This window comes from Pseudoflavonifractor sp. An44, from assembly GCF_002161675.1.
Classification (GTDB): domain Bacteria; phylum Bacillota; class Clostridia; order Oscillospirales; family Oscillospiraceae; genus Enterenecus; species Enterenecus faecium.
Genome location: NZ_NFIH01000014.1, coordinates 1 through 57,671, shown reverse-complemented (window position 1 = coordinate 57,671; position 57,671 = coordinate 1). Strand labels below are relative to the sequence as shown.

56 protein-coding genes and 5 pseudogenes (1 of these 61 running past the window's edge) are annotated in these 57,671 nt (G+C 51.9%); 57 read left to right on the top strand and 4 right to left on the bottom strand.

The window, feature by feature from the left end; all coding sequences use genetic code 11:
• The 27 genes and pseudogenes from B5F98_RS08025 to B5F98_RS07875 form a co-directional block, all read left to right on the top strand.
• Positions 1-42, top strand: partial view of a hypothetical protein gene (locus tag B5F98_RS08025; RefSeq protein ID WP_143482765.1) — the final stretch only. It extends 216 nt beyond the left edge of the window; the window shows 42 of its 258 coding nt (coding positions 217-258); the start codon falls outside the window, past its left edge; its stop codon occupies positions 40-42.
• A complete protein-coding gene (locus B5F98_RS08020) occupies positions 20-2,092 on the top strand; it encodes an LPD1 domain-containing protein (RefSeq protein WP_087371221.1) in 2,073 nt (690 codons plus the stop codon). Before B5F98_RS08025 ends, B5F98_RS08020 begins: the two co-directional genes overlap by 23 nt.
• Before the next feature lie 13 nt (positions 2,093-2,105).
• Positions 2,106-2,912, top strand: coding sequence for a hypothetical protein (locus B5F98_RS08015; RefSeq protein ID WP_087371217.1), 807 nt, complete (start codon positions 2,106-2,108; stop codon positions 2,910-2,912).
• Positions 2,909-3,334 carry a DUF3846 domain-containing protein gene (locus B5F98_RS08010; protein ID WP_087371214.1) on the top strand — a complete coding sequence of 142 codons (426 nt, stop codon included), beginning with the start codon at positions 2,909-2,911 and terminating at the stop codon, positions 3,332-3,334. Before B5F98_RS08015 ends, B5F98_RS08010 begins: the two co-directional genes overlap by 4 nt.
• A gap of 14 nt (positions 3,335-3,348) precedes the next feature.
• Positions 3,349-4,155 carry a hypothetical protein gene (locus B5F98_RS08005; protein WP_087371211.1) on the top strand — a complete coding sequence of 269 codons (807 nt, stop codon included), beginning with the start codon at positions 3,349-3,351 and terminating at the stop codon, positions 4,153-4,155.
• A gap of 36 nt (positions 4,156-4,191) precedes the next feature.
• Positions 4,192-4,662: a PcfB family protein gene (locus B5F98_RS08000; protein WP_087242585.1), complete on the top strand. Its 471-nt coding sequence runs from the start codon at positions 4,192-4,194 to the stop codon at positions 4,660-4,662.
• Positions 4,659-4,958: pseudogene (locus tag B5F98_RS07995) on the top strand (type IV secretory system conjugative DNA transfer family protein); the annotation flags it as partial. The gene B5F98_RS08000 and the pseudogene B5F98_RS07995, both read left to right, overlap by 4 nt.
• Before the next feature lie 56 nt (positions 4,959-5,014).
• The gene (locus B5F98_RS07990) at positions 5,015-6,865 is read left to right on the top strand and encodes a recombinase family protein (protein ID WP_206197938.1); all 1,851 of its coding nucleotides are present in this window, start codon (positions 5,015-5,017) and stop codon (positions 6,863-6,865) included.
• A gap of 78 nt (positions 6,866-6,943) precedes the next feature.
• Entirely contained in the window at positions 6,944-7,123 is a 180-nt protein-coding gene (locus tag B5F98_RS07985) for a transposon-encoded TnpW family protein (RefSeq protein ID WP_005930684.1), read from the top strand.
• A gap of 134 nt (positions 7,124-7,257) precedes the next feature.
• A complete protein-coding gene (locus tag B5F98_RS07980) occupies positions 7,258-7,554 on the top strand; it encodes a hypothetical protein (protein ID WP_005930687.1) in 297 nt (98 codons plus the stop codon).
• 185 nt (positions 7,555-7,739) lie between these two features.
• Positions 7,740-8,573, top strand: coding sequence for a methyltransferase domain-containing protein (locus tag B5F98_RS07975; RefSeq protein WP_002584969.1), 834 nt, complete (start codon positions 7,740-7,742; stop codon positions 8,571-8,573).
• Between the two features lie 131 nt (positions 8,574-8,704).
• Positions 8,705-9,001, top strand: coding sequence for a DUF3847 domain-containing protein (locus tag B5F98_RS07970; RefSeq protein WP_016147288.1), 297 nt, complete (start codon positions 8,705-8,707; stop codon positions 8,999-9,001).
• Between the two features lie 241 nt (positions 9,002-9,242).
• Positions 9,243-10,751 carry a MobQ family relaxase gene (mobQ, locus tag B5F98_RS07965; protein WP_005930696.1) on the top strand — a complete coding sequence of 503 codons (1,509 nt, stop codon included), beginning with the start codon at positions 9,243-9,245 and terminating at the stop codon, positions 10,749-10,751.
• A gap of 15 nt (positions 10,752-10,766) precedes the next feature.
• Complete coding sequence (locus B5F98_RS07960) at positions 10,767-12,668, top strand: AAA family ATPase (RefSeq protein WP_035393622.1); 1,902 nt, start codon at positions 10,767-10,769, stop codon at positions 12,666-12,668.
• Positions 12,669-12,754: 86 nt separating this feature from the next.
• Positions 12,755-12,922: pseudogene (locus B5F98_RS13315) on the top strand (type IV secretory system conjugative DNA transfer family protein); the annotation flags it as partial.
• A gap of 334 nt (positions 12,923-13,256) precedes the next feature.
• Positions 13,257-14,654 (top strand): annotated as a pseudogene (locus B5F98_RS07950) (type IV secretory system conjugative DNA transfer family protein); the annotation flags it as partial.
• A gap of 248 nt (positions 14,655-14,902) precedes the next feature.
• Positions 14,903-15,031, top strand: a pseudogene (locus B5F98_RS07945) (Maff2 family protein); the annotation flags it as partial.
• Between the two features lie 652 nt (positions 15,032-15,683).
• Entirely contained in the window at positions 15,684-17,603 is a 1,920-nt protein-coding gene (gene tet(W) / locus B5F98_RS07935) for a tetracycline resistance ribosomal protection protein Tet(W) (protein WP_002586627.1), read from the top strand.
• A gap of 50 nt (positions 17,604-17,653) precedes the next feature.
• A complete protein-coding gene (locus tag B5F98_RS07930; RefSeq protein WP_002586626.1) occupies positions 17,654-18,421 on the top strand; it encodes a class I SAM-dependent methyltransferase in 768 nt (255 codons plus the stop codon).
• A gap of 171 nt (positions 18,422-18,592) precedes the next feature.
• Entirely contained in the window at positions 18,593-19,015 is a 423-nt protein-coding gene (locus B5F98_RS07920; RefSeq protein WP_002586616.1) for a sigma-70 family RNA polymerase sigma factor, read from the top strand.
• Positions 19,008-19,220 (top strand): helix-turn-helix domain-containing protein, encoded by a 213-nt coding sequence (locus tag B5F98_RS07915; RefSeq protein WP_002586615.1) that lies wholly within the window; start codon positions 19,008-19,010, stop codon positions 19,218-19,220. The genes B5F98_RS07920 and B5F98_RS07915 overlap by 8 nt, the downstream gene beginning before the upstream one ends.
• Positions 19,221-19,803: 583 nt before the next feature.
• Positions 19,804-20,202 carry a plasmid mobilization relaxosome protein MobC gene (mobC, locus tag B5F98_RS07900; protein WP_033121634.1) on the top strand — a complete coding sequence of 133 codons (399 nt, stop codon included), beginning with the start codon at positions 19,804-19,806 and terminating at the stop codon, positions 20,200-20,202.
• The gene (locus B5F98_RS07895) at positions 20,174-21,799 is read left to right on the top strand and encodes a relaxase/mobilization nuclease domain-containing protein (protein ID WP_087371206.1); all 1,626 of its coding nucleotides are present in this window, start codon (positions 20,174-20,176) and stop codon (positions 21,797-21,799) included. Before mobC (B5F98_RS07900) ends, B5F98_RS07895 begins: the two co-directional genes overlap by 29 nt.
• Positions 21,789-22,175, top strand: coding sequence for a cysteine-rich VLP domain-containing protein (locus B5F98_RS07890; protein WP_087371203.1), 387 nt, complete (start codon positions 21,789-21,791; stop codon positions 22,173-22,175). Before B5F98_RS07895 ends, B5F98_RS07890 begins: the two co-directional genes overlap by 11 nt.
• Positions 22,176-22,247: 72 nt before the next feature.
• Positions 22,248-23,042, top strand: coding sequence for a replication initiator protein A (locus B5F98_RS07885; protein ID WP_005875989.1), 795 nt, complete (start codon positions 22,248-22,250; stop codon positions 23,040-23,042).
• Positions 23,039-23,881: an ATP-binding protein gene (locus B5F98_RS07880; protein ID WP_005875988.1), complete on the top strand. Its 843-nt coding sequence runs from the start codon at positions 23,039-23,041 to the stop codon at positions 23,879-23,881. The genes B5F98_RS07885 and B5F98_RS07880 overlap by 4 nt, the downstream gene beginning before the upstream one ends.
• A gap of 14 nt (positions 23,882-23,895) precedes the next feature.
• Positions 23,896-24,090 (top strand): transposon-encoded TnpW family protein, encoded by a 195-nt coding sequence (locus B5F98_RS07875; RefSeq protein ID WP_079697851.1) that lies wholly within the window; start codon positions 23,896-23,898, stop codon positions 24,088-24,090.
• Positions 24,091-24,145: 55 nt separating this feature from the next.
• Here the strand turns inward: B5F98_RS07875 and B5F98_RS07870 are convergent, their stop codons facing one another.
• Entirely contained in the window at positions 24,146-24,451 is a 306-nt protein-coding gene (locus B5F98_RS07870) for a hypothetical protein (protein WP_087371200.1), read from the bottom strand.
• Between the two features lie 215 nt (positions 24,452-24,666).
• Here B5F98_RS07870 and B5F98_RS07865 point away from each other — a divergent pair, with 215 nt between their 5' ends.
• The 18 genes and pseudogenes from B5F98_RS07865 (at position 24,667) to B5F98_RS07780 (ending at position 45,236) form a co-directional block, all read left to right on the top strand.
• Positions 24,667-26,283 (top strand): recombinase family protein, encoded by a 1,617-nt coding sequence (locus B5F98_RS07865; RefSeq protein WP_087371197.1) that lies wholly within the window; start codon positions 24,667-24,669, stop codon positions 26,281-26,283.
• A gap of 87 nt (positions 26,284-26,370) precedes the next feature.
• Positions 26,371-26,463 (top strand): annotated as a pseudogene (locus tag B5F98_RS13310) (Maff2 family protein); the annotation flags it as partial.
• Between the two features lie 6 nt (positions 26,464-26,469).
• On the top strand, positions 26,470-27,333 hold the full coding sequence (locus tag B5F98_RS07855) for a CD0415/CD1112 family protein (RefSeq protein WP_087371194.1): 864 nt from the start codon (positions 26,470-26,472) through the stop codon (positions 27,331-27,333).
• Between the two features lie 37 nt (positions 27,334-27,370).
• Complete coding sequence (locus B5F98_RS07850; protein WP_087371191.1) at positions 27,371-27,820, top strand: SpoVG family protein; 450 nt, start codon at positions 27,371-27,373, stop codon at positions 27,818-27,820.
• Positions 27,820-28,383 (top strand): MT-A70 family methyltransferase, encoded by a 564-nt coding sequence (locus B5F98_RS07845; protein ID WP_087371188.1) that lies wholly within the window; start codon positions 27,820-27,822, stop codon positions 28,381-28,383. The genes B5F98_RS07850 and B5F98_RS07845 overlap by 1 nt, the downstream gene beginning before the upstream one ends.
• Before the next feature lie 2 nt (positions 28,384-28,385).
• Positions 28,386-29,129, top strand: coding sequence for a hypothetical protein (locus B5F98_RS07840; protein ID WP_242961628.1), 744 nt, complete (start codon positions 28,386-28,388; stop codon positions 29,127-29,129).
• Between the two features lie 104 nt (positions 29,130-29,233).
• The gene (locus B5F98_RS07835; protein WP_087371184.1) at positions 29,234-29,665 is read left to right on the top strand and encodes a PrgI family protein; all 432 of its coding nucleotides are present in this window, start codon (positions 29,234-29,236) and stop codon (positions 29,663-29,665) included.
• Positions 29,568-32,456 carry a conjugal transfer protein TraE gene (locus B5F98_RS12990; protein WP_158099816.1) on the top strand — a complete coding sequence of 963 codons (2,889 nt, stop codon included), beginning with the start codon at positions 29,568-29,570 and terminating at the stop codon, positions 32,454-32,456. Before B5F98_RS07835 ends, B5F98_RS12990 begins: the two co-directional genes overlap by 98 nt.
• Before the next feature lie 87 nt (positions 32,457-32,543).
• A complete protein-coding gene (locus B5F98_RS07825; protein ID WP_242961627.1) occupies positions 32,544-35,006 on the top strand; it encodes a peptidoglycan DD-metalloendopeptidase family protein in 2,463 nt (820 codons plus the stop codon).
• Positions 35,007-35,023: 17 nt separating this feature from the next.
• Positions 35,024-35,281 (top strand): DUF4315 family protein, encoded by a 258-nt coding sequence (locus B5F98_RS07820; protein WP_087180100.1) that lies wholly within the window; start codon positions 35,024-35,026, stop codon positions 35,279-35,281.
• A complete protein-coding gene (locus B5F98_RS07815) occupies positions 35,271-36,434 on the top strand; it encodes a DUF4366 domain-containing protein (protein ID WP_087371178.1) in 1,164 nt (387 codons plus the stop codon). The genes B5F98_RS07820 and B5F98_RS07815 overlap by 11 nt, the downstream gene beginning before the upstream one ends.
• 66 nt (positions 36,435-36,500) lie before the next feature.
• A complete protein-coding gene (srtB, locus tag B5F98_RS07810; RefSeq protein ID WP_087371175.1) occupies positions 36,501-41,447 on the top strand; it encodes a class B sortase in 4,947 nt (1,648 codons plus the stop codon).
• A gap of 69 nt (positions 41,448-41,516) precedes the next feature.
• Positions 41,517-41,999, top strand: coding sequence for a hypothetical protein (locus B5F98_RS07805; RefSeq protein WP_087242875.1), 483 nt, complete (start codon positions 41,517-41,519; stop codon positions 41,997-41,999).
• A 13-nt stretch (positions 42,000-42,012) separates the two neighbouring features.
• Positions 42,013-42,339 (top strand): hypothetical protein, encoded by a 327-nt coding sequence (locus tag B5F98_RS07800; RefSeq protein ID WP_087371172.1) that lies wholly within the window; start codon positions 42,013-42,015, stop codon positions 42,337-42,339.
• Entirely contained in the window at positions 42,326-43,093 is a 768-nt protein-coding gene (locus B5F98_RS07795; protein WP_275532894.1) for an FAD-dependent thymidylate synthase, read from the top strand. The genes B5F98_RS07800 and B5F98_RS07795 overlap by 14 nt, the downstream gene beginning before the upstream one ends.
• Complete coding sequence (locus B5F98_RS07790; RefSeq protein WP_087371169.1) at positions 43,090-43,503, top strand: deoxyuridine 5'-triphosphate nucleotidohydrolase; 414 nt, start codon at positions 43,090-43,092, stop codon at positions 43,501-43,503. The genes B5F98_RS07795 and B5F98_RS07790 overlap by 4 nt, the downstream gene beginning before the upstream one ends.
• 121 nt (positions 43,504-43,624) lie before the next feature.
• The gene (locus tag B5F98_RS07785; RefSeq protein WP_087371167.1) at positions 43,625-44,245 is read left to right on the top strand and encodes a DUF6088 family protein; all 621 of its coding nucleotides are present in this window, start codon (positions 43,625-43,627) and stop codon (positions 44,243-44,245) included.
• On the top strand, positions 44,238-45,236 hold the full coding sequence (locus tag B5F98_RS07780) for a nucleotidyl transferase AbiEii/AbiGii toxin family protein (protein ID WP_087371164.1): 999 nt from the start codon (positions 44,238-44,240) through the stop codon (positions 45,234-45,236). Before B5F98_RS07785 ends, B5F98_RS07780 begins: the two co-directional genes overlap by 8 nt.
• Before the next feature lie 106 nt (positions 45,237-45,342).
• Here B5F98_RS07780 and B5F98_RS07775 read toward each other — a convergent pair whose 3' ends face one another.
• Positions 45,343-45,657, bottom strand: coding sequence for a helix-turn-helix transcriptional regulator (locus B5F98_RS07775; protein ID WP_087180141.1), 315 nt, complete (start codon positions 45,655-45,657; stop codon positions 45,343-45,345).
• A gap of 153 nt (positions 45,658-45,810) precedes the next feature.
• Between B5F98_RS07775 and B5F98_RS07770 the strand changes: the two genes are divergently transcribed.
• The 11 genes from B5F98_RS07770 (at position 45,811) to B5F98_RS07720 (ending at position 55,013) form a co-directional block, all read left to right on the top strand.
• Entirely contained in the window at positions 45,811-46,338 is a 528-nt protein-coding gene (locus tag B5F98_RS07770) for an SLOG family protein (protein WP_087371161.1), read from the top strand.
• A 117-nt stretch (positions 46,339-46,455) separates the two neighbouring features.
• Positions 46,456-47,451, top strand: a complete 996-nt coding sequence (locus B5F98_RS07765; RefSeq protein ID WP_143482764.1) for a hypothetical protein — start codon at positions 46,456-46,458, stop codon at positions 47,449-47,451.
• 357 nt (positions 47,452-47,808) lie between these two features.
• Positions 47,809-47,952, top strand: coding sequence for a DUF3789 domain-containing protein (locus tag B5F98_RS07760; RefSeq protein ID WP_087371158.1), 144 nt, complete (start codon positions 47,809-47,811; stop codon positions 47,950-47,952).
• Positions 47,949-50,057, top strand: a complete 2,109-nt coding sequence (locus tag B5F98_RS07755) for a type IA DNA topoisomerase (protein ID WP_087371155.1) — start codon at positions 47,949-47,951, stop codon at positions 50,055-50,057. Before B5F98_RS07760 ends, B5F98_RS07755 begins: the two co-directional genes overlap by 4 nt.
• Entirely contained in the window at positions 50,054-50,428 is a 375-nt protein-coding gene (locus B5F98_RS07750) for a cysteine-rich VLP protein (RefSeq protein ID WP_008394499.1), read from the top strand. Before B5F98_RS07755 ends, B5F98_RS07750 begins: the two co-directional genes overlap by 4 nt.
• 159 nt (positions 50,429-50,587) lie before the next feature.
• The gene (locus tag B5F98_RS07745; protein WP_087371152.1) at positions 50,588-51,427 is read left to right on the top strand and encodes a hypothetical protein; all 840 of its coding nucleotides are present in this window, start codon (positions 50,588-50,590) and stop codon (positions 51,425-51,427) included.
• 472 nt (positions 51,428-51,899) lie between these two features.
• Positions 51,900-52,532: a hypothetical protein gene (locus B5F98_RS07740; protein ID WP_087371265.1), complete on the top strand. Its 633-nt coding sequence runs from the start codon at positions 51,900-51,902 to the stop codon at positions 52,530-52,532.
• A gap of 12 nt (positions 52,533-52,544) precedes the next feature.
• The gene (locus tag B5F98_RS07735) at positions 52,545-53,471 is read left to right on the top strand and encodes a DUF4316 domain-containing protein (RefSeq protein ID WP_087371149.1); all 927 of its coding nucleotides are present in this window, start codon (positions 52,545-52,547) and stop codon (positions 53,469-53,471) included.
• Positions 53,472-53,474: 3 nt separating this feature from the next.
• Positions 53,475-54,179, top strand: a complete 705-nt coding sequence (locus B5F98_RS12985; RefSeq protein WP_087371146.1) for a hypothetical protein — start codon at positions 53,475-53,477, stop codon at positions 54,177-54,179.
• Positions 54,176-54,520 (top strand): plasmid mobilization relaxosome protein MobC, encoded by a 345-nt coding sequence (gene mobC, locus B5F98_RS07725; protein ID WP_087371142.1) that lies wholly within the window; start codon positions 54,176-54,178, stop codon positions 54,518-54,520. Before B5F98_RS12985 ends, mobC (B5F98_RS07725) begins: the two co-directional genes overlap by 4 nt.
• A gap of 91 nt (positions 54,521-54,611) precedes the next feature.
• Positions 54,612-55,013, top strand: a complete 402-nt coding sequence (locus tag B5F98_RS07720) for a hypothetical protein (protein ID WP_087371139.1) — start codon at positions 54,612-54,614, stop codon at positions 55,011-55,013.
• A gap of 796 nt (positions 55,014-55,809) precedes the next feature.
• Here B5F98_RS07720 and B5F98_RS07715 read toward each other — a convergent pair.
• Positions 55,810-56,604, bottom strand: coding sequence for a helix-turn-helix transcriptional regulator (locus B5F98_RS07715; protein ID WP_087257708.1), 795 nt, complete (start codon positions 56,602-56,604; stop codon positions 55,810-55,812).
• 164 nt (positions 56,605-56,768) lie between these two features.
• Here B5F98_RS07715 and B5F98_RS07710 point away from each other — a divergent pair, with 164 nt between their 5' ends.
• Positions 56,769-57,029 (top strand): helix-turn-helix domain-containing protein, encoded by a 261-nt coding sequence (locus B5F98_RS07710; protein ID WP_087371137.1) that lies wholly within the window; start codon positions 56,769-56,771, stop codon positions 57,027-57,029.
• Positions 57,030-57,130: 101 nt separating this feature from the next.
• Here B5F98_RS07710 and B5F98_RS12750 read toward each other — a convergent pair whose 3' ends face one another.
• On the bottom strand, positions 57,131-57,442 hold the full coding sequence (locus B5F98_RS12750; RefSeq protein WP_143482763.1) for a hypothetical protein: 312 nt from the start codon (positions 57,440-57,442) through the stop codon (positions 57,131-57,133).
• Between the last annotated feature and the right edge of the window lie 229 nt (positions 57,443-57,671).

Here is a 57,671-nt window from a genome sequence, read left to right as displayed (position 1 = left end):
ATAAAGGAGGTGGAGTTAGATGGCGAAAGAAACCGTACATGAAGATTTCGGTGAAAAGATCGGCGGCGCCAAAAAGGACCTTTGGGCAGCCCGCGGCCTGTATGTGGATGACCTGTTGGGGATGAACGAGCGCGAGGCCGATAAGTATGTAAAAAAAGATAATGTTTGGAAAAAGCCGGATTATAACGCCTTGATCCAATCCGGCGTCCCGGTGGATATTCTGTACTTTCGGAAAGTTGTGCGTGACAGCCTGAACGCCTCCCCACGTTATCTGCGTTCTGATGATACGCCGGAGAAGCGCCTGGCGCGGCAGAAAGAGTACATTGCAACCGTCCGTCAAGTGCAGGAAGCCGTTGAAAAGGTTCAGACAGTCCAGGAGGCTATGGGCGTGTTTGAAGCTCTTATCATCGGCGGCGGTTATTGTGAGCGTATTTCTCACGGGATCGGCGGCGGGTATATCCGGGCCACCCAAAAGGGGCGGGATAACCTGGTAATCACCGATAAGCTGGTAAATGCCCTCTATTTCCGTGGGACGCAGGACTTTGACAGGAAAATCGTTCGGGAGGCTGTAAAAAAGCAGTTTGGCGTTCCTGCCGAGCAAAAGATCCCCCGCGGGTACGATATTCGGTTCAATGATGGCAAAAGAACCTACTCGAAAAATAATGACTGGCTTCCCGATACCTACTATGTCACGAAGGGCTATACGATCCTGAAAACGAATTTTGCCACCCGTGAGGAAGCCTTGAAATGGGTTCAGGATCTTGCCCGGCAGCGCGGAGGCAGCGGAAAACAGCGATTTGTACCGCAGCAGCTTTCCCGCGTCCGGCGCACTGGCCCGGATTACCGTGGGAACCGTGATGTGATCGGGCAGGATTATCTTGACGCCTTTGCTTTCCGGGGCGGCGAGTTTGGAAACTGGATGACGCAGAATGACCGGCGCGCTTCCCTGAATATGGGGTTTGACGCTCTTAAAGACCTGGCGGCTGTCTTGCAGATCAGTGAAAAGGATATTTCCTACCAGGGAACGCTCTCGATTGCCTTTGGCGCCCGCGGCAGCGGAAATGCCGCCGCCCACTATGAACCGCTGCGGAAGGTCATCAATCTTACCAAAATGCACGGAGCCGGTTCACTGGCCCATGAGTGGTGGCATGGTCTTGATGATTACCTGGGCGTGAAAATGGGAGCAAAGGGATTTCTTTCTGAACATTCTCACCTGTATGAGCCATTCAAAAAGCTGATTGAAACCATGAAATATAAGCCGGAAACACCGGAGCAGGCCGCGGCCCGGACAGAGGCGCAGGTGGAGCGTACCCGGAAAAACGCGGCAAGCTGGCTGGATTCGGCGGTACTCACCCCGCTTAAACGGGTGGCAAATGACGAGATGCACATGGAGGCTTATGCGGTTCTTCGGGAAGAATTTCTTTTGGGTGTCCCCGGCTCTGTGGAACAGTTAAATGATTTCAAGAAATCTGTTACCGGGCGGGTGATTCCTAAGAGTGAGCGTGACCGGCTGGAGATTTTCGAGCGTATGCTGTCCGGGATGCAGACACAGGAACCTCCGCAGATTGGTCGTGTAGAAACGGATTTCTATAAAAACTCTATCCGTATGGGCAAAGAGTGCGAAAAGGACGGCGGCTATTGGGAAAGCAATACGGAGATGACCGCCAGAGCTTTCGCCTGCTATATCAAAGACAAGCTGGCGCCTGAAATTTCGGATTACCTGGCGGGCCACGCAGACAGCGCCGCTACTTTTGCCACCGGCAAGGATGGAGAAATAGAAATTCTGAAAGCCTTCCCGGAGGGCGAGGAACGCAAGGCCATCAATGCTGTTTTTGATGAAGTTTTTGCGGACCTAAAGCGGGAGCATTTTCTCACCCATTCCGATCACCCGCAGACATTGGAGGAAACTCGGCCAGTGGCCGAACCTACGCCTTCTCGTATGGATTCCATGCCGGTTATCACGGATGTAGAACAGCTTTCCCTCTTTGGCGGGGAGAAGCCTTCTATTTTAGGACAGCTTGCCGCTACTAAAGAGCAGAGCAAAACGCCAGCAGCACCAAAACAAAATAAGACCCATGAGCCGGAACTTTGATGGAGGTGAAAGATTGGAAGAAAATAAGGATTACCGTGTTTATCGTTATGGTGATGACTTAAAACCCGGATATGAATTAAAAGTGGAACATAGTGTTTCCTGCGAAAATGTAGATATTTCTGCTTTGATCGCCATGGGCACGGAAAGTTTGGAAGCCATGCGCCAGGGAAGCATTGATGGTGAGCAAAAAGCCTATGAGATCGTTTTGGCCGCGGCAAAGCAATGGGAACAGCAGGCGGTGGCGACACAGACCATCAACCGGGCGCTGGAATATCTGCGGACCCCGGAGGTTGCTCATACATCTAATCAGTGGCAATCAAAGGATAACTGGCGGGATAAAGAAGAAATCAGCAACCGTGTTTATAGGATGACTTGCAGCGTTTGGGAAGATACGAAATATGATCGGGAAACGAAACAGAGTGTGCCGGTTGCCTGGTATGTCACCTGGGATGTTTATGTAAATTCCCCTAAGAAGGGGTATGGAGAAAGAATTGCCGGGCAGAGTCAGAAACGCTATACAGACAAAAATGCTGCCATGAAGTATTTGGAGGGCCGGAAGAAAGCCTATTCCCATTTGTTCACAGAGATTTCCCCTCCGGTTCCAGATCAATACAAGCAGCATTTTACTGTACATGGCTCACTTTTGCCAGGATATACCGTGGAAGGACAGATGCCGGAAAAATCTGTAACTGCGCCTGGGCGTGATTCAGGTAAGCCAGAACGGGCTTCGGTTTTGGAAAAGCTCTCGGATGCAAAGAAGCAGGAAAAAGCAGCGCCGCCAAAGGCGCCTGATAAGAAAAAGGAGGATATTCATAGATGAAGGTTTTAATGGTTGAACCTGGGGAAATTCCCTATGAGGCAGACATCGAGCCGGGGCTGAGGTCTTTGCAGGCGGCGGTGGGCGGCAATATCCAGGCGGTGTACCCTTATGAGGACCCTGTGGCACTGATCTGTAATGAGGATGGAAAATTTATGGGGCTGCCTTTGAATCGTGCGCTGCGGGATGATACTGGCGAGATTTACGACATCATTGCCGGTAATTTTATTATCACCGGGCTTGGTGAAGAAAGTTTTTCAGATCTTTCCCCTGACCTGATGGAAAAATATAAGGAGCAATTTCTGGCGCCGGAGTCCTTTGTGCGGATCGGCGGCAAAATTCTCGCCGTCAAGCAGCCGGTTCCTGGGGCAGAAAATAAAGATATGACGCAAAAGCCGCCCCACAAATCCGGGCCGGAGCTTTAGGAAGGAGGTCAAAGATGCTGACAGCGACACGCGGCTCGTATGTGCTGGTGGTCCAGCAGGACGATTCCCCGTTCAATCCCCGTGAGGATGACAATTTTGGGAAAATGGTCTGCTTTCACCGGCAGTATAGCTTGGGCGACCATCATAATTACATAGATAAAGATGATTTTCTCCGGGATCTGTATCTGAAAACCGTGGGTGATGATGAACGGGGCGCCCACCGCTATGAGCGGGCGCTGGACCTGATGAATTACAAAATCAAAGCGCCTTTTGGTTCTCCTGATTATGAGCGTCAGGTGGATGAACGGCTGATGAAGGTGATCTCACAGAAATATCTTATGCTGCCGCTGTATCTTTACGACCACAGCGGCATTACGATGAATACCACGGGCTTCTCCTGCCCCTGGGACAGCGGGCAGGTCGGATGGATCTATGCCTCCAAAGAAGATGCCCTCCGGGAGTTTGGGGGCAAATCCTTTACTGCCGCTACCCGGAAGAAAGCCGAGGATTGTATGCGCGGTGAAGTGGAATGTTACGATTCCTACCTCCGTGGTGAGGCTTACGGTTTTGAACTGTATAAAGACGGCGAGCTGGAGGATAGCTGCTGGGGCTTTATCGGCAGTAACGAGGAAGCCATAAAAGGCATTGAGGATTACCTGCCTGACGAGTGCAGCGGCATGACCGGTGAGCTGGTGGAACGGGATTCTCCCCGTTCCATGTTAAAAATGTTTCTCGACCATGCCCGTGTGCAGGTAGCGCAGGCGGCCAAAGACTTTGAAAAAGCGCCCCGGCAGCAAGCCCTCCAAACGGAGGCCAGATGATTTTCTACCCATTATAAATGCGAAAGGAGGATGTGATTGCAGGAAGAACTTGAACGGAAATCCATTTCCGTAACTGTCCAGGCCACAAAGCTGACGGGCCGTGTGATGAAGGCTGCTATTGCCGCTGCCTTGCGAAAAATTGAAAAAGAGCGCAATACCCCAAAAGTGGGCCGGAACAGTATGCGCCGCCTTACGGCACAGACGCCGGACGCCCATAAGATCGAGGTTGAGGAACGGATTCGCTCTTTTGAGCGGTATGCAAAGAAATATAAGGTCCGTTACCATGTGGAGAAGGATGTCAGTGTTTCCCCTCCTAAATGGACCGTGTACTTTAAGGCCAATCAAGCCGATGCTATCGAAGCCGCCTTCAAGAAATATACGCAAAAGACGGTAAAACGTGAAAACAGGCCGTCCCTTCTCTCCCAGTTATCGAAATTCAAAGAGATGGCAAGGAAGATGGCCCGCGATCCTGTAAAGAACAAGGAGCATGGAGGGCCGGAGCGATGAAGATGACGGATATTCTGAAAAAATATGTGCTTCCGAACCTTCCTTATCTTATATTCCTTTGGTTCTTTGCCAAGGTTGGCGAAGCGGTGCGGCTGGCTCCCGGTGTTGACGCTTCCACAAAGCTGCTGGGACTGGCGGATGGTTTTACTCTGGCCTTTCAGACTTCTATGCCCGGCGCGGCGGTTGACTGGCTGATTGGGCTGATCGGCGCCGCAGTGGTTCGCCTGGTGGTTTATGTGAAAGGGAAAAATGCCAAAAAGTACAGGAAGGATGTGGAATACGGGAGCGCCCGCTGGAGTGCATAATTTTAAGTGTAAAGGACACCTACATGGACGCACAGGAGGTTATGCACATGACTGATTATAGCAAAATTACCGCCCTTTACTCCCGCCTTTCCGTGGGCGACGAGGACAGGGACGGCGGTGAGAGCAACAGCATACAGAACCAAAAAATCTTTTTGGAGAACTATGCCAGAGGACAGCACTTAACCAATATCCGGCACTACATTGACGATGACGAAAGCGGCAGATTTTTTGACCGTTCTGCCTATTCCCGCATGATGGACGATGTAGAAAACGGAAAAATCGGTGTCTGCATTATGAAAGACCTGACGCGCTGGGGGCGCGACTATCTCCAAGTTGGCAACGCTATGGAGATATTCAGACGGAACAATGTGCGCTTTATCGCGGTCAACAACGGGATAGACAGCGAGAAGCCCGACACATTGGAGTTTGCGCCCTTTATCAACATCATGTCGGAGTGGTACGCAAAGGACATCAGCAAGAAAGTAAAGACCGGCATTAAAACGAAGGGCATGAGCGGAAAGCCGATTGCCACCGAAGCCCCCTACGGCTATATGAAAGACCCGGACAACAAGGATTTTTGGATAATCGACGAGGAAGCCGCCGAGGTTGTGCGCCTTATTTTCCGTCTGTTTATCGGCGGGAAGAACCGCAACCAAATCGCCGTATATCTGACGCAGGAGCAAATCCCTACCCCTACTTTCTACATGAAAGACCGGGGACGGGGAACGTGTAAAAACAAGGCGCTCAATGAGGATAACCGCTACAAGTGGAACAAAGTCACCTTGACCCATATCCTCACGCGGCAGGAGTATTGCGGCGATGTAGTCAACTTCAAGACTACAAAGCATTTCCGGGACAAGCGGAACCACTATGTAGACCGGAGCCAATGGCAGATAACCGAAAATGTGCATGAGCCGATTATTGACCGCGCCGACTTTGAAACCGCACAGCGGATTTTGGAAAACGCGCCCGTCAGACGCCCCAACGGGGACGGGGAAATCCACCCTTTGTCGGGCTTGCTTTTCTGTAAGGATTGCGGCGCAAAAATGCACATCCGCATAGATTACAGGAACGGCGGCAAGCGGCATGTTGCCTATTGCAGCGAGTATCACAAGGGGAAAGCCAAAAACCCCAAGTGCCATTCCCCACACATCATCGACGCGGACTTGCTCATGCAGACCGTCGCGGAAGTGCTGAAGAAAATCGAGGACTACTCTATCAGCAACCGGGCGGAGTTTGAAGCCTTAGTGAAAAAGAACCTTGCCATGCAGCAGACCGACCAGACCAAGAAGCAGCAGAAACGTATCCCGCAAATCACGACACGCCTTGAACAGATTGACAAGGTGCTGAATAAGCTCTATGAGGACAACGCCCTCGGCACTATCCCGCAAGACCGCTATGAGCAAATGTCGCAAAAATATTCGGAAGAATACTACACACTGAAAACGGAGCTTGCCACACTCCAAGAGCAGCTATCCGCTTATGAGAACGCGGGAGGGCGGGCGCAGAAGTTTTTGAAGCTGACGGAACGCTATGCCGCCTTTACTGACCTGACCCCCGCCATTCTCAACGAGTTTATCAGCCGGATTGAAGTGCATGAGCGCGACAAGAAAAGGGCAAAACAGGCTGTTCAGCACATCGGGATATATTTTAACTATATCGGCAGATTTGAGAACGAAGTGACGCAGCTTGCAGAGCCTACGGAGCAGGAAGTCCGGCAAATGCGGGAGGAAATCGAAGAAGCCCAAAAGGAAAAGAGCCGCGCCTACCACCGGCAGTATTCAAGGGAGTACCGGGCGCGAAACCTTGAAAAGCAACGGGAATATGACCGCATGAAAGCGCGGGAATACCGGGCAAGGAGAAAGGCGCAGGCCGCCGCCGCAGCACCCGCACAGTAAAACAGAATACCGACAACTAAGAGGGATTTTCCGGGCTACGGGAAATCCCTTTTTCGCGCCCGGAGAAAGGAGCCGCCTATGGCAGAACAGACCCCCGACAGTATCATCACGACACAGAAGAACGGACAGACCATCGTTGCGGAATTGTTTTTCAATCACAGCGGCACAGAAACATTCCGCGACAAGCTGCTCAAAGTGATACTTGCCGACAGCTTGCAGGACGGTCAAGAGCCGGAAAAATCGGAAATTTTGCGATAACAGCCGCCCCGACGATACATTCCCCGTCCGGGCGGTTTTTATCGTCAAAAACGCCGTTTTCTCCAAGTCAAGAGCCGGAGAAAACACCCGAAAAATGCCCCTATTGCGTAACAGGGGCGCAGAAAGGAGAGTTTATGCGAACAGGGCTTCCCAAGCAAAAAAAGACCACAGACATCTGGTTTGATGAGAAAGACCCGTTGATCCATATCCGTACCCACAATACCGACTTGAAGAAGCGGCTTGCCGCCTATGCCGAGCAGCACCCCGATGTGTGCCGCCAGACCGACGCAGACCCGGAAACGGGCTGCATGGAGTTTGACATTGAGAAAGGCCGCTTCTCTTTCCGTCTGACCGCCCCATACAGCGAGGAACGGCGGGAAGCGGCGCGGCGGTACGCCAGAGAGAGCAACGCCGCCGACAGGCTGAAATAGAGTGGAAATGTTCATAGTTTTGTGCTATACTTTTTCTAAAAGCAGAGTAATACTGCGGAATTGATTGGAGGACAACACAATGGTTACATTTATGAGATTAAGATAAAACCGCGAGTTATGTTGCGGTTATCCGTATTGCATAACTCGCTTATTGAAGCAGAGATGTAATTACGGAGGAAAAACAAATGAATAATAATTTATCACGCTTTGCAGACAGCAAGGTTTATTTTCAATGCCCAATTTGCACAAAATCAATGGATATACAAGGCAATAGCCTAATTTGTAGACATGGACATTGCTTTGATATTTCAAGATATGGGTATGTAAATTTGTTGTTAAAATCATCGCCCAAAACCAACTACAGCAAGCGGTCTTTTGACAACCGGCACCAAATTTTGGAGTATGGCATGTATGATGTTGTGTTGGAGAAAATCATACAGTTTATTTCTGATACGCCATCTATAAGAAACATTTTAGATGTTGGTTGCGGCGAGGGTTTCTATGCAAGGCAGATACAGCAAAGAACAGAACGAAACATCTTTGCCTTTGACTTGTCAAGGGAGGCAATACAGATTGCATCAAAAAAAGACAAGCGCAAAGCAGTGAAGTGGTTTGTTACTGACTTATCAAAAATCCCTTTGAAAGACGGAAGTATGGATTGTATTTTAGACATATTTTCGCCTGCACACTACAAAGAATTTCAGCGATTGCTATCTCCTAACGGATATGTTGTGAAAGTAATTCCTACGAAAAATCATTTGAGGGAAATCAGGACTAAAGTGCAAGCACACTTGAAAAATCCAGATTATTCAAATGAGTCTGTCGTTGAATATTTTGAGAAATATCTTAAAACCATTTCAAGAGAAACGGTTTCAGCCACCGTACAGTTGTCATCAGAACAAAGAATGTCGTTTATTGAAATGACGCCGCTTCTCTTTTGCGTTGAAAAAGATTGCGTTGATTGGCGTACTCTCACACATTTGACAATCGAAGCTGATGTTTTAATAGGAATGTATTAAAGGGCGTATTGATATTTAATATTCCCATTTATTGAGCAGAACGGAGTAAACCAAACACCCTAATCAAAAGGACAGCCGAGGAAATCGACTGTCCTTTTTCTATGCCGACAGGTAGAAAGGAGTGACCACCCATGACGAAACCGAGAGAAAAAAACCGCGAGGAATTGCAAGCCGAGATTGAGGACGGGAAGAAGAAAATCCGGCAGCTTGAAAACCGGGAAAAGGTGTTGCGGCAAAAGTTATCCCAAGAGGAACGCAGGACGCGCAGCCATCGGCTGATCGTCCGGGGTGCGGTCTTTGAGAGCATTGTGCCGGAAGCCAAGACCATGACCGACGAGGAAGCCGCCGCCTTTCTCCGGCTTGCCTTGACGAGCGAGGAAGCGCGGGCTTATCTGAAAAAACGCACCAAGGGCGGGAAAAGCGAATAATCCCTTTGGCACAAAGGGCGCACTTATACACCCTTACGGGTGCGTGCGCTCTGCCGAGGGCTTGTCGGCACAGAGAGAAAGCCGCTTGCTTCCCTCTCTGACCGACATTGGCGGCTTTGCCGCAACAAGGGGCTGCACCCCTTGCGCCGCTTACGCGGCTATCCCTGCACACCCACAAAAACAGTACACCCGCCGTTGGCGTCTGTACCATTTTTGCGGGTTTTATTATCCTATCCGGGAGGTGATACCCATAGCCATCTACCATTGTAATATCAGCATTGTCAGCCGGGGCAAGGGCAAATCAGCCGTTGCCGCAGCCGCCTACCGAAGCGGCGAAAAGTTGACAAATGAGTGGGACGGAATGACCCACGACTACACCCGCAAAGGCGGTGTTGTCCATACGGAAATCCTACTGCCGCCCAATGCCCCGCCCTCTTTCTCTGACCGTTCAACCTTGTGGAACAGCGTGGAGCTTTACGAGAAAGCCGGGAACGCCCAGCTTGCCAGAGAGATTGACGCGGCGCTTCCCATAGAGTTATCCAGAGAGGAACAGATCCGGCTTGTCCGGGAATACTGTTCCTCTCAATTTGTTTCCAGAGGAATGTGCGTTGATTACGCCATTCACGACACCGGCAAGGGCAATCCCCATTGTCACATCATGCTTACCATGCGCCCCCTTGACGAGCGCGGCGCATGGGCGGCGAAGTCCAAAAAGGAATATGACCTTGATGAAAACGGCGAGCGTATTCGCTTGCCAAGCGGCAAATACAAGGCCCGCAAAGTTGACCTGACCGGCTGGAACGACAAGGGCAACGCGCTTTTATGGCGCAAGGCATGGGCGGATATTTCAAACGCCTACCTTGAACGCGCCGGAAGCCCGGAGCGCATCGACCACCGCAGCAACGCCGAGCGCGGCATTGACGAGCTGCCCACCGTCCACATGGGCGTGGCGGCCTGTCAAATGGAGAAGAAAGGCATAGCCACCGAGAAAGGCGAGCTGAACCGGAATATCCAAAAAGCAAACCGCCTTATCCGGGAAATCCGGGCGCAGATTGGAAAGCTCAAAGAATGGATTGGCGAACTGTTCAAGGCGCGGGAAACCGCCCCGGAGCAGCCCCCGCAATCCCCCGGCCTTGCAAATCTGCTGATGAAGTATTTAAGCGTTCAGAGAGAAAAGAGCCGGAAGTATTCGCAGAGTTGGCAAAGGCAGCACACCGCCGACGAACTGAAAACCGTTGCAAAGGCGGTCAACTATCTTTCCGAGCATGGCATTTCCACCCTTGACGAGCTGGACGCTGCCCTTTCCTCTGTCAGCGACCAAGCCGACGCTATCCGGGAGGGCATGAAAACCGCCGAGAAGCGCATGAAAGAATTGCAAAAGCTGATTGAATACGGGAAGAACTACACCGAGTACAAGCCCATTCACGACGAGCTGAAAAAGCTGAAAAATGGCTGGACGAGCAAGCGCGACAAGTACGAGGAAGCCCACCGCGCCGAGCTTACGCTATGGAACGCAGCGAGCCGCTATCTCCATGCAAATCTGCCGAAAGGGACAAAGACCTTGCCTATCTCTGAATGGGAAAAAGAGTACGCCACTCTCAGCGGGCAGAGAACAGCGGAATATACCAAGCTGAAAGAAACCCGCGCCGAGGTTGCCGAGCTGCACAATATCCGCAAGTGTGTTGACATTGCGCTGAAAGCCGACCAGCCGGAGCAGACCCGCGCCAAGCGGCACGACTTAGAACGATGAAAGGAGTTGAGCTTTTTGTATTACACCCAAGAACAGATAGACCGGGCGAACCAAGCCGACCTTGTTTCTTTCCTGCAATCACAGGGCGAGCAGCTTACCCGCGCCGGGAATGAATACCGCTGGAAACGGCACGACAGCTTGACCGTCCGGGGAAACAAGTGGTACAGGCACAGCCAGAGCAAGGGCGGCGGCCCCGTTGATTTTGTTATGGAGTTTTTCGGCAAGAGCTTCACCGAAGCCGTAGAACTTCTCACAGGAGAAAAGGGAGCCGCACCGCCGCCGGACAGACCTTGCCCCGCGTCCCTATCCGACTTCCGGCTACCACCCCCAAACAGCGACAACCGAACAGCGAGGAACTACCTCACAACAGCCCGCCGCATTGATGAAGATGTGACGGGCTTTTTCTTTGCCCGCGGCGATATTTACGAGGACGCAGCCCACCACAACGCCGTATTTGTGGGGCGGGACGAGGACGGAATACCGCGCTACGCCCACAGCAAAGGAACGGCGGGAAACTTCCGGCTTGATGTGAAAGGCAGCGACAAAGCCTTTAACTTCTGTTACCGGGGCGAGGGCGAAAGATTGTTTGTCTTTGAAGCACCCATTGACCTGATCTCTTTCCTCTGCCTGTTCAAAAAGGAATGGCAGAAGCAAAGCTACCTGTCATTGGGCGGCGTGGGAGAAAAAGCCCTGCTCCGCTTTCTCTCTGACCGTCCGAACATCAAGACCGTTTACCTCTGCCTTGACAGCGATGAAGCCGGGAACGACGCTTGCAGCCGCCTTGTAAAGCTCATGCCGGAGGGCTATACCGTCCACCGGCTTATCCCTCTTTTCAAGGATTGGAACGAGGTATTGCAGCACCGGGCAGAAATCACAGACGGGAAGTATATCCGGGAAGCTGTTTACGGCTTGAAAGAGCCGCCGCAGGAAGAAACCGTCGAGATTATCCGCATGAGCGAGGTTGACACGCAGACCGTTGAATGGCTATGGGAGCCGTATATCCCGTTTGGGAAAGTAACCATTGTGCAAGGCAACCCCGGCGAGGGCAAGACCACCTTTGCCCTACGCCTTGCCGCCGCTTGTACCAACCGCAAGCCGTTCCCCCACATGGCAGCGCATGAGCCATTCAATGTGATTTACCAGACCGCCGAGGACGGTTTGGGCGACACCATCAAGCCCCGCCTTATGGAAGCCGAAGCAGACCTTGACCGTGTTCTTGTCATTGATGAGAGCAAGCAGGGGCTTTCCCTTTCCGACGAGCGCATAGAGAGAGCTATCCGGCAGACCGGGGCGCGGCTGATTATCCTTGACCCCATACAGGCGTACATGGGCGAAAAGACCGACATGAACAGGGCAAACGAGGTGCGCCCCATGTTCCGCCGCCTTGCCGATGTTGCCGAGCGTACCGGGTGCGCCGTTATCCTTATCGGACACTTGAATAAAGCCGCCGGAGGACAGAGCGCATACCGGGGCTTAGGTTCTATTGACTTCCGCGCCGCAGCAAGGAGCGTCCTGCTGATTGGGCGCGTGAAGCGGGAGCCAAATGTGCGCGTTATCGTCCATGACAAATCTTCCCTTGCGCCGGAGGGCAAGCCCGTTGCCTTTTGCCTTGACCCGGAAACGGGCTTTTCGTGGATAGGCGAGTATGACATTACCGCCGACGAGCTGCTATCCGGCGCGGGCGGCAACACGGCCACCAAGACCGAACAGGCGGAACGGCTGATACTTGACCTGCTTGCAGACGGGAAAGAGCTTGCCAGCGAGGAAATTGTAAAGGCCGCAGCCGAAGCCGGAATATCTGAAAGGACGGTGCAGAACGCCAAGCGCAACATGGGCGGTGTTTTGGATGCAAGGCGCGTCGGCGGTCAATGGTACAACTTCATCAAGAAGAAGCAGCCGCCCGAACCCGCAAGCTGAAAACGCAAAGTGCAGACCCTTTGCGCTTTGCACTTTCGCGCTTTCACTTTGATTGTGCGTCAATAACTCAAAATAGCACTTGACAAAACGCTTCATGGGGCACGAAAGCGGATATTGCTCCCTTTATGGACCCTAAGCCGGAAAATAACATCATTCTGACCCAGACGGAGGGGCTGATGATGTCCGGCAGGCCCAAAAATCCGGCTTATGCCCGGAATAAAAATGTCCTTGTCGTTGGAGGAAGCGGCAGTGGTGGACTGACAGGCAATGCTTGAAATGCGCGAATGGGCGTTGCTTTCGCCGCCTCGACCAATACCGGCTGCAGGTCGAGGGTATCAGTGCGGAAGAAACCTGGAAGGGTGTCGCGCCCTAATCAGAGTGGAAGGCTTGCCTGTAAAAAGGAAGTCACACGCAACGCATAGAGCCTGACCCTGTTTCGGCAGAATATAACGGCTCCACGAGTCCGCGCCGCCTGCCGGTCTTTGCTGGGCGAAAAGGTATGCTATGCCGGGCATGGACGCCATGCCGATGGAAATGGGCGAAAGCCCCGGAGGGATAGATAAAAAGCTATCCGGTAATCACGATCAGAAAACCCGCTTCTTCATCAAGCCGAACTTGATGCAGCTCCATTCCTCCTATGTAGTGACAGATCCGAAGGGTACTGTCCTGGTGGAGTGCGGAAAGCTGCTGTCCCGCGGCGCTCCCAGGCTGGGCAAGGACGGCAAGCCCCTACGCAATAAGAAAGGCAAGATCATTTATGAGCCTTATCAGATCAAGGTATTTAATACCATTAACTTTAAGAAAAGTATGCACTATAACCCTTTTGCGTATCTACATTCGGAGAAGGATATATTAAAACTGGTTACGGTACTGATCGCCAATACGAAAGGGGAAGGCAAATCCGGGGACGATTTTTGGGTGAAGGCCGAGACGTTGCTTTACACGGCTTTGATCGGCTACATCTATTATGAGGCTCCCAAGAATGAGCAGAACTTCTCCACTTTGGTAGAAATGATAAATGTCATGGAGGTCCGTGAGGATGATGAATCATTCAAAAATGCGGTTGACCTTCTCTTTGACGCTTTGGAGCAGAAAGACCCGGACCACTTCGCCCTCAGGCAATACAAGAAGTATAAACTGGCGGCAGGAAAAACAGCAAAGTCAATCCTGATTTCCTGCGGAGCCAGATTAGCACCCTTTGATATTGCGGAAGTCCGGGAGATCACCATGTATGACGAACTGGAGCTGGATTTGGTCGGGGACCGGAAAACAGCCCTGTTTTTTATCATTTCCGATACGGACGCCACTTTCAACTTCCTTGTCAGCATGGCCTATACCCAGCTTTTTAACTTGCTTTGTGAAAGGGCGGATGATAAATACGGAGGCCGGCTGCCGGTGCATGTGCGCTGTTTGATTGATGAGGCAGCGAACATTGGGCAGATCCCAAACCTCGAAAAACTCATGGCAACAATTCGGTCAAGAGAGATTTCGGCCTGCCTGGTGCTGCAGGCGCAGAGCCAGTTGAAAGCACTGTATAAGGATAACATGGACACCATCATCGGCAACTGTGATTCCAGCTTGTTCCTGGGCGGAAAGGAGGAAACTACCCTGAAAAGCTGGAGCGCCCTGCTGGGGAAAGAAACGATTGATATGTATAACACCAGTGTCACGAAGGGTACGCAGGAATCCCACGGGCAGAATTTCCAAAAGCTGGGCAAAGATCTGATGTCCATGGATGAGCTTGCCGTGATGGACGGCGGGAAGTGTCTGCTGCAGGTGCGCGGCGTCCGGCCCTTCCTGTCCAAAAAATACGATATTACCCAGCACCCCAATTATAAGTACCTTTCGGATTTCAACCCGAAAAACACTTTCGATATAGAGAAATACCTGTCTACCCGCTTGCGGATGAGGCCGGACGATCTGTTCCTCAATTATGAGATCAGCCCGTCCGAGCTGGCGGAAGAATCCGCAGACGATACCGAATAGACCCGCCGATTTGCAAAATCCTTTTTCTTTTCGGCGGGCCTTATTTTTTTATGCCCATTTCAAGGAGGTGCCTATTGGTAAGGAGCCGTGATTCTCCTAAATTTACTCACAATCCGCAGGATGTACGCCTGCGCTCGCCGCCCGCTGTTTGTTCTTTCTTCAAGCAGCGGGCGGCTTTTTTTGCGTTTCAGGCCAAAAACGGCCACAACACTATCATTTTTCATTTGATAAGGAGGTAATTACCCAATATGAGTTTTTTCACTTCTGCTATTGATACCCTGCAGATTTTGGTTGTTGCGCTGGGCGCCGGTTTGGGTGCGTGGGGCGTCATCAATCTTTTGGAAGGATATGGAAATGACAATCCCGGAGCTAATGCTCATGTACGGTAAGGAAGCAAGCAACCGAAAACAAGAGATAGACCGCCAGCACTACACTATTCCGAACCAAAGACCAAAAGATAAGCATTGTGGGAAAATCTAAACTTTTGGATTTTCCTACAATGCCAACTACGGCGGAATCCCTCCCACTCCTTATATCTTTCTGTATACATTGAATTTGTATTTAGTAAAATGCAGACAACACCACGGATCGGCTTTTGGTTGGACAATTCCAACCAAACACCACAGCAGACAGCAGAAAACATTCTGAACGCTAGGAAGCCGGTATGATTGTTACATATAAGGGGAAGAAAAATTTCTTTTAGGTACTTGCTTTCCTAAAACTGATGTGATACAATGATTTAATCCAGAAAAGGAGTAAAAAATATGCGGCAAGGTATTCTTAAATAAAACTATAATCAAATAGTGGGAACAAAGGATTATGATAGCTCCTTTTGTAGGGGCTTAGTTTTTTGTACCCAATTTAAGAATACTTTTGCCTTATCAATTTTGACATATCCCCAAAAACAGCAATCACAAACAGGTGTATGCTGTATATGTGTATGTCCGCAACTTATAATCCCCAGTGGTAAAAGTATTTTACTGCTGGGGATTTTTATGCCCTTTGGGGCTGTAAAGGGAGGACAATCACATGAAAATAATCAATATTGGAATTCTTGCCCATGTAGACGCTGGAAAGACGACCTTGACGGAGAGCCTGCTATATGCCAGCGGAGCCATTTCAGAACCGGGGAGCGTCGAAAAAGGGACAACGAGGACGGACACCATGTTTTTGGAGCGGCAGCGTGGGATTACCATTCAAGCGGCAGTCACTTCCTTCCAGTGGCACAGATGTAAAGTTAACATTGTGGATACGCCCGGCCACATGGATTTTTTGGCGGAGGTGTACCGCTCTTTGGCTGTTTTAGATGGGGCCATCTTGGTGATCTCCGCTAAAGATGGCGTGCAGGCCCAGACCCGTATTCTGTTCCATGCCCTGCGGAAAATGAACATTCCCACCGTTATCTTTATCAACAAGATCGACCAGGCTGGCGTTGATTTGCAGAGCGTGGTTCAGTCTGTTCGGGATAAGCTCTCCGCCGATATTATCATCAAGCAGACGGTGTCGCTGTCCCCGGAAATAGTCCTGGAGGAAAATACCGACATAGAAGCATGGGATGCGGTCATCGAAAATAACGATGAATTATTGGAAAAGTATATCGCAGGAGAACCAATCAGCCGGGAAAAACTTGCGCGGGAGGAACAGCAGCGGGTTCAAGACGCCTCCCTGTTCCCAGTCTATCATGGCAGCGCCAAAAATGGCCTTGGCATTCAACCGTTGATGGATGCGGTGACAGGGCTGTTCCAACCGATTGGGGAACAGGGGGGCGCCGCCCTATGCGGCAGCGTTTTCAAGGTTGAGTACACCGATTGCGGCCAGCGGCGTGTCTATCTACGGTTATACAGCGGAACGCTGCGCCTGCGGGATACGGTGGCCCTGGCCGGGAGAGAAAAGCTGAAAATCACAGAGATGCGTATTCCATCCAAAGGGGAAATTGTTCGGACAGACACCGCTTATCAGGGTGAAATTGTTATCCTTCCCAGCGACAGCGTGAGGTTAAACGATGTATTAGGGGACCAAACCCGGCTCCCTCGTAAAAGGTGGCGCGAGGACCCCCTCCCCATGCTGCGGACGACGATTGCGCCGAAAACGGCAGCGCAAAGAGAACGGCTGCTGGACGCTCTTACGCAACTTGCGGATACTGACCCGCTTTTGCGTTGCGAAGTGGATTCCATCACCCATGAGATCATTCTTTCTTTTTTGGGCCGGGTGCAGTTGGAGGTTGTTTCCGCTTTGCTGTCGGAAAAATACAAGCTTGAAACAGTGGTAAAGGAACCCTCCGTCATTTATATGGAGCGGCCGCTCAAAGCAGCCAGCCACACCATTCATATCGAGGTGCCGCCCAACCCGTTTTGGGCATCCATAGGACTGTCTGTTACACCACTCTCGCTTGGCTCCGGTGTACAATACGAGAGCCGGGTTTCGCTGGGATACTTGAACCAGAGTTTTCAAAACGCTGTCAGGGATGGTATCCGTTACGGGCTGGAGCAGGGCTTGTTCGGCTGGAACGTAACGGACTGTAAGATTTGCTTTGAATACGGGCTTTATTACAGTCCGGTCAGCACGCCGGCGGACTTCCGCTCATTGGCCCCGATTGTATTGGAACAGGCATTGAAGGAATCGGGGACGCAGCTGCTGGAACCTTATCTCTCCTTCATCCTCTATGCGCCCCAGGAATACCTTTCCAGGGCTTATCATGATGCACCGAAATACTGTGCCACCATCGAAACGGCCCAGGTAAAAAAGGATGAAGTTGTCTTTACTGGCGAGATTCCCGCCCGCTGTATACAGGCATACCGTACTGATCTGGCCTTTTACACCAACGGGCGGAGCGTATGCCTTACAGAGCTGAAAGGATATCAGGCCGCTGTCGGTCAGCCGGTCATCCAGCCCCGCCGTCCAAACAGCCGCCTGGACAAGGTGCGCCATATGTTTCAGAAGGTAATGTAAAGATACATAATCGTCAAGACGGCAACAATCAGAAGTTATGGAGGGTAACAATGGAATATAGTAAGGAAGATTTAATGGAAGCAAAAAAGCAAATTTGGGGAGTGGGAGAGAACATGGGAACAGAGGAAAGTAAAAAAATCTGGGAGGAGAACGCACAATTTTGGGATAATGCAATGGGTGACGAATCTAATGAATTTCACAGAGAGGTAGTGCGTCCCAAAGTAACGGAACTTCTATCTCCTAATCCTGCGGATTACATTTTGGATATTGCGTGTGGCAATGGAAATTATTCTTCGTATCTTGCACAAAGAGGCGCTTCGGTTGTCGCTTTTGATTACAGCAAAAAAATGATAGAATTGGCTAAAAGACGGCAATCACAATATGCAAAACAAATTGAATTTTGTGTGGCGGATGCGACCGATAGAAAAAGTATATTAGAATTAAAAAGAAATCGAGCCTTTACGAAAGCAGTTTCTAATATGGCAATTATGGATATTACGGATATTGAACCACTTCTTATGGCTGTTTATGAACTGTTGCAGGAAAGCGGAATTTTTGTCTTTGCAACGCAACACCCTTGTTTTGTCACGTTGACTGAAAAATATATGACACCGCACAGTTACTATGATATAGCGATTGAAGGGCAACCGAAAGAGCAGATTTATTATCATCGTTCCATACAAGATATTTTTAACCTTTGTTTTAGAGCTGGATTTGTCATTGATGGATTTTATGAAGAATGTTTTAAAACCAACAAAGAAATTCCTATGGTAATGATAGTAAGGCTTAAGAAGGTAAAACGTGATAGCTTAAAATAAATTCAAGTTTGTCGGGTAAATAGCAAACCCAGCCGAGCCAGTCAACGGTCAAGATGAACGGCGCATATGCGCAGCCGTTGACAGCCCCGCCCGCCTTTGCTGGTAGGCAATCAAGGGGCGACAGCAAGAAGTGCCACCGCCCCGCACTATTATTCAGAAAGGGGAATTTCCATGACCGACCAGATAGCCTATCAAGAATATATCCAGCGCAGGTACAACGCCTTTTGCAAGACTGTTATCCGCTGTGCCGCCTTGGACAAGATTTTGAAGCTTAAACGGCAATGGGAACGGCAAGTTTCCCTTGACTATCTGATGAACGAGAAGTTTGTCCAGTTTGCCGCGTCGGAGCCGGACGAGGAATACCCATTTACCGTCTGCGGTCAGACCGTCCTGCTCTGCAACGCCGCCCTTGCCGACGCGATCTCTGTTTTGCCGGAGCAGACGCGGGAAGAAATCCTGCGCTATTACTTTCTGCGCCAGCCGCAGCGCGTGATCGGCGCGTGTATTGGCCGGTCACGCAGCACAGCGGGGCGGCATATCCAGCTTGCCTTGCAGCGGCTACGCGAAGAAATGGGGGTGAGCCGGTATGAGTAGACTTCTCCCCTATGAAACAATCCTCAAAGCCCGTGAGGGCGACCCAGAAGCCGTGAACGCTGTCCTGCTCCACTACGCCGGATATATCCGCTATTTCTCAAAAGTGAACGGGCAGGTCAACGCCGAGGTGGAGGACTATGTAAAGCAGCGGTTAATTGACTGTCAATTCAAGTTCCGGCTTGACGAACCACCGGACAAGTCATAAAAACTGAATACCAGCCGCCACCGACGCGGCCAGCGAAAGCAGTAAGTCTTGAAAAAGATTTACTGCTTTTTTTGTTGTCCGGCTCCGCTCCCGGCCATTTTGCCCCCTGCCGGTTGTAGTAGTAAGCGAGGAGGGAATTTTTCTGCCCTGGTGTTTGGCATTTGGAGCATTTACCCGTAGTAGAGGGCAAAGAGAAAGGATTTCTCCAACACCGGGTAGAAACCACTGCGTCCGGTGTCATTTTAGCGAAAGCGGGCAGGAATGCCCTTTACAGGATTAGTAGTAGCAGAAAAAGAGAAACAAACTTTTGTGGTTGCAGTTTTCCAAAAAAGTGGCGGACGGAAGTGAGAGAAAGTTTGCAGTCACGGAGAGCAAGTTTCTACCACGGTGCCAAAATCCGCAATTCTGCGGTTTTGCCCCTCGCGGGAAACTTGTTGGGGAGTGCCTTCCCCAAACCCTGCTATGGCGGCTTGCGCCGCAAAAATATTTCCGTCCGGCAGGCCATTTTTTTGCGAGAACTGCCCCGGAAATACCTAACAGACCAGCCTATTTTTTGTGATAAGTGAAAGGAGGTTTACAGCCTATGCCGAAGCGATACAACACACCCCACCGCAGCCGCGTTGTGAAAACCCGGCTGTCCGAAGAAGAATACGCCGACTTCACAGCGCGGCTTGCGCCCTATGGTATCAGCCAGTCCGAATTTCTCCGGCAGGCGATACGGCGGGCGACTATACGCCCCGTAATCCATGTGTCGGCGGTCAATGATGAACTGCTCTCCGCTGTTGGAAAGCTGGCCGCCGAGTATGGCAAGATTGGCGGCAACCTCAACCAGATTGCCCGGTATCTGAACGAGTACGGCGTACCCTATAACGCGCTGTCCGGCGAGGTACGCGCCGCCATAGCCGACCTTGCCGCCCTCAAGTATGAAGTCCTCAAGAAAGTAGGTGACGCAGTTGGCAACACTCAAGCATATCAACTCTAAAAACGCCGACTACGGAGCCGCCGAACAATACCTGCTGTTTGAGCATGACGAGTTTACCATGAAGCCTGTCCTTGATGAAACCGGCAGGCTTATCCCCCGCGAGGACTACCGGCTGTCCACGCTGAACTGCGGCGGGGAGGATTTTGCCGTTGCCTGTATGCGGGCAAATCTCCGCTATGAGAAGAACCAGCGGCGGGAAGATGTGAAAAGCCACCACTATATCATCAGCTTTGACCCACGGGACGGCCCGGACAACGGCTTGACCGTAGACCGGGCGCAGGAGTTGGGCGAGAAGTTTTGCGCCGAGCATTTCCCCGGCCACCAAGCCCTTGTATGCACCCACCCGGACGGGCATAACCACAGCGGAAATATCCATGTGCATATCGTCATTAACAGCCTGCGGATTGAGGAAGTGCCGTTCCTGCCCTACATGGACAGGCCAGCCGACACGAAAGCCGGCTGCAAGCACCGCTGTACCGACGCGGCCTTGCGCTACTTCAAGTCCGAAGTCATGGAGATGTGCCACCGGGAGGGGCTTTACCAAATCGACCTCTTGAACGGCAGCAAGAACCGCGTCACAGACCGGGAGTATTGGGCGCAGAAAAAGGGACAGGCCGCACTGGACAAGCAGAACGCCCCCATGATTGCAGGCGGTATCACGCCCCGGCAGACCAAGTTTGAAACGAACAAGGAGAAGCTGCGGCAGACCATACGCGCCGCGCTGTCTACAGCGGCCTCATTCGAGGACTTTTCCTCTCTGCTGCTGCGGGAGGGCGTGGCCGTCAAGGAGAGCCGGGGGCGGCTTTCCTACCTTACGCCGGACAGGACAAAGCCCATTACCGCCCGGAAGCTGGGTGACGACTTTGACCGCGCCGCTGTCCTTGCCGTTTTGGAGCAGAACGCCGCCAGAGCCACAGAAAAGGCCGCGGCCATACTCGAATACCCCCGGCGTGGGAAAACCGGCATACAGCCCACAAAAGCCCCTCAAACCGCCCCGAAACAGGACGGTGTGCAGCGGCTTGTGGACATTGAGCAGAAGAAAGCCGAGGGCAAAGGCCGGGGCTATGAACGCTGGGCGACCATGCACAACCTCAAACAAATGGCCGCGACGCTGAATGTGTATCAGGAATACGGCTTCACTTCCCCGGAGCAGTTGGAAGCCGCCGTTGATACCGCCTATCAGGAAATGCGCCAGACCAGCGGCAAGCTGAAAGCACTGGAAACGAAGCTGCAAGGGAAAAAGGAGTTGCAGCGGCAGGTACTTGCCTACGCCAAGACCAAGCCCGCCCGCGACGGGCTGAAAGCGCAGAAATCCGAGAAAGCCCGCGCCGCATACCGGCAGGCACATGAGAGCGATTTTATCATAGCCGACGCAGCCGCCCGGTATTTCCGGGAGCATGGCATTACCAAGCTGCCCGCCCGGAAAGCGTTGCAGGACGAGATCGAGCAGCTTGTTTCCAAGAAATCCAGCCTGTATAACACCTACCACGAACAGAAGCAGCGGTACACGGAGTTGCAGACCGTCAAGCGGAACATCGACCAGATTTTGCGCCGGAGCGAGCCGCACCGCAGAAAGGAGCAGAGCCATGAGCGATAAGCTGCCCCGCATGGACTACCGCCAGCACCGGCGGGCGCGGCGGCTGGTGCATGAGTGCTGTAACTACGACGGGGGGAACTGCCTGCTGTTAGATGACGGGGAGCCTTGCGTGTGTGTCCAGAGCATTTCCCTTTCTCTCATGTGCCGGTGGTTCCGTGTGGCTGTCCTGCCCCTTGACGGGGAACTGGCCGCCGCCCTCTTGTATCGGGGGAGCCGGAAACGATGTGCCGTCTGCGGCGCGGCCTTTGTCCCCAAGTCAAACCGGGGAAAATACTGCCCGGACTGCGCCGGACGCATGAAGAAAATCAAAGCCGCCGAGCGAAAGCGGAAACAAAGGCATAAATGTCACGCTTTAGAGCCTTTCAAACCCGCATAAATCAAGGCTTTTTTCGTGGGTGTCAAAGGGTGCGCGATACATTTATCCTTTTCCACCGGAAACGCCGTCCTAATGCGTGACAAACTGCCAAAATCAACCCGAACACAGGGAGGTGATACTATCGCTGATTATATCATGGCAGACACGCCGCTGCCTCTCTTTCTGCCTTATCCCCGTTTCCTGCTGAAAATGGAGATTTCCCAGACCGCCAAGCTGCTGTATTCGCTTCTGTTAGACCGCTCAACCCTCTCACAGAAAAACAAGTGGCAGGACGACAAGGGCAGGATTTATATTATCTATCCCATCGCGGAGATAGCCGAAATACTGGATAAAGGCAGCACCACCATAAAGGGGGCGCTTAACGAACTGGACATGGCGGGGCTTTTGGAACGGGAACGGGGCGGCTTCTCCGCACCGAACCGGCTATATGTGAAAGTGCCACGTGTGCCACAGGTACAGTTTTCCGACCAACTGATGGCCGGAAAACCGACCCTCACAGAGCCGGAAAACCGACCTACTGATGGTCAGAAAACCGACCTTATGATGGTCGGAAAACCGTCCCCTAACCAAACTACTATAAACAACCTTACAGAGAACCAAACAATGGGAGCGAGTGGGGAGCCGCCCGCAGCTTTTGGCAGATACCAGAATATTTTCCTGTCAGAAACAGAATACGCAGAACTGAAAGAGGACTACCCCGACAGGCTGGAACGGTTCATTGAGGAATTGAGCCAGTATATCGCCGCCACCGGGAAAGATTACCGCAACTATGCCGCCGCTGTCCGTATGTGGGCAGACCGGGACAGAAAGGGAGCCGCAAAACAGGGCGTCCCCGATTACTCATTCAAGGAGGGAGAGAGCCTATGAACACCACATTTTCAGAAATGATTGACAGATTGACCGCCACCACCCCGGAGCCGGAGGACTACACCGGCGAGGACGGTTTACTGTACTGCGGCAAGTGCCATAAGCCGAAAGAAGCCTATTTTGCGCCGGACAAGGCCGCTGTCTTTGGCCGTGACCGCCACCCGGCAGAGTGCGACTGCCAGAGAGCCGCCCGTGAGGAACGGGAAGCCGCCGAGAAACGACAAAAGCACCTTGACACCGTAGAGGACTTGAAACGCCGGGGCTTTACCGACCCCGCCATGCGGGACTGGACTTTTGAGAACGACAACGGCCAGAACCCGCAGGCAATCCGGGCGCGTAACTATGTGAAGAACTGGGAACGGGCATACGCCGGGAATGTGGGCTGCCTGTTCTGGGGGAGCGTCGGCACCGGCAAGAGTTACCTTGCGGGCTGTATCGCAAACGCCCTCATGGAGAAAGAAATCCCCGTCTATATGACGAATTTTGCCCTTATCCTCAATGACCTTGCCGCCAGCTTTGAGGGCAGGAATGAATATATTTCCCGCCTTTGCCGCTATCCGCTGCTTATCCTTGACGACTTCGGCATGGAGCGCGGGACAGAATACGGGCTGGAACAGGTTTTCAATGTGATTGACAGCCGTTACCGCAGCCGCAAGCCGCTGATCGTCACGACCAACCTCACGCTTTCAGAGTTGCAGCACCCAAAAGACACCGCCCATTCCCGGATTTATGACCGGGTGCTGGAAATGTGTCCCCCGGTGTGCTGTACCGGCGGCAATTTCCGCAAAAAGGCCGCGCAGGACAAGCTGGGGCTTTTGAAAGAACTGATGAACGAGTGAAAGGAGTATTGCCTATGGCAGATAACAAGCAGCACGACACCCGCACCGCCCGCCGCCCCGACTGCGTGACGGAAATCCGCATGGGCAATTCCGTCCTTGTCGTGTCCGGCTATTTCAAGAAAGACACCACGACCACCGCTGCCGACAAAATGGCGCGGGTACTGGAAGCGGAAGCCGCTGCTACACAGGAGCCAACTTATCCGGCGTGAGCCGGGGCATGGAAAAAGCGGCCATGCCGGGGAGCGTGGCCGCTTTTTATATCTTTTAGAAATTAAACATAGGACAATCCTTGTAGCGTTCTGGTATTGGTAATTCATCAATCCCTATTGGACCAAGATTTTCAATAAACACCGATTGCTCTTTGGGAAATATGAATCTGTTGAGATACTCAATGAAATCCCGCTCATTGTAACATAGGCCACCGTTAATCCTATATTTTTTTGCGTGGGAACTTGTTCTAAGCCATTTATCACAAAATTCAATGCAGTATTCGGTTAGATTGTCAGCTACAATGTTCGGAACAGAATAAACCATTCTATCACCATCGGCGCTAATAATTACATTTTTCATTTCTCCACCCCGTAAATTTATTTTTAATATCATAACACGGATTTATAAATATTTACACAAGAAAATGAAAACAATAAATCGCTACACAAAAATCGGCAATTTTACAAATCATAAAGAATCAGATTTTACACTTTTGCCGCTATACAGCCCACCCTATTCCGTGGTACAATGAAACCACGGAATAGTGGGGCTGGCTGTCGGAAACGGAGGATTTTATGTTAAGACAAGCCACCCAAAACCTCATTACCGCCCTTTATCCGAGATTGTCCCATGAGGACGAATTGCAAGGTGAGAGTAATTCCATATCGAACCAAAAAAGGATACTCGAAGCCTTTGCAAAACAGAATGGCTTTACCAACCTGCGCTGGTACACCGACGACGGCTATTCCGGCGCGAACTTTCAAAGGCCCGGTTTTCAAGCCATGCTTGCAGACATTGAAGCCGGGAAAGTGGGTACAGTTATCGTCAAGGACATGAGCCGGTTAGGGCGAAACTACTTGCAGGTAGGGTTTTACACGGAAATGCTGTTCCCTCAAAAGGGCGTGCGTTTTATCGCTGTCAACGACAATGTGGACAGCGCAAACGGCGGCATGGACAACGATTTTACCCCTCTGCGAAATCTGTTCAACGAATGGCTGGTGAGAGATACGAGCAAGAAAATCAAGGCAGTTAAGAGAGCAAAAGGCATGAGCGGCAAGCCCGTTACCAGCAAGCCGGTGTACGGCTACCTCATGGACGAGGACGAGAATTATATCGTTGACGAGGAAACCGCGCCGGTAGTCAAGCAGATATACCAGCTTTGCCTTGCCGGGAACGGCCCGACCAAGATTGCCCGTATGCTGTCGGAGCAGCAAATCCCCACGCCGGGGACGCTGGAATACCGCAGGACGGGCAGCACCCGCCGCTATCACCCCGGCTATGAGTGCAAATGGGCGACAAACACCGTTGTTCATATCCTCGAAAACCGAGAGTACACCGGCTGTCTGGTAAACTTCAAGACGGAGAAGCCCTCTTACAAGACCAAGCACAGCATAGAGAACCCCGTGGAGAAGCAGGCCATTTTCCCGAACCACCATGAGCCGATTATCGACACGGAAACATGGGAGCGCGTGCAGGAGTTACGCAAGCAGCGCAAACGCCCGAACCGCTATGACGAAGTGGGGCTGTTCTCCGGTATGCTGTTCTGCGCCGACTGCGGCCATGTGATGTACCAGCAGCGGTATCAGAACAAGAACCGCAAGCAGGACTGTTACATCTGCGGCAGCTACAAGAAGCGCACCCGCGACTGTACGGCGCACTTTATCCGCACCGACCTGTTGACCGCCGGTGTCCTCTCCAATCTCCGGCAGGTGACGGAATACGCCGCCAAGCATGAGAGCCGCTTTGTGAAGCTGCTTATCCAGCAGAACGAGATCGGCGGCAAGAGAAAGACCGCCGCAGCTACGAAGCAGCTTGAACAGGCGCAGGAGCGCATTTCCGAAGTGAGCCGCATTATCAAGCGGCTGTATGAGGACAATGTGAACGGCAAAATCAGCGACGAGCGTTTCATGGAATTGTCGGCAGACTATGAGCAGGAGCAGCGGGAACTAAAAGACCGCGCCGCCGCTTTGCAGGCCGAACTGGACAAGTCGCAGGCCGCCACCGTCAACGCGGAAAAGTTTATGGGTATCGTCCGAAAGCACCTTGCCTTTGAGGAATTGACCCCCACCCTCTTGCGGGAGATGATTGAGAAAATCGTCGTGCATGAGTGCAGCTATGATGAGAACGGCACCCGCAGGCAGGACATTGAGATTTATTACAGCTTTGTCGGCAAGATTGACTTGCCCGAATAACCGCCCGACCTATCCGACACAATGGCCAAGTGTCGGATAGGAACGGCAAAATTTTTTGCACTTCTATTGCTTCTTTATCACACATAAGCAAAAAGCCAGGGTATGAAACAGCTCATGGCTGGCGGCGGTATCGCAGTGGTAGGGATGACACTGATTCCGCTTCTGTCGGGCTTGTTCTAATCGTCCATGGACTGGTTATTTGGCTGGATAACAGACTGGATAAAACAGGGCTTAATCGACGCCATCACAGGACAATTTACGGGAATCTTTGAATCGGTCAACAACCAAGTAACCGATGTGGCCGCGCAGGTAGGCCAGACACCCCAGGGCTGGAACAGCGGTGTTTTCAATATGATCCAGACGCTATCGGAAACGGTGGTGCTGCCCATTGCTGGCATAATCCTTACCTTTGTGCTGGTATATGAGTTGATCCAGATGATTCTTGAGAAAAACAACATGCACGAATTTGACACCTTCAACATTTTTAAGTGGGTGTTCAAGACCTTCGTTGCCACCTATCTGCTCACCAACTGCTTTACGATTGTGATGGCCGTATTCGATGTGGCGCAGACGGTTGTGGCGAACAGTTCGGGGATCATCAACGGAAATCTGGATGTGGCCGCGTCCATGGCCAATCTGGAAACACAGCTTCAAGCTATGGGGATCTGGGAACTGATCGGCCTTTGGCTGGAAACTAACATCATCAACCTGTGCATGTGGATTTTGTCTATCGTGATTTTCGTGATTGTTTACGGCAGAATGATAGAGATTTATTTGACCGTGAGCATTGCGCCGATTCCTTTTTCCACACTTGCCAACCGCGAATGGGGAGCGATGGGGACGAATTACCTGCGCTCCCTGTTTGCCCTTGGCTTCCAGGGATTCCTAATTTTAATCTGCGTTGCGATCTATGCGGTGCTGGTACAATCCATCCCATCTTCCAGCAGCGTGCATGGTGCAATCTGGGGTACAGCAGGCTATACGGTGCTGCTGGCCTTTGCCCTGTTTAAGACAGGCTCGTTATCCAAATCAATATTCAATGCACATTGATTGTGCTTATATCATTCAAATTTAAGGAGGATTTTCCATGAGCAATACAAATACTACTGCTTCCAAAGCCGCACAGGAGAAAAACGATGCCATGCCTTTGAAGCTGGATGTCCGGGTGCGCCCGATTACCCCCAAAGAAAACCTGGTAGGCTTTGCGGCCATTACCATCAACGATTGCTTTGTGGTGGAAGGCTTGAAGGTCTGCGCCAGTGAGAAAGGGCTGTATGTCAACATGCCTTCCCAGCAGGACGGAAACGGGAACTGGAGGGACATCTGCAAGCCGATTACGGCAGATTTCCGAAAGCAGCTTAATGAGGCTGTTGCGGAGGGGTATGGCGCTGCCATTGAAAAAATGCAGGCCACTTTGGAAGCTGCCAGGGGGATGAATGACCGTCCTTCCCTCTCCGGGGCTTTGAAAGAGAACGCCGGTAAGGTGAAAAGCCAGCCGGTGAAGGCAGCCGCCTCTAAAGACGGCCCCTCCCGCTGATGCCGGAGGATAAAAAATACGGGATCATCTATGCGGACCCGCCGTGGCGGTACGATATGAAGCGGGGCCATGGAGTTGCGGAAAACCATTATCCCACGATGAGCATTGAGGAAATCTGTGCGCTTCCGGTTGCGGACCTTGCGGCCAAGGACAGCGCACTTTTTCTTTGGGGTACGTTTCCCCAGCTTAAAGAAGCGTTCCGCGTCATTGACGCCTGGGGATTCCAGTATAAAACGCTGGCCTTCCTGTGGCTGAAACAAAACCGCAAAGCTGATACCTGGTTTTACGGTATGGGGTTCTGGACGCGCTCTAACGCGGAGGTGTGCCTTCTGGCTACCCGCGGCCATCCCAAACGGCAGAGCGCCGGAATCCATCAATTTGTCATTTCCCATATCGAGCAGCACAGCAAAAAGCCGGATATTGTGCGGGATAAGATCGTCAAGCTGATGGGCGACCAGCCCAGGGTAGAGCTTTTTGCCCGCCAGAAAACGCCGGGTTGGGATGTCTGGGGCAACGAAGTCGATTGCACGATCACCCTCCCGGCGGGAAAGGAGGAAATTTGAGCTTGGAACAGGATGCGAAAAAACTGTTGATGGATAGGCTGGACGATTGCCTGTCAATACACGCGGATATGCTGGACAGCACGAATATCGGCAGTATCTATGAATTGCAGGATTTGGCGGCTCTGCACTATTATCTGAAAGTCGAGCATGAATTTACACCAGCGGAGGTAGAAGCTCTGCTGTCTTTTCAAGACCCGCTGGATGTGGCTCACTGGTGCTGGGAGGAAAACACGCACGAACATAGTTTTCCAATTTGCGAATTGCTGGATAAAATTGACGCTTTCCAGAGGTTTGAGCAGATCAACGAGGAAACGTCCCCGGACCGGATGCTTGGCCTGATAAAACGCCTGGGGCAAAATTGGGTGAGCCTTCGGGATGATTGGCTCTCCATGGATAAAGAGATATTGATTGCAAAGGCCCCGGAGATTGCGGCTGCGCAGGATGTCTACGCCTATGTAACGCGGGGTATGACATTTGAAAAAAATGAGGTGGAAGCACTGCTTTCGCTGGAAAATCCCTTGAAATATCTTGCCGACAGATGGCCGAAGCCGGTATCTGACCTGATTGATATGGATGATCTTCTGGAGGAATATATCGGAGATATTCAGAGCAGCCCGGAATATCTTGCCCAGAAGGGAGCGACAACGGCGCGGGAGTCGGTACATGACCGGCTGCAGAAAGCCGCCCAACAGGTAAGTACACAAGGTTCCCATGCTAAAGAAAATCGAGATCCCCAGGTTCGGTAACGGGGACTGCTTTTTTGATGATCTGACAGAATTGCATTGTGGTTCCCTGTACGACCTGCGTCATACAGGGAATTTATGATACGGATAAGAAAGAAGGTGATTTTTTGCCCTATGTACCGGTTCCAAAAGATTTGACGAAGGTTAAGACCAAAGTTGCCTTTAATCTGACCAAAAGGCAGCTTATTTTTTTCAGCATTGCCGGGGCGGTTGGCCTGCCGGTGTATTTTTTCACCCGCACGGTGATCGGAAATACCGCTTCGGTGCTTTTGATGATCGGGCTGATGATGCCCTTTTTCTTTATGGCAATGTATGAGCGCGACGGCCAGCCAGCGGAGAAGATTCTGAAAAATATGATCCGGCACCGGCTGTGGCCGGAGACGCGCCCATACAAGACCCGGAACTTTTATAAAATCATGTCGAAGAAGGAGGAAATAAGTATTGCCAAAAACCAAACAGCAGGAAGCGCAGGAAAAACGCCTGCAGGCAAACATCCAGCAGGCGCGAAAAAACCGGTCCGCAGTAAAAAAGGCCGGTAAGAAATCTGGGCCTCATGCGAAGCCGCCTGGCAAGGGCGGCTTTTTCAGTGGAGTAAAACGGGACGCGCCGCAGACGGCCCAGCAGACGATCCCCTACCGGGAGATCTACAAGGATGGTATCTGCCGCGTCAATGATAAGCTATATACCAAGACCATTCAGTTTTTCGATATTAACTACCAGCTTGCCCAGGCAGACGATAAGGCGCAGATTTTCGAGAATTACTGTGATTTCCTCAATTACTTTGATTCCACCATCAGCGTCCAGCTCACCTTTATCAACCAGCGGGCCAATATGCAGGACTTTTCCAAGAGCATTGCTATCCCGCCCCAGGGGGACGAGTACGATGACATCCGGCGTGAGTATGCGGAAATGCTCAAAAACCAGCTTGAAAAAGGAAATAACGGCCTTGCCAAACGGAAATATATCACCTTTGGCATTGAGGCGGACGACCTGCGTACCGCGAAAATGCGACTGGAGCGTGTGGAAGCGGATGTATTGAACAACTTTAAGACCCTGGGCGTCCAGGCGGCTTCTTTGAACGGGCTGGAACGGCTGGAGCTTCTGCACAGCCAGCTCCACCCCAGCGGGCAGGAGAAATTGAAGTTTGCCTGGAGCGACCTTGCCAAAACCGGCCTTTCCACAAAGGATTTTATCGCGCCCACCAGCTTTACCTTCTCAAAGGACGGTAAGACTTTCCGCATTGGGGAGTATTCCGGCGCTGTCTCCTTTCTGCAGATTTTGGCGCCGGAGCTGACGGACCGGATGCTGGCAGAGTTTTTGGACCTGGACGATGCGGTGACGATCAACCTGCATATCCAGTCTATCGACCAGGCCCAGGCGATCCGCAATATCAAGCGGAAAATGAGCGATTTGCAGAAAATGAAGATCGAGGAACAGAAAAAGGCGGTGCGGGCCGGATATGATATGGACATCATTCCCACGGACCTTGCCACCTATGGGGAGGAAGCCCAAAACCTGCTTCAAGATCTGCAATCCCGGAATGAGCGTATGTTTTTGGTAACGGTGCTGGTACAGAACATTGCCCCGAAAAGGCAAAAGCTGTTCAGCGACATTATGGCTGCTTCCGGCATTGCCCAAAAGTATAACTGCGCGCTGAAACGCCTGGACTATCAGCAGGAACAGGGCCTTATGTCCTCCCTGGCGCTGGGCCAGAACCAGATCGAGATCCAGCGGGGACTCACCACCAGCAGCACCGCTATTTTCGTACCCTTTACCACCTGCGAATTGTTCCAGGATGGGCAGGCATTGTATTACGGCCTCAACGCCATTTCCTCAAACCTGATTATGGCGAACCGTAAGCTGCTGAAAAACCCCAACGGATTGTTTCTTGGCACGCCCGGCTGCTTTGCCGGTGATACCCGGATTCTCCTGGCAGACGGCAGCGCCGCCTCCTTTGAGGAACTGCTGGCCCGCGGTGTGGAGGAAATCGAGGTCAAGACCTTTGATGATGAAACCGGCCAGATTATCACTGCCATGGCGCGGGATATTCGCATTGAGAAATATGCGGATGTCTTAAAGCAGATCACTTTGGAGGACGGCACCACTTTCCGCTGTACGGAAAGCCATCTCATTATGGATGACGCCGGGGAGTATATGCAGGCGGTGGATGTGAAGGAAGGCCAGAAATTGAGCGGCGGCCATACCGCGGTGCGGGTATCAGTGCTGAAACTGCCGAAGAAAGTGCCGGTGTATGACCTTACCGTCCCCCGCTATATGAATTTCCTGCTGGAAAACGGGCTGGTCGTCCACAACAGCGGAAAATCTTTCAGCGCGAAGCGCGAGATCGTCAACGTGTTCCTGCTGACGGATGATTCTATTATCATCGCAGACCCGGAAAATGAATATGGCCCGCTGGTAAAACGCTTTGGGAAACAGGGGCAGGTCATTGACCTTTCGCCCACTTCCTCCAACTATATCAATCCGCTGGACATCAACCTGGATTACAGCGATGACGAGAACCCCATTACATTAAAGAGCGATTTTGTCCTCTCTTTGTGTGATCTGATTATCGGCGGCAAGGATGGACTTACCCCTATCGAGAAAACCATCATTGACCGCTGCACCCGCCTGGTCTACCGGGATTACCTGCAGGACCCCCGCCCGGAGAATATGCCGATTTTGGGGGACCTGTATGAGCTGCTTCGCAAGCAGAGCGAGCCGGAGGCCCAGAATATCGCCACTGCCCTTGAAATCTATGTCAACGGCAGCTTAAATGTGTTTAATCATAGGAGCAACATCGACATGGACAGCCACCGCGTCCTGTGCTTCCAGCTTAAATCCCTGGGCAAAGCCTTAAAAGAGATCGGGCTGCTTATCATGCAGGACGCCGTGTGGAACCGCGTTACTGCCAACCGGGAGAAGCATAAAACGACCTGGTTCTATATTGATGAATTTCATCTCCTGCTCAAAGGCCAGACCGGTGCTTTTTCCGTTGAGATCTGGAAGCGGTTCAGAAAATGGGGCGGGATTCCGAGCGGCCTGACGCAAAATGTGAAGGACCTGCTGGCTTCCCGTGAAATCGAGAATATCTTTGAAAACTCGGATTTCATCTACATGTTGAACCAGGCCCAGGGAGACAGGCAAATTCTGGCGAAACAGCTTGGGATCAGCCCGACGCAGCTTTCCTATGTGACCCACAGCGGCCCCGGCGAGGGCCTTTTGTTTTTCGGAAATGTGATTATCCCCTTTGTCGATCACTTCCCGAAGGACACCAGCCTGTATCAGATCATGACAACCCGCCCGGAGGAAGTCGCGGAGGCTGGAACGTGATAATCTTCTTCACCGCCTGGCGTATGGGAGGTGATGCAGTTGCCAAGGGATGAAGAATTTAGAGCAAAGGAAAAGAAATTTCACAAGATGACCCGTGACGGGCTGGTGGAACGGGGCGCGGCTTCCGGCGAGGAAACCCGTATCAGTGGCCGGGAACAGGATTTTGATTTGCGGCAGGCAAGGGATTCTCCTGACTCTTTGGAGGACCTTTCGGCCAAAGCCCGCCACACCCGGCAGCAAAGGCCGAAAGACGGTGACGCCTCGCAGGTGGAGCCAGTGGAGGATGCGGATGCTTCCCCTCTGGAAGATTCGCAGCCGGAAACCCATGAGGACGCCCCACGGGAGGAACCGCGGGAGAAGTCCGGCAACCGGCGTACCCGCTACCAGCAGAAGTTTTCCGAGTCCAGCAGCGCCAGTGAAGCGGCTACCGAGCAGCCCCGCACCTCAAAACTGCAATTTGCCGAGGATGAGCTGCCGCCGGATGCCCCCGGCAAAAAGCTGGTGAAGGCCCAGCAGAAGGCGGAACGGACTGCCCGGAAGCTGGAACAGGCCGAAGGCAGCCTTCCGGCCAGACGGAAGCTGCGGCTGGAGGTGGAGCCGGACGCTGCCACCGGCAACGCCAAACGGCGCTTAAAATTTGAAAAAGAGGTGATCTCCCAACAGGAACACATAAAAGGCGCCAAACCTCTGCGCCCGGTGAAAAAAGGCGCAAACGCGGCTATCGGATATGCCCATAAGAAGATCTATGAGAATGAGCATGAAAATGTGGGCATTGAGGCGGCCCACCGCACAGAGCTGGTGGCCGAGGGCGGGCTTCGCGCCCTGAACCACCGCCGGAAAACCGCGCCTTACCGCAAGGTGTCCCGGCTGCAGAAAAAGACGGTGAAAACCCTAGCAAGGGCGGCTTACCAGCAGGCCCTCCACGATAACCCGCAGTTACGGAGCAATGTGTTTTCCCGCACGTGGCAGAAATACCGCTTAAAAAGGGAGTATGCCAAAGCTGCCCGGACCGCCCGGCGCACCGGGCAGGCCGCCGGGAAAACTGCCGCTGTCACGAAAAAAGCCGGTGGCGCTGTTGGCCGTTTTGCCAGCCGCCACCCGGCCCTCTGCCTGATGGCGGCGCTGTTGTTCCTGATCGTCGTCCTGATTTTTTCCCTCTTTTCCTCCTGTTCCAGCATAGGGACAGGCGGGGCCGGCGCGATTGCGGCGTCCAGCTATACCGCGGAAGATCAGGACATCAACAATGCCGAGCTGGTTTATACGGAGTGGGAAACCGATCTGCAGATGCAGATTGACAATGCCGAAGCGGACCACCCCGGCTACGATGAATACCGCTACCATGTGGGCAATATCGGGCACAACCCCTTTGAGCTGATGGGATTCCTCACCGCATCCTATCAAGCCTTCCAGTATGAAGATATTGAGGCGGTGCTGCAGGAGCTTTTTGCCGAGCAGTATTCCCTCGAATTTGTGGAGGAAGTGGAGACCCGCACCCGCACGGAAACCCGAACAGACCCCAGTACCGGTGAGACCTATGAGGTGGAAGTGACTTATGAATGGCGGATTCTCAATGTCAACCTGACGGCCAAGTCCTTTACCGATGTGATCGCCGCCCGCATGAACGCGGAACAGGCCCAGCTTTTCAATGTCCTGATGATGACGAAGGGCAACCGCCAGTATGTCTCCAACGTGTTTGGCGATACCAACTGGCTTCCGTATGTCACAAGCTACTATGGCTACCGCGTCCACCCCATCAGCGGAGAAAAGAACTATCATAAGGCGGTGGATATTGGGATGCCCCAGGGCACAGAGATTTTGGCCGGGCATGACGGCGTGGTAACGCAGGCCGGGGAAGCAGGCAGCTACGGGCTGATCGTGGTGCTGGAGGGTACCATGGAGGACGGCAAGACCCTAACCACAAAATACGCCCACTGCTCCGAGCTGCTGGTATCTGCCGGGCAGGAAGTCAAACAGGGGGATGTCATTGCCAAAGTGGGCAGCACCGGTGATTCCACCGGCCCGCACCTTCACCTGGAGGTGTTGGTGGATGGGCAGTACCTTAATCCCCTGTATTTTGCCGATACCGGCGACCATACCGGGACAAACCTGATCCCCGGCAGCGCAGGCGGACCGGAGATCCCCGCATATCCCGGCGCTCCTATGGGCGATGGCGATTACGCGGCGCTGATTACGGAGGCGCAGAAACATCTCGGAAAGCCTTATGTGTTCGGCGCTTCGGGACCAAACAGCTTTGATTGCAGCGGCTTTGTTTCCTATGTCCTCAATCAGAGCGGTGTTGCCAGTGTGGGACGCTCCACAGCCCAGGGGCTTTTTAACATGAGTACCCCTGTTTCCAGAGAAAACGCCCAGCCGGGAGATCTGATCTTCTTCACCGGCACCTACTCGGCGGGCACGCCTGTGACCCATGTAGGTATCTATATCGGCAACGGGCAGATGATCCATGCCGGGGACCCGGTACAGTATGCCAATATCAATACGTCCTACTGGACCGAACATTTTTACGCATTTGGGCGTATCTCAACCAATTAAAGATCGGAGGTAATAAATTGAATCCCAAAATTGACAAACTCGCAAGGGATATAGAAAAAACGGAAAAGAAAATCGCAGACCTGCAAAAAAAGCTGGAGCTTTTCAAAGAGGAAAAGACCCGGCTGGAGAACGAGGATTACGGCGATATTGGCCGTGATTTCCACCTCACCCCGAAGGAGCTGGCAGAATTTTTGAAAGCGCACAGGGCGGGCACCCTCACGATCCCGGAGGCTGCCCCGCCTGCGGGAGAACAGGAGGCCGGCCATGAAGAATAAAGTGAGGAATGTTTTAGCGGCGCTTGTGCTTTGCATGAGCGCCATTGCTTTGCCCGTCACCGCTTACGCTTCCACGGGCAGCGATACCACGCCGCCCACTCTTTCCGCTACATTAAATAACGACAAACTGGCGGTGGAGGCCAGCGATGATATGTCCGGCGTGGAGGCGGTGTATGTGGATGATACCCGTATCAACAGCCTTGTCAACGGCAAGGGGACCGTGGCCTTGAAGGATTACGCCGGGGACGGCAAGGAAGTGACGGTTTACGCGGTGGACTATTCCGGCAACCGCTCCAAAGAGGTAAAGCTGGATAACCCTTATTATGAGGAACCGGCGCAGACCCAGGCGGCTTCCTCTGCCGCGCCCCAATCTTCCGGTGGGGAAACACAGGCCGCGCCTTCCCAAACGCCCGCGCCTTCTCCTTCATCAAACAATGCTTCCGGCAATTCGGAAAGCAGCCAGGCCGCCCAGACCCCTTCGACCTCCCAGGCAGAAACAGAGTCTTCTTCTGAAAGTTCTGCTACGGAGGAAGAAACGGAATCGGCTGTGCCGGAAGGGGCATTTACCCCGGAAGGCACCGGCACGGTCCTGGATTCAGCCACCGAGCAGGAAGATGATAAGCAGTTTTATACCATCACCACCGCGGACGGAAATGTGTTTTACCTTATCATTGACGGGAAGCGGGATTCGGAAAACGTCTACTTCCTGAATGGCGTTACGGAGGAAGATCTGCTGTCCCTGGCCCAGCAGGATAATGGCAGCGAAAGCGCCATTGAGGTTGTCACCTGTAACTGTACGGAAAAATGCGAGGCGGGCGCGGTGAATACCGATTGCCCGGTCTGCAAAAATGACCTGAACGGCTGCCTGGGGAAAGTAACGGAAGAACTGGCGCCGGAGGAAACCGAGCAGCCGGAAGCCGAGACGGAGAAATCCGGCGGCAATACCGGCATGATTATCTTCCTGGTGATCGCTCTTGTGGCCGCTGGCGGGCTGGGTTACTACTTCAAGATCGTGCGCCCGAAACAGCAGGCGGCTATGGACGAGGACGAGTTCGAGGATGACGGTTACGGGGAAGATGATGAGCAGGATTTGGCGTACAGCGATGATCTTTCTTATGACGAGGACGAAGAACCCACAAAGGACGGCAGATAACGCCGTCCTTTCCGTTTCCCAAACAAATTTTATGAAAGTGAGGATTACAGCTTGAATACAAAATCTATGCGCGGCCATGGCCTTTCCCGGCTTTTGGCCGGTTTTCTTTGTCTGCTGCTTTTGGTAGGGATCTTGCCTGTCAGCGCGTTTGCGGCTTCGGAAGGCCAGCAGGCCAGCTCCGCTTATGGCGATACGGTCATCAGCTCTGACGGCCAGCCCTATTATTCCCCTTCGGGCTATTACACGATGACCTACCATGACGACGGTTCTACTTCTTATGTGTATCATGGCGGGAATGTGGCCTACCGTCATTTCGTGCTGAACACGGATGGCGGCGGATTCCGCTGGGTGTACTGCATTGAGAGCGGCATCCGGTTCGGTGATTCAGACGATGGCTATTATTCCGAACAGACGGACAACAGCCAGTATTTCAACCAGTTGCCGGAGGCTTCCCGCCGCGGGATCATGCTGGCCTCCCTGTATGGCTGGCAGCCTGGGGCTTCCCTCCCCATGGCTGGTATCAACGCTGATGACTGGTACATGGCAGCGCAGTGTATCATTTGGGAATACCAGCAGCAGCTCCGCAGCGACGCTGCCAGCCGCCACGACAATGGAAGTGTTGCAGAAAATACTTTCTTCCGCATTGTGCAGGGACGGCCAGCCGAACAGGTTTATTATTGGATTCTGGAGCAGATCGCTTCCCATTCCATCATTCCTTCTTTTGCCGGGGCAACTGCGGAAAGTGCCCCGGTGCATGAACTGAAATGGAATTCCAATGCCAAGGTTTATACCCTGACGCTGACCGATGCCAACAACTTAAATATCGACCTGGAGGCTCTTACTGCAAGCGGGATCTCCGTGACCCGCAGCGGAAACAGCTACACCTTTACCAGCAAGGAAATGCTGGAATCCCCGGTGGCGCTCCAATTCCGCAAAAATGTGCCTATCGGTGAGGCCATGCTGATCTGGGGACGCGAGGGCTGGCAGACCATGATGACGGGCGCCAAAGACCCCGTTTCCTTCTATATGCAGATCAAGACAGAAACCTATGGCAAGGCAAAGATCGTAAAGACCAGTGAGGATGGCATTGTTGAGGGGATTCCTTTTAGCATCAGCGGCAACGGCGTGGAGGAATCGGTTGTCACCGGCGCGGACGGCATGGTGTCCCTGGATCTTCTGCCGGGCACCTATCTTGTGACCGAGCAGCCCATTGACCGCTATGTAACGCCTGCTTCGCAGTATATCACCATCGAGAGCGGCCAGACCGCCAGCGTTCAGTTTTCCAACATTTTGAAGAAGTTCCGTGTGGAAGGCCACAAGGTGGACGCGGAAACCGGCGAGGCCCAGGGTGACGCTTCCCTTGCGGGGGCCGTCTATGGCCTGTATAAAGGCGGGGAACTGGTAGATACCTTCCCCACCGGGCCGGACGGCAGCTTTGTCACCGGCTACTATCCTTGCGGGGATGAATGGACCTTGCAGGAGATTTCCCCAAGCCCCGGCTACCTGCTGGATGAAACGGTGCATGAGGTGGGCGCTTCTCCTTCCCTTTATGAAATCGAGCTGAATACCACGGAAAATACGCTGCCGGAAACGGTGATCCGCGGCAATATCCAGCTTGTGAAACACACCGATGACCCGGACCCGGATGTATCGGACGAGGAACACAGTGACGACGCCAATGCCGGTATGGTGGAAAAGCCGGAGGAAGGCGCTGTTTTTGAAGTTTATCTGACGAGCGCGGGCAGCTATGAAAATGCCACAGAAAGCGAGCGGGACATTCTGACAACAGATGCGGACGGCTTTGCCGCCTCCAAGGATATGCCCTATGGCCGCTATACCGTCCACCAGACCGCAGGTGAGGACGATAAAGCCTTTGTACCGGATTTCACGGTATTTATCAGCGAGAACGGAAAGACCTACTCCTATATCCTGAACAATGACGCCATCACTGCCAGGGTGCGTGTGGAAAAACGGGACGCGGAAACCGGTGAGATCATTCCTATGGCCGGTACGGGATTCCGTATTAAGGACCTTACCACCGGTGAATTTATCAGCCAGGAAATCTACTATCCCAACCCTGAAACCATTGACGTATTTTACACTTCGGATGAAGGCAGGCTGATGCTGCCGGAGCCGCTGCCCGCCCATGCGTTTGAGCTTTATGAGGTGACAGCCCCGGAAGGGTACGTCCTTTCTGACGAGCCGGTGCCTTTCACAGTAGATGGTTCCGAGGCGGTTGTTACCGTCGTACAGTACAATCAGCCGCAGAAAGCCCAGCTCACCATCAGCAAATCCGGCGAGGTTTTTGCCAGCGTGCAGGAAAATGATGGCTTCTATCAGCCGGTTTATGAAGTGGTTGGACAGCCTGGAGCTGTGTATGACCTGATTGCCGATGAAGATATTTATACCGGTGACGGCACGCTGCGGGTGGCAAAAGATACGGTAGTCGCTACCCTTACCACTGGGGAGGATGGAACGGCGGTCAGCGAACCGCAATACCTGGGCCGCTACCGTCTGGAGGAACGACAGGCGCCGGAGGGCATGGTGCTGGACCCCACACCGATCTATACCGAGCTTACCTATGCCGGTCAGGAGGTAGAGATCACCCAGGCGGCCATCGGGCTTTATGATGAACGCCAGAAGGTAGAGATCGACCTTCTGAAATCCCTGGAAACAGACGAAACCTTTGGCATTGGGCTTGGTGAGGAATACAAGGATATTTCCTTTGGCCTGTACGCTTCTGAGGACCTGACTGCCCTGGATGGCAGCGTGATTCCCGCGGGAGGGCTTCTGGAAGTCGTGGCGGTTGCGCCGGTGGAGGACGCGCCCGGCCAGTATTCGGCTGCCTTTGCCTCCGACCTGCCTTTTGGCAGCTTCTATGTCCAGGAACGCACCACCAATGAGGCATTTGTGCTTTCCGATCAGCAGTACCCGGTAGTCTTTGCGTATGCCGGGCAGGAAATCGGCCTGGTTACGATTGCGGTCAATGACGGCGAGGCCATTTCCAACGAGATGATCCGCGGGCGTATTGACGGTGTGAAATACGGCGAGGACCCCGAAGGCGGTGAGGACCTTACCCTGGAGGGCGCGCTGATCGGACTGTTCGCTCCCGGCACGGAGGAATTTACAGAAGAAAATGCCCTCCTTGTGACAACTTCCGGGGAAAACGGCGCCTTCTCCTTTGAGGATGTGCCTTTCGGCCATTGGATCATCAAGGAGATTTCCAGCCCTTCGGCCCTGTACTCCATCAGCCCGGAACAGCACCATGTCTATATCGGCACCGATGGGCAGACCATTGAAATCGAGATCGACAATACCCTGATCCACGGTACGGTGCAGGTCATCAAGACCGAGGCTGTGGACGAATTGAAGTCTATCCAGGAGGACGGGGAAAACACTTCTGAAAGTGAGGCTGGCGAGACAGAAGAAAGCGCCGATGATGATACCGGCGAGGACACTTTGGACAATCCATTCCTCCACCGGCTGCCCGGCGCTGTCTTTGAGCTTTATGAGGACACCAACGGCGATAAGGCGTTTGATGAAGGCGACGCCCTGATCGGGGAGCTGACGGAAACCGATGAAGGGTTCCATGAAATGAGCGGCCTCTTGGCAAAGGGCTATTTTGTCAAAGAGAAAACTGCCCCGGAAGGCCACAAGCTGGACCCCAATGCCTACTATTTTGAAATCACCACGGACGGGCAGGTTGTCGTTGTGGAAAATGGTGAGGCTGGCCGCGGCTTTGTGAATGAGGCTTACCGCGGCAATCTGAAAATCACAAAAGATTCCAGCGATGGCCGCAAGGACGGCTTTGCCTTTGAGGTGAAAAGTGAGGATGGCACCTATTGCGAGACTTTCACAAGCCCGGAGGATGGTATTATCCTGATCGAAGGGCTGCGCGTGGGCAAATACACTGTGACCGAGGTGAAAAATAAGGCCAGCGAGGACTATATTATCCCGGATGGCGCCACGGTGGAGATCAAGGCCGATGAAACCGCCGAAGTGAGCTTCTTCAATGAAAAGCCGGAGGAAGAAACCCCGGAAACGCCTGATACGCCAGATACCCCGAATAACCCGACAACGCCTTCCAATCCTTCTAAGCCGGTCCCGCAGACAGGCGATGATTATAACCTGTATATCTGGATTGGCGTGCTGGGCGCGGCGGTGATCGGCAGCGGTGTTGCCCTTTTCCTGTGCGTTTACAAGAAAAAGGGACAGAAAGCCAGCCCCGGACGCCGCAAAGCGGCAACCGGCGTGCTTCTGATCTGCATTGCTATGGCGGTAGGCAGCGGCTTTATGCTGGCGCGGGAGATCGGCCAGTACAAGGAAAGCGCCGATACTTATGCCGGGCTTTCGGAATATGTCACCCCGGCTGAAACGGACGGGGAAAATGGGAACGCGGAGGCGCCGGAGGAAACCGGCGCTTCCTCCATTTCTCTGCCCACGGTAGACTTTGAAAGTCTGCTGGCCCAGGGGCCGGATGTCAAGGCATGGCTGGAGCTTCCCGGCACGGTCATTCAGTACCCGGTGGCCCAGGGCGAGGATAACAGCTACTACCTGAAACACTTGTATGACGGTACGGCAAACAAGGTGGGCTGCCTGTTCATCGACTATGAAAACGCGGAGGATTTTTCCGACAACAACACGATCATCTATGGGCACAACATGCGGGACGGCTCCATGTTCTCCACGCTGGTGGAATACAAAGCGCAGGCTTACTATGATGAACACCCGGAAATGTACCTGGTAACGCCGGAGGGCGGCTATGTGGTTGAGGTGTTTTCCGCATTTGTGGCAAGCCCGGAGGAATCCGGCAGCGAAACTTCTCCCTGGGCGCTGGAATGGAAAGACAGCGGCGCATATACGACCTGGCTTTCCGCGATGCAGGAGCGTTCTGTGATCGAAACGGGCGTTTCCGTCACTTCCAGCGACAAGGTGCTGACCCTTTCCACCTGTACCAATGGCGGCGCTGACCGCTTTATCGTCATGGGCAGGCTGGTAGCTGTAACTGAATAACAGATTTTAAGAAGATGGCGCGGGACGACGGTTGCTCCCGCGCCCATCTCTATATATGGAGGATTTGCAATGGTAAATAACATTGTTCCCATTCCCGGATATGTCCATCTCTACCGCTCCATGCTGCGGTTTTACGATATGCCCAGCGCGGAGCTGAAAGAAATGCTCTATCTTTTGAATACCGCCAACCTGGACAGCTACGGCTTCCACCACCCGGAGGCGCATGTGGTCGAGAGCGGCCCGGTGGCCTTCTGCGGCTGGCTGGATCAACGGTATGCCCGCCCTTACCGGACGGAGGTGCAGCTTTATAAATCCCTGCTGGCCCTGAAACGCAGCATTGACCGGGATTGTATTGTCACTTCCCAGCGGGAGGCCCTTCAAATGCTCCGGTGCGTGATCTCCAACCTGGAATACCGGTTCTATAAAGCCTACAACATGGAATTTGAGGATAAGCGCACGGTGTATTCCGAGTGCGCCTTCCGGCTGATCCCGCGGGAGGACGAACCCAGCGTGTGCCTGATGCACGATTGGATTTATCTTCCTACGGCGTAAAGTGGGGTGAGTTATGACACAAAAAGAATTTCAGGCTGTTTTCCGGGAACAGGTACGGCAGTGTGAAGGGCTTCTGATTCAGAAGGCCAAAGAATATACCGGCGACAACCCGGACCGGCTCAGCGCCTTCAAAGCGGCGGCTGCGATCCAGGACAGCACCCCGCAGCGGGCGTTGGCCGGGATGATGGCAAAGCACATCATCTCCATTTATGATATGTGCTTTACGGACCGGAAAACTTTTGAGCTGGCTGTCTGGGAGGAAAAGATCACTGACAGCCTTAACTATCTGTTTTTACTGAAAGCTGTGATAAAGGAGGAATTGGAACATCAATCAGATTGAAACTAAAATTTTGAACTGCACCGCAGTACAGGAAGCCGAAAAAAACATGGTGTTTGCGGCGAGACTCACCCAGCGGGGTCATGCGATCCACTCTATGGATGACCTTATGGCCCTTTATGAGAAAGCCTATACTGCCGATACGGTCAAACGGATCGCTTCTCTGCCGCACCCCGCCGTACAGAAGTTTTCAGTTATCACGGTGGCGGTTGTGGGAGCCAGCAGGCGTTTCCTGGCACAGATCACCCGGCACCAAAACGAGGTCAAGTTTATCAGCGCCTCTTTGCAGTACAGCAATTATGCGGGGCAGGCTGATTTTGTGGTGCCTTATGAGATCCTGACGGCAAGCCAGTGGGTGCATGACTTCTACCTGAAAAAGTGCCGGGCTGCCATGGAGCATTATGCGGATATAGGCGCCTGCGGGATTTCCAGGGACGCTGCGGGGTATCTTGCCCCGCAGAGCCTTCGCAATGTGCTGGTTATCAGCGCCACGCCTTATCAGTGGAAGCACATGATCGGTCAGCGGACTTGCCGCCGCAACACGGATGAAACACGCTTTGTCCTGCTGAAAATATGGACGGACCTATATGCGCTGGACCCGGAACTGTTCAGCCCGGAGCTTACCGGCCCCTTCTGCCAGCGGGAGGGCTGCCGGGAAAAAGATATGTCCTGCGGCTGCCCGTGCGAGAAAGGGGCGCTGCCTCTTGCCCTGCTGCGCCAGGACTATCCCGCAGCACTGGAAGGAGGCGGCCTGTGAAAATCAAAATCATTGATTTTGGGCTGCCGGCGAACCACCGTCCCTTCCGTTCCCACGCCAATGACGCCGGGGCGGATGTCTATATGCCTTTTGACTGTACCCTGGAGCCTGGCGGGATTGCAAAAATCCCGCTGGGCTTTGGCCTGGAGGTGCCGGACGGTTACGCCGCCTATGTGTTCCCCAGGAGCAGCCTGGCGGCAAAAGGGGTGGTCTGCGAGCTGCCCCCTGTGGATTCCGGCTACCGGGGCGAGATCCACGCCATTGTCAGCAATGTGGGAAATGAGGCCCAAACGCTTACGAAAGATTCCAGGATCGGGCAGCTTATCATCATGCCTGTGGTGATCGCAGATTTCGTGAATGACCTGGGCGGGAAACGCGGCGCAGGCGCTTTTGGCAGCACGGGAAAATAAGTGTATTTTTAGCCGGAATGAATAAAAATTTTTTATGCGGACAACCTAAAAAGGAGGTGCAGCTATTGCATTGATGTAACCAATCATATATAATATTGGTTACATGAAGGAGGTTGGTCGTATGAATAACGGTTATACAGAACAAATCCGTGACCGGATCATAAACGCCCCGGAGGGCAGCGTATTCGTCAACTCGGATTTTGCGGATATTGCAGATAACAATACGATTAAGCAGAGCATTAACCGGCTGATCCAGGAAGGGGTTCTGCGCCGTGTTATCCGGGGAGTATTTGATAAGCCGAAATTCAGCAAGCTCCTTGGGGAATATGTGGCGGCGGACCCGGATGCGGTTGCCAAAGCACTGGCGAGATGCTATCATTGGACCATCGCTCCCTGTGGAGATACCGCATTAAATATGCTGGGGCTGTCTACCCAGGTAACGGCAGTATGGTCCTATATCAGCGACGGGCCATATAAAACCTATGAATGGGATAAGACAAAGATTGAATTTAAGCACCGGACCAACAAGGAGGTCACGGGCCTGTCGCCTATGACGATCCTGGTGATCCAGGCGTTAAAGACCCTGGGAAAAGAACATGTGGATGAAAAAACCATACGGGTGCTTTCCCGCAGGCTGAATGAAGATGAAAAGGCGGCGCTCCTTGCAGAAGGAGCCGAAGCGACGGATTGGATTTACACTGTGATTAAAGAGATCTGCAAAGGAGAAAGAGAAAATGATTGAGATTGCCAGACTTCCGGCTGATGACCGGCGGGAGCTGTTTCATAACACCGCAGCAAAAACCGGCCTTCACGATGCCATTGTGGAAAAGGATTTTTGGGTATGCCTGACGCTGGATTACCTGTTCCACCGCTCTCCGTGGAAAAAGGCGGTCACATTTAAGGGCGGGACCAGCTTATCCAAAGGGTATCATCTTATCAGCCGGTTTTCCGAGGACATTGATCTGATTTTGGATTGGCGTGTCCTGGGGTATGGTGTCAATGAACCCTGGGAAAAACGCTCGAACACCAAGCAGGATGCCTTCAATAAAGAGGCGAACCGAAAGGCCGAGATTTTCCTGGCAGAAACCTTCTGCCCGCAGGTCCGGGAAGGACTTTCTGCTGAATTGGGCCTTCCGGCCAATCTTTACATAGACGAGGAAGATAAACAGACAGTGATCTTTGCTTATCCAAACCTGTTTACCGATGCCTCTACCTTACAGGTGATTCGATTGGAGATTGGGGCGCTGGCAGCTTGGACACCGGCAGAGCTGGTGGATATTGTACCGTATGCTGCGGAACAGTACCCGCAGTTATTCAAGCAGAAAGAGGTTCCTGTCCTGACGGTGGCGCCGGAGCGGACTTTCTGGGAAAAGGCGACGATCCTCCACCATGAGGCCAACAGGCCTGAACATCTTTCCATGCCCCAGCGGTATTCCCGCCATTATTATGACCTTTACTGTATGGCGAAATCGCCTGTGAAGGAAAAAGCGTTTGAACGGCTGGACCTGCTGCAGAAAGTGGTCGATTTCAAGATGAAGTTTTATCCGCGGGCCTGGGCGCGCTACCCGGAGGCTGTTCCGGCCACCTTAAAGCTGCTTCCTCCGTCATATCGCCTGGGTGCGCTGCAGGAGGATTACTCTGCCATGCGGAATATGCTCTATGGGGAGATTCCATCTTTTGAAACCATGATGGACGCCGTTGGAGAACTGGAGAAGGAAATCCACGCATTATAACGGAAAAGGCCGCAAACGCGGCCTTTTCTTATGGCTGTATGTTAAAACAGCAAATGGAAATACTTATGGATAAAGAAAGCAGCCTGCCTCATCGTGCCGACTGCTTCTACTTTTTGCTGTTCAGTTCTTTCATAATACCGAGGATGTAGGACATCGCTTTGGAATCCAGCTTCTTTGCCTCTGCGATAAATTCGTTTAAGGCAGTAGGATTTGGATTGCCTTCATCGAAGAATTCCTGTGGTGTCACACCCAGGTATTCGCAGATATAAAAGAAGGACTGCATAGAAGGAAGCGTTTTCTTATTCTCCACGTTGTTGATATAATTGTTGGCCTGCCCAAGCGACAGCGACATATCCCGTGCGGAAACACCCTTCTGCATCCTCAATTTTGCCAGCCTTTCCGGGACAAAATCTTCGTACACCATAGTCACCTCCCATTCTATAATAGATTGTACCTTACAGGCTGGCTCTATTCGCTAAATGAAAAGGGGTATTTGAGTTGACACGCTAAATATAACCTATTAAAATAAGAGGTATGGTAGTTTTCAACTATCATCTGAAAGGGAGGCTGCAACATGAAAGAAAAAGTATGCGGAGTAACCGGACACCGGGAAATCCCCGCTGAATATATGGAGCAGGCAGAGCAAGGTCTGCGGCGCGAAATCGAAAAAGCCATCGCGGACGGCTATACTTACTTTATTTCCGGTTTTGCTGACGGTGCAGATCAGCTATTTGCCGGGATTGTTCTGGAAAAGGCCAAAGAAAATCCGGCGCTGCGCCTGGAGGCGGCGATTCCGTACCGCAACCGCTATAAGCGGCTGATGGAGGACGAGCGGACCAGGGCCATGCTGGAGTCATGTACGAAGGTCGAGGTTGTCAGCGAGGAATGGGCTTCTAATGTCTACATGAAACGCAACCGCTATATGGTAGGCCAGGCGGATCGGGTGATCGCTGTCTATGATGGACGAGAGAAAGGCGGCACGGTGTCCACAATCCGTATGGTTCACGCCCAGCGGAAAGAAATGCGGGAGGTCCCTGTGGGGCCTTATCTTCCTGAAAACATGATAAATCTTGGATATTTCAGGAACGCTTCGGGTAGATAAGAATTTGCCAGTGTGGTAAAATAAGAAATATAAGTGGACAAATTGGAATTCTTCATCTGTGAAAGGAAGTCAGCAATATAATTGAATAAAAGGAATAGGTTAATCCAACAAATTTGTATGACAGAATTAAAGTATAAGACTCTAGATGAAAAAAAGGACCAGTGTAGGGAAATCGTTACTGATTTAAGAAAAGGATTATTGTGTTATCCAATGAAAAATTGTTTCAAATTATTTTATAAACAAATATATGAAGATTTTATTTTTCTAGGAATCAAACTTGCCTGCGAAAGTGGCGATATGTCTTTAATGTTAAATGGATTATTTCAAGGTAATAGAATTGGAATGATACAAAGCAATTGGCTTCATACCCCACAAGATCAATCTGCTGGATTAATTAATATAATTTTGGCCTTTGCAGCAAATGATTTAAAGCTTATTGATAAAAGTATGCCAGTTAGTTTAGAAATTTCAGATAATGGTTTTTATAAAAGTCAATATAATATGATCTATGCGTTGTATTGGAAAAACCAAGAAATTGGGAAAGTAGCAGAAAAACAACTTCTGGATTTCTTATCAAAGAAGCAAAGTAAATTTGACATTTCTTTTACTTTGTATCTTCTGGCATTGTACCATGAGAATCCTATAGATATTTCAAGCTATTTATTTGAATTATGTAATACCGTTACAAAATCGAATTGGGTTCAAGAAGAAATTTTTCTGGATACGATTCATAATAGGTTAGGAAGATCTGTTGCACTATTTGTTCACGGTCTCTATCATTTAGCATATTATTCATTAAACGAAAATGTTTTTTGGGAGATTCAAATTCCGGAGCATAAAACATTTATAAAAGAATATGAGAAGTTTAATATAGAAAATGGGTTTCCTGTTGGAAAGTACTTAATTCATTTTAATAAGCTAAGTCGGTATATGGAACATTTTATAGATATAGATATTATACCTGAGGTTACTACAATTATAGATCCGAGTGATGGGAAAAAATATTTAGATGTAGATTCGTTTCAGAAAAAAACCTTTATTAATTTGAAAAATAATGACTTAATTAAATATAAAGAGGAGTCTGGTGAATATGTTTTTCAATCGCTTTCATAAGAAAAAGTGAGAGATGCATAATATACATCATTTGTATTTTGGTAGGAGTACTGACGAGGTATGTAGTACAAGTTATTGTACTGAGGTATGCTTATGAAAAAGTATATTGTAGAAATCGCATATTTTTAATACAGCTTTTTATGTTTTATATTTCTCCCTTATTTGCAGGACCAACAGACAGTATGGGAATGCATTATCTTTTTAATTTGACAAATCCTAATTTGTCAACCAAAACTAAATACTATGAATTCACGCCGCAGAACCTTTCTGTGGCGTTTTGCTATATAACCACGGCGCAAAGGTGTTTTTATCCCTTTGCGCTTTTTTCATATTCAAAATCCAAAGGAGGTGCGGCACATGTGGAGCGCAGTATCACATTTTCTGTCTTTCACGCTTGGCACAATCGCAGGCGTAACTTTGATGTGTCTGCTGCAGGCCGGAAGGCAGGCAGACGAGCAGTTTTCAAAATTCTTTGATAAAAAGGGAGGTTCGGACGAATGAAACTTGTGGTAGCCGAAAAGCCCAGCGTGGCCCAATCCTTGGCCGCAGTGCTGGGTGCAAAGGAGAAAAAAGACGGGTATCTGGAGGGCGGCGGCTGGCTGGTGTCCTGGTGCGTGGGCCATCTGGTGGAGCTGGCCCAGCCGGAAGCCTATGGGGAGCAGTACGCCAAATGGCGGTATGCGGATCTGCCTATTCTTCCCGCCCATTGGAAGTATGATGTGGCAAAGGATAAGAAAAAGCAGCTTGGCGTCCTGCGTCATTTGATGGAGGATAAACGTGTGGACGCTGTGGTGTGCGCTACCGATGCTGGCCGGGAAGGTGAACTGATTTTCCGGCTGGTCTATCAGCAGGTCGGATGCAGCAAACCCATTCTCCGGCTCTGGATCAGCTCTATGGAGGACGCGGCTATCCGTGATGGATTTGAACACCTGCGGCCCGGCGCCGACTATGATTTGCTTTATCAGGCGGCACTCTGCCGGGCAGGTGCGGACTGGCTTGTGGGAATTAACGCCACCCGCCTTTTCTCTGTCCTGTATGGTGATACCTTGAATGTGGGTCGTGTAATGACGCCGACACTGGCGCTGATCGTCCAGCGGGAAGATGCGATCCACTCTTTCCAAAGCAAACCTTTCTATGTGCCGGAACTCACCTGCGGAGGGTTTACTGCTGCCGGGGAGAAGCTGGAGGACAAAGCGGCTGCGGAGGCAATACAGACAGTTTGTGACGGAAAGCCTGCCGTTGTCCGCCAAGTGGAGCGGCAAAAAAAGACCGTCCAGCCGCCCCGCCTTTACGATTTGACTACTTTGCAACGGGCGTGCAACCGCTTGTATGGCTTTACTGCCCAACAGACCCTTGATTATTTACAAAGCCTGTATGAGAAAAAGTTGGCGACCTATCCGAGAACAGACAGCCAGTATATCACAGCGGATATGCAGGCAACGGTTGGCTCTCTGGCTCTGTGGCTTTGGCAGAATATGCCTTTTGGCAAGGACAGCACCACGGCGCCGGAGCTGGAAGGAATCATTGATGACAGCAAGGTAACGGACCACCATGCCATTCTCCCCACGGTGGAGATGGCCCGCACTGATTTGTCCTCTTTGCCTGCCGGTGAGCGGGATGTCCTGATGCTCCTTGCCTGCCGCCTTCTCTGCGCTACCGCCCAGCCCCACCGCTTTGAGGCGGTGCTGGCAGTTTTAGAGTCCGAGGGCCACACATTTACCGCCAAAGGGAAAACGATTCTGCATGAGGGATGGAAAGGCATTGAACAGGCTTTCCGTGCCAGCCTGAAACAAAAACAGCCGGAGGACGGCGACGAAAATACGGCCCGCCTGCCGGAGTTGAAAGAAGGACAGAGATTTGAAAAGGCTACCGCCACGATTCGGGAAGGCAAAACCAGCCCGCCCAAGCACTACACCGAAGATTCTTTGCTTGCGGCTATGGAGACAGCCGGTACGGAGGATATGCCGGGGGACGCCGAGCGGAAAGGACTGGGCACTTCGGCCACCCGTGCCGCCACACTGGAAAAGCTGGTGTCCACGGGATTTGTCCAGCGGAAAAAGAAACAGCTTTTGCCTACGGAGAAGGGAGTCAACCTGATTGCTGTCCTGCCCGATGTGATAAAATCCCCGGCGCTTACAGCGGAATGGGAGTCCATGCTGAAACAGGTGGAACGCGGAGAAATGACGGCTGACGCTTTTATGGAAGGGATTGCCGGTTTGATCCGTGACCTAATCCGACAAAACACCGCCCCTGATCCTGCCTATTCCTCTTTGTTCGGAAGCAAAAATGCAGCCAATCGGGAAGCTGTCGGCACCTGTCCCCGGTGCGGCGGCGCTGTCTATGAGGGGAAGAAAGGCTTCTTCTGTGAAAATGGAGCCTGCGCCTTTGCACTCTGGAAAGAAAACCGGTTCTTTTCCAGTAAAAAGAAAACCTTAACAAAAACCGTTGCCGCGGCGCTCTTAAAGGAGGGCCGCGTTTCCATGTCCGGACTTTTCAGTGAGAAAACCGGCAAAACCTATGACGCCGTGGTGGTGCTGGATGATACAGGCGAAAAGTATGTGAATTTCAAGCTGGAATTTCCACAGCAGCGGGGACGGAAGAAATGACCGGCCCGCCGCGGGAGCTGACCCGCTCCGAGCGTGCAGCAATCCGAAGGCTGGTAACAGGCTTATGCGCCAACTATGATGAGCGGGAAAAGCTCTGCCTTCCCCTGGACTGCCCCTGCTATATGCTTCATAAATGGTGGACCGGCTGCCTTTGCCGGTATTTTGAGCGGTCTGTGCTGCCGGTTGAACCGGCGCTGGAAGCAGTTCTGACGGGAAACGATACTTCCCAGCGCCAGAAAAAATGCCCGGTATGCGGGAAGCTGTATCTTCCCACCACCAGCCAGGCGTATTGTTCTGACGCCTGCCGGATCTGGGCCAGACGGGACGCGGATAAAAAGCGCAAGCGCAGGATTCGCCAGCACAAGGGATGATATGTCTGCAACTTAGCCTATTTACGCCTTGATTTATAAGGCTTTCCGGCCACGCTTTTATAGGCGGTAAGAGATTTATACTCTGCCCCTCAATAGGAAGGTTAAGTTGCGGACAAACAGGTAAATGTAACTGGCCGGAAATCAACTTTTAGGAGGGATGTGTATTTGAAGATTGTGCGTGTATTTCCACGCCGTACAAAAGCAACGCCGGATGATCCTCTGGCATTTACCGGACCGCCGCCAAGGGGCGGCCTGCCGGATATGGAAGAAGTGCATGTTTCTGTGGCCTTTACTTATGACATGGAGAAGGCGTGCCAGCTTGCCGAACAGTGGATGAAGCTGGGAGTCCCTGTCCACATGGGCGGTCCCGCCTTCAATATGCCTGGCGGTGATTTCGTGCCGGGGATGTATCTGAAAAAGGGCTATGTTATCACTTCAAGGGGCTGTCCCAACCGCTGCTGGTTCTGTTCCGTCCCCCGGCGGGAAGGCGGAAGGCTGCGGGAGCTGCCGATCACCGAAGGAAATATTGTGCTGGATGATAACCTGCTGGCCTGCTCCCGGCAACATATTGAAGCGGTATTTGAAATGCTGGGCAGACAGAAAGAGCGTCCAATCTTTACGGGAGGGCTGGAGGCCCGCCTTCTTCGGCCCTGGCATGTGGATCTCCTGCGGGAATCCAGGACGCAGCGCATGTATTTTGCCTATGATACCCCGGATGACTATGAGCCGCTTGTGGAAGCCGGACGGCTTTTGCAGGCTGGAGGGTTTGAGAGAAAATCGCATAAAGCCTGCTGTTATGTCCTGATCGGCTACCGGGGCGATACCATGGAGGCAGCGGAAAAACGCCTGCGGGACGCCTGGAAAGCCGGGTTTATTCCCTATGCCATGCTCTACCGGGATGAAAAAGGCATTGTAGACAGTGAATGGAGAAAATTTCAACGGCTTTGGGTCCGTCCGGCGATTGTAATGAGCCAACTGAAAGAAGCTGACGGGAGGTGATGATACGGAGAAGCAGAAACTTGAAGTCGTGCCGATAGTCCCCGCAATGATGAAGCTGGATGTGACGGTGCAGGCTTTTGATATGCAGGATATTTCAAACCGGCGCTTTATGTATAATCCCAAGACCGGTATTCTGGTTTTGGGCCAGCAGTACGGGAAAACAAGAGGGTTGCCCGGCAGCCATGCCGATGATCTGGCCCAGGCCGGAATCAGAAGTGGCTTTGATGATTTTGTGCGCGGCTGGGTAGGTACTGGAAAGAGCTATCCCGCGGGAGTCATTCATTTTGCCCCGAATGTGGACGCCCAGAATATTTCCCTGTTTAACCGGGCGTTTGACACATTAGAAATGTTTCAGCGCAACGGTGCGCTTCCCGATACAATGGTCCGGGGATTTGGCAGACAGTGGGAACAGGCGCTTTCCGAAGCCCTTTCCCCGGCGCATAACAAAATGATCTCAAATCAGGAGGAATCTATGGAAATTCAGAATATCACGGTGGAGGACCTTCGCTGTATGGAGGATAAAGAAGGGCTTATTCTGCAAGGCTGCGGCGGTGAGCCTGGCGAGTGGGTCAAAGGGATCAATGACCTGCTGACACAGGATGGGATTCTTTTAGAGGGAACCACCTTTACCCATGTGAGCGTATTCCAAAATGAGGATCTTACCTGTCTGCTGTTCCCTTTTGAGGATGTCAAGCTGGATATAGGGAAACTTGCTATGTGGCGTCTGCAAACCCATGATACTTTCGGCGGCACCTGGCTGTCCGATTATATCGACAACCGCCTGGGCCGTGAACCGGCGCAGGAAGTGCCAGAAAAGCCGGATTGCCCGCTGATCGGCCAGGACGGGAACATTTTCAACCTGGTAGGTATTGCTTCCCGCACGCTCAAAACCCATGGGATGCCCGACCAGGCGAAGGAAATGGCGGACCGGGTATTTTCCTGCGACAGCTATCATAAGGCGCTTTGTATTATAGGGGAATATGTCAATATCACTTCGGCTGACCGGGAGGCTGAGCGTCCTTATTCTATCCGGCAGCAGCTTAAAAATAGTAAATCCCCGGAAACGGCTGTCCCTAAAAAGGCGGCAAAGGAGCCGGAACGATAAGGAGGATGTGAAATGGAACAGGTATATGGAGTTTGGGCGGTCAGAAGTGCCGCTTCCATGTTCGGCCATGCGGAAGCATGGTGCAAAGAAGATGGCCGTCCCCTGGAATTTGAATCCCTGGAGGCGGCCCGGGCTTATGCCCTGGAATTGAACCGTAAGGCAACGGCCAATGTCCGTTACTTTATCAAAGAGAAAGAACCGGAACCAAATGCTGTAAGAGTCCCTGCCTCGCAGCTGGATATTGAGGCAGTTGGCCCGGTGGACCGTGTGCCGAGAAATGATGTGGCCGAAAAACATAATGAGATCCCCGGCAGGCAGATGGCGCCGGAGGCGGACCCGGTTGTGGAGATCCGTTCTGCGGTACACAGCAACTATGCCAATATGGTCGCCATGCTTTCCGCTGACAATAAGGTATATCTTGGCCGGGAGGAACGCTATTCCTTTACCCCAGGCCAGCCGGGAAGCTATGACAACCGGGACGGCTCTTTATGCTTTGTGAGCGATATGCCGGAAATGTATTATTTTCTCTATGGGGAAGGCTGGTCGCACTCGCAGGAGGAAATGCTGGACCGGGGGCTGACGATGGATCAGTATATGGAATTTGCCCGCCTGCAGGAAAGTGTTCTGCGGCAATTCACCCCGCGCCGGGAAATCTTGTTTGCGGGCCAGCCCTTCCAGGCGCCGGAAAACTATCTCCGCAACGCGGAGCTGGACCTGGAGGGCGAAAAGGGCAACTATAACATGATTGACGGCATTGTGAATAACGACCCGCCGATCCGGGCCGACCTTACCGATGGGCAGACCCATGAGGAAGTCAAGGAGCTGACCCCGGAAACGCTGCCGAATGAGAAGCCTTCAATCATGGAAAAGCTGCGGGCAGACCGCATGGAGCATGAGGCCCGCGGTTTTCAGCCTTCCCCGCCGGAAAGGGGGCTTTAAGGATTGAAGCTGAAATTTGAAAATGTGGATGTAGAACAATGCTTGCGCTCTGTGATGGAGCGGAACACAAAGCATTATCAATCCGATTTTGAATTTGATGTGGGCAGCATGGAACGTATCGCTCAAACAAAGCACCCGGAGCGTACCCCGCTGTACTGGATGTCCCGCCCTTCCGGTACATGGTGCTTTCGGGAGCGGGATATTTTTATCCGGGATTCCGATGCGTTCCACACCTGGCAGTTTTACAAAGATACCCGTGATACGATCCTCGCGTACACGGTGGAGATCACCGGCATGGAAGGTGCTGCGATCAAGGGAAATCTCTATACGCAGGATTACAGGGCTATGGCGGAGCATATTGAACGGACCGCCCTCCCCGCCGCGGCTGTGATCGTCCAGTTTGAAGGCCAGAACGAGCCAATGGAATTTAGTTATGCGTATTACTATGAGCATAGGCTGTCCCTTCACGCTCAATTTGGCAAGGCCGAGAAATTCCGGATGGAGCCGGCTGTTCCGGGTCTGCTTCGCGGGATTCTGGCAAGCGAACAGGAATACCGTCATAACTTTATACCCGGCGTGTTTGAAAATCATCTGGATAAAATGATCGCGGCGGAAAAGCGTTCTGTCACCCACTTTCTGAAAGAGGCCGCCGCAAATGCTCCACGCCCGGCTCCTAATAAAAAGACAAAGGAACAGCCCCAGCGATGAAGGCCCCGAAAGAAAAACGCAGCGCTCAGCTTCACATTTTGATTTCAGAACAGGAAATGGATAGGATCAGGGAACGCATGGCGCAGACCGGTATCACGAATACTTCTGCGTTTATCCGTAAAATGGCGATTGACGGATATGTGATTAACCTGGATCTGTCCGAAGTCCGGGAGCTGACCCGGCTGCTGCGTATCTGCTCCAACAATCTGAACCAGTACGCCCGGAAAGCCCATGAAACCGGCAGTATTTATGCGGTGGATATTGCAGATCTGCAATCCCGCATGGACGGGCTTTGGGAAATTGCAAAAAAGCTGCTGACGGAATTTACAAACATTCCATGAACATTCAAAAAAACGGTTGCTTTCCTGTGGCCCGGAGCGGTAGAATTTTTATAGAAAGAGAAAATCTGTTTTTGAGAAGGGAGGCCATAGTATGGGCGCTGCTTTACTGGCCGTTGGCATAGAATTGTTGATCGGCATTGGAATCGGGCTGATTGTGACGGTGATCGGGCTGTTCTTTGGAAACATCATTGTTTTTGACAGCATTGCGCTGGCAATCCTGGCGGGATTTCTTTCCCACGGGCTTTTAGGCGTCCATCCCGCCCTGGCGATTGTGATTGGCATTGCTGTCCTGCTGGGGCTTCTCCTGCTTCACCGCACCCGCCCTGGCTTCTGGCTGATTGGTGGTCTATTGTCTGTTGTATGGGGATTTATTTTTGCTACCATGGCCTATGAATTTTCCGGCAAAGATATGGTATGGACCTATGTAGTGTGGGTGCTGGGGGCTGTACTGGTTTTTTCCCTTCACCTGCAGGCACGGTACAAAATTGCATAAGGTAAAGATTTGGCCCGCCGATGAACCGGCGGGCCGCTTTTTTTACGCCTAAATGTAAGGAGCCAATGCACGGGTTATCTTAAATGATAAGAGGCATCTTTCAACCAGTCCAAACCCGACTACCACAATAAAAGTGAAATCTGAAAGCATAGGCGGAAACGCCTTTTCCATATCTTCACGACCTATCACCCCTTTTCAAGCCTCTATTTTGCGTACTTCCGCAACGGCTTTGCGTGCATTATACGGAATTGTTCTTGGGATTTGTCGGACGCTCATTAACCAAACCGGCGCAGTTCGTTGACATATTTTTATCTGCATGGGATTTTTCATGTGTGTTCATTTCCGGGCGACCAAAGACAGGTATCTTTGCCGCTATTGTTCGGCTTCTTTCTTCCGGCGCATCCGCACCGCGCAATCCGGGCAGTATTTGGCCCGGTTGGATTTCGGCGTGAACACGGCCCCGCATACGGTGCAGCGTTTCAGCTCGTCCCGGCTCTTGCTGATCTCGGCGTACAGGGCCGCGTCCGGCGCTTTCTTATGGGTTGTCCTCTACACATTTAGAAGCCCTCTCTGGCAGGGATTGGATAATCTGTCCCACCCATCTGCCGACCCTGCCGGGAAAGCCCTGAAATGACGAGCTTATTTGCGCCCTAAATGCGTAGACAAGAGGTGTCTTTTTTGTTGCCGTTCGGTCTTTTCCTTTCTGCTCACGGCTTCCTCTGGATATGGCCTATACTTAGACAGTTATATTTCTCATTGAAGTTTTCCTCTGTTTATTTGAAACGTCAAATTTCAATTAGCTAAAACTCGTAGGCATACCCATTCTAATGATTAAAACGATAAATAAAATACCAACGGTGAAAATTGCTAACCAAATCCATAACTTTTTGGATTTCCAGTCAAGCGTGCTTTTGGTGATTTTTTCAAAGATAATACCCATTACAATGGAGAATGTAAAGATACCGCCCCAAATAGCCCAACCGTAATGACCGTAACCGTATGCTGCTCCTGCGGGATTCTGGCCCACTAATTCACCAATAAGTAGTCCAAGCGCAAATCCTGCCAGTGTTGTAAATGAAAAATACTTTTTTCCAAACAATGCAGGGATTACAGATACCGCCATAGCAATCCAAAATATATTTTGATGTAGCAGCCAACCATATAAATAGCTTAATTGTGCTGGATCATCTCCAAATAGCCACCCTATTACACTTGTTTGCTGCCCAGTCGTACCGAAAATGCGTCCAACAAGATAGACAATGACATACCCAACGGCAACAACCAGTGTAAAAAATATATTCTTTCTTATTTTTTTACGGCGTTCTTCACGTATCTTTTCTTGCTCCATTTTGTAAAGATAGTAAATCTGTTCCGCCGGTGTGTCTTTTTCTTCTTCATCGGAAGCTAACAGTATATCTACTGTCGTGCCGAATATCTCTGCCAGCTTGAAAAGATTCTCTGTACTTGGGGCGGATTGACCTGTTTCCCACTTTGTTACTGCTTGTCGGCTTACACCGACAAACTCGGCCACTTTTTCTTGTGATAATCCAGAGATTTTTCGTTGCTCCTTAATCCTTTCGCCTAATGACATATTCTTCACCTCCACCTATATTGTAGCGAAAGTGGCACTCTCATTCTACCAACTATTCGGCAACTATCGGTTGCATTCCAAAATTTGTAGCAATTTATCACCTTAACTCTCAAAAATGATACGATCTTTGGGTGTTCCTGTTATGTATATTATATCAAAGGTTAATGAACAAAGCTACATCATTTCAACCTGTCAACGGATTTCATGGCAGGGTGCGTCTGCCCCTGTCTGTATTTGCAAATGCCTGTGCCGGTGATCCGCTGGCAATGGAGCGCATCTTACGGTACTATGACGGCTATATGAATAAGCTATGTACCCGGACGCTCTATGATCTGGACGGAACGCCTCATGTGCGGGTGGACGAGTACATGAAACACCGCTTGCAAAACAAGCTGATCCAGGCCATCCTAAAGGACAGCCTATGAGAAAACGCCGGGCGCAGGGCCAGCAGGCCGTGTCCGGCGCTTTCTTATGGGTTTTCCTCTACGCATTTAGAAGCCCTCTCTGGCGGAGATTGGATAATCTGTCATGTATGCCCACCGACCATACCGGGAAAGTCTTGAAATGGCGGGCTTATTGGCGTCTTAAATGCGTAGACGGGAGGCATTTTAACCGGGCCACACCCGGCTACCACAACAAAATTGAAATCTGAAAGCACAGGCGGAAACACCTTTTCCATATCTTCACGACCTGTCACCACTTTTCCGGCCTGTATTTTGCGTACTTTCGCAACGGCCTTGCGTGCATTATACGGAATTGTTCGACGGATTTGTAGGACGTTCATTAACCAAACCGGCGCAGATCGTTGACATATTTTTATCTGCATGGGATTTTTCATGTATATTCATTTCCGGGCGGCCAAAGACAGGTATTTTTTCCGCTGCCGTTCGGCTTCTTTTTTCCGGCGCATGGCTGCCTCTGAATACGACCTGTACTTACACTCTATTATTCATATTTATGACCATTCCTTTCCGCTGCGCTCCAAGGCACCAAAGGAATATGAAACCCGGTACCTCTAACGCAGCCAGTCGTAATTTGTTAGAATAGGCTTGAGGAAGCAGGCACAC

Bases quoted from the DNA above. Each gene is read 5' to 3' on its own strand.
- B5F98_RS08020 (WP_087371221.1), top strand. From the start codon at position 20: ATGGCGAAAGAAACCGTACATGAAGATTTCGGTGAAAAGATCGGCGGC.
- B5F98_RS08010 (WP_087371214.1), top strand. From the start codon at position 2,909: ATGAAGGTTTTAATGGTTGAACCTGGGGAAATTCCCTATGAGGCAGAC.
- B5F98_RS08005 (WP_087371211.1), top strand. From the start codon at position 3,349: ATGCTGACAGCGACACGCGGCTCGTATGTGCTGGTGGTCCAGCAGGAC.
- B5F98_RS07990 (WP_206197938.1), top strand. From the start codon at position 5,015: ATGACTGATTATAGCAAAATTACCGCCCTTTACTCCCGCCTTTCCGTG.
- B5F98_RS07985 (WP_005930684.1), top strand. From the start codon at position 6,944: ATGGCAGAACAGACCCCCGACAGTATCATCACGACACAGAAGAACGGA.
- B5F98_RS07980 (WP_005930687.1), top strand. From the start codon at position 7,258: ATGCGAACAGGGCTTCCCAAGCAAAAAAAGACCACAGACATCTGGTTT.
- B5F98_RS07975 (WP_002584969.1), top strand. From the start codon at position 7,740: ATGAATAATAATTTATCACGCTTTGCAGACAGCAAGGTTTATTTTCAA.
- B5F98_RS07970 (WP_016147288.1), top strand. From the start codon at position 8,705: ATGACGAAACCGAGAGAAAAAAACCGCGAGGAATTGCAAGCCGAGATT.
- B5F98_RS07930 (WP_002586626.1), top strand. From the start codon at position 17,654: ATGGAATATAGTAAGGAAGATTTAATGGAAGCAAAAAAGCAAATTTGG.
- B5F98_RS07920 (WP_002586616.1), top strand. From the start codon at position 18,593: ATGACCGACCAGATAGCCTATCAAGAATATATCCAGCGCAGGTACAAC.
- B5F98_RS07915 (WP_002586615.1), top strand. From the start codon at position 19,008: ATGAGTAGACTTCTCCCCTATGAAACAATCCTCAAAGCCCGTGAGGGC.
- mobC (WP_033121634.1), top strand. From the start codon at position 19,804: ATGCCGAAGCGATACAACACACCCCACCGCAGCCGCGTTGTGAAAACC.
- B5F98_RS07890 (WP_087371203.1), top strand. From the start codon at position 21,789: ATGAGCGATAAGCTGCCCCGCATGGACTACCGCCAGCACCGGCGGGCG.
- B5F98_RS07885 (WP_005875989.1), top strand. From the start codon at position 22,248: ATGCGTGACAAACTGCCAAAATCAACCCGAACACAGGGAGGTGATACT.
- B5F98_RS07880 (WP_005875988.1), top strand. From the start codon at position 23,039: ATGAACACCACATTTTCAGAAATGATTGACAGATTGACCGCCACCACC.
- B5F98_RS07875 (WP_079697851.1), top strand. From the start codon at position 23,896: ATGGCAGATAACAAGCAGCACGACACCCGCACCGCCCGCCGCCCCGAC.
- B5F98_RS07870 (WP_087371200.1), bottom strand. From the start codon at position 24,451: ATGAAAAATGTAATTATTAGCGCCGATGGTGATAGAATGGTTTATTCT.
- B5F98_RS07865 (WP_087371197.1), top strand. From the start codon at position 24,667: ATGTTAAGACAAGCCACCCAAAACCTCATTACCGCCCTTTATCCGAGA.
- B5F98_RS07855 (WP_087371194.1), top strand. From the start codon at position 26,470: ATGGACTGGTTATTTGGCTGGATAACAGACTGGATAAAACAGGGCTTA.
- B5F98_RS07850 (WP_087371191.1), top strand. From the start codon at position 27,371: ATGAGCAATACAAATACTACTGCTTCCAAAGCCGCACAGGAGAAAAAC.
- B5F98_RS07845 (WP_087371188.1), top strand. From the start codon at position 27,820: ATGCCGGAGGATAAAAAATACGGGATCATCTATGCGGACCCGCCGTGG.
- B5F98_RS07825 (WP_242961627.1), top strand. From the start codon at position 32,544: ATGACCCGTGACGGGCTGGTGGAACGGGGCGCGGCTTCCGGCGAGGAA.
- B5F98_RS07815 (WP_087371178.1), top strand. From the start codon at position 35,271: ATGAAGAATAAAGTGAGGAATGTTTTAGCGGCGCTTGTGCTTTGCATG.
- srtB (WP_087371175.1), top strand. From the start codon at position 36,501: ATGCGCGGCCATGGCCTTTCCCGGCTTTTGGCCGGTTTTCTTTGTCTG.
- B5F98_RS07805 (WP_087242875.1), top strand. From the start codon at position 41,517: ATGGTAAATAACATTGTTCCCATTCCCGGATATGTCCATCTCTACCGC.
- B5F98_RS07800 (WP_087371172.1), top strand. From the start codon at position 42,013: ATGACACAAAAAGAATTTCAGGCTGTTTTCCGGGAACAGGTACGGCAG.
- B5F98_RS07785 (WP_087371167.1), top strand. From the start codon at position 43,625: ATGAATAACGGTTATACAGAACAAATCCGTGACCGGATCATAAACGCC.
- B5F98_RS07780 (WP_087371164.1), top strand. From the start codon at position 44,238: ATGATTGAGATTGCCAGACTTCCGGCTGATGACCGGCGGGAGCTGTTT.
- B5F98_RS07770 (WP_087371161.1), top strand. From the start codon at position 45,811: ATGAAAGAAAAAGTATGCGGAGTAACCGGACACCGGGAAATCCCCGCT.
- B5F98_RS07765 (WP_143482764.1), top strand. From the start codon at position 46,456: ATGACAGAATTAAAGTATAAGACTCTAGATGAAAAAAAGGACCAGTGT.
- B5F98_RS07760 (WP_087371158.1), top strand. From the start codon at position 47,809: ATGTGGAGCGCAGTATCACATTTTCTGTCTTTCACGCTTGGCACAATC.
- B5F98_RS07755 (WP_087371155.1), top strand. From the start codon at position 47,949: ATGAAACTTGTGGTAGCCGAAAAGCCCAGCGTGGCCCAATCCTTGGCC.
- B5F98_RS07750 (WP_008394499.1), top strand. From the start codon at position 50,054: ATGACCGGCCCGCCGCGGGAGCTGACCCGCTCCGAGCGTGCAGCAATC.
- B5F98_RS07740 (WP_087371265.1), top strand. From the start codon at position 51,900: ATGGAAATTCAGAATATCACGGTGGAGGACCTTCGCTGTATGGAGGAT.
- B5F98_RS07735 (WP_087371149.1), top strand. From the start codon at position 52,545: ATGGAACAGGTATATGGAGTTTGGGCGGTCAGAAGTGCCGCTTCCATG.
- mobC (WP_087371142.1), top strand. From the start codon at position 54,176: ATGAAGGCCCCGAAAGAAAAACGCAGCGCTCAGCTTCACATTTTGATT.
- B5F98_RS07720 (WP_087371139.1), top strand. From the start codon at position 54,612: ATGGGCGCTGCTTTACTGGCCGTTGGCATAGAATTGTTGATCGGCATT.
- B5F98_RS07715 (WP_087257708.1), bottom strand. From the start codon at position 56,604: ATGTCATTAGGCGAAAGGATTAAGGAGCAACGAAAAATCTCTGGATTA.
- B5F98_RS07710 (WP_087371137.1), top strand. From the start codon at position 56,769: ATGAACAAAGCTACATCATTTCAACCTGTCAACGGATTTCATGGCAGG.
- B5F98_RS12750 (WP_143482763.1), bottom strand. From the start codon at position 57,442: ATGAAAAATCCCATGCAGATAAAAATATGTCAACGATCTGCGCCGGTT.